Consider the following 57,671-nt stretch of genomic DNA (forward strand, 5'->3'; position numbering starts at 1 on the left):
ACAACCATGGTTGTAGGACTTTCCATCGCCCTCCTCCTCGGAATTATTGTTTCAGTTGTTTTAACTAAAGCAATTACAGGGCCAGTGCAAAAGGGTGTTCAGTTCGCTGAAGCCATGTCCAACGGTGATTTCACCAAAACCCTCGAGATAGACCAAAAAGATGAAATTGGTATTTTGGCAGCATCACTTAACACGATGGTTGTAAAATTGCGTGAAGTTGTTGCTGAAATTCAATCTGCCTCAGAAAACGTCGCTTCAGGTTCGGAAGAGTTGTCTGCCTCAGCGCAAAGCATGTCACAAGGGGCAACAGAACAAGCGGCAAGTGTTGAGGAAATCTCTTCATCTATGGAAGAGATGTCATCCAACATTCGACAAAATGCAAAAAATGCTCAGCAAACACAGTCGATTGCAGTTAAAGCAGCACAGGACGCTCAAGAAGGTGGAAAAGCTGTCATTTCAGCTGTGACTGCAATGAAGAACATCGCTGAAAAAATTTCCATCATCGAAGAGATTGCGCGACAAACCAACCTGCTCGCTCTAAACGCTGCAATTGAGGCAGCCAGAGCCGGTGAGCACGGAAAAGGATTTGCTGTTGTAGCAGCTGAAGTCAGGAAATTAGCTGAACGGAGTGGTACGGCCGCATCGGAAATTTCTGAACTTTCTTCTTCCAGCGTTTCGATAGCGGAAAAAGCTGGTGACATGTTAACCAAGATGGTACCAGATATTCAGAGAACAGCTGATCTTGTCCAGGAGATTGCTGCTTCAAGTACAGAACAAAACTCTGGCGCCGAACAGATCAATAAGGCTATTACACAACTTGACCAAGTTGTTCAGCAAAATGCCTCAGCTTCGGAAGAAATGGCTTCGACTTCTGAAGAGCTTTCGAGTCAAGCAGAACAACTTCAAAGCACAATTGAATTTTTTCAGGTAGGTAATTCTTTAAGACAACGGAGAAATCTTGTTAAAGCTTTACCTACCAGTCACTCCAGAAGGTCTAATATCCACAAACAAACATTGACAGCCAAAATTGATCTCGACACGGACGACAACGATTTTGAAAAATTCTAGCAATTCCACTGAGGGGGTGGAGGATATGCCTCCACCTCCTCTTCGAATACATATGGCTAGTAATTTAAATTCATGAAGAGTAGGCAAATGAAAATTTGCAAAATTATGGAGACTAATCCAACTCTCATAGAAAACATCCGTTCGGTCGGATTCAAACTTTTAGGCACACCAGAAGATCGAACCCCAATAAACATAAGCTACCTAGCCATCTATCTGATAAATATAATCATAATATACGAGCCAAAGCTCTACAAAGCTTATAATCAAATCGGGAAAGAAAACATTCTTATCGCCTTATATAGCACTGAAATTCTTCTTAAAGACATTGAAACAAATTTTTTGCGCAGCAAATACACTCAAGTAGCACAAGATCTCGCCAGCTTTCTGATAAACCTGTCAGCCAGTGCCTACAATCGCACACGAAGTCTATGCTAGCGCAACACAAGCAAACTTTGACTTAAAAAAATTAAATAGACTGTACCACGACCACAGCAACATCAAATTACACAAAAAAAACTAACAGGCTATCAATATGAAAAATAAGAATACAAACAGCAAACTCTTAAAGGAACTTACCAAAGCAAAAAAAGAACTCGCACGTGCGCATATTAAATCCAACCTATGTGAAAAATTAAAAGATGAGCGTGAAATAGTTGTTCAACTTTTTAGACTCATTGGTTCAATGAATTCTTTCCGGGAAGTGATGTCCGAAATTACTGGTTTGATGAAGAGTTGGTCAGACTGCGAAGCTGTCGGCATCCGATTACGTGAAGGTGATGACTACCCTTACTTTGAAACCAGTGGATTTCCGGCGAAATTCATCTCCCTCGAAAATTCTCTATGCGCTACGAATAATCAGGGTGAACTTATTACAGATACTTTAGGAAACCCTGTTTTAGAATGTATGTGCGGAAACATTATACAGGGTAGGTTTGATCCTTCGTTGCCGTTTTTTACTGAGCATGGAAGTTTCTGGACTAACAGTACAACTCTCCTCCTTGCATCAACCAGTGCTGCTGACCGTCAAGCACGAACACGCAACCGCTGTCACGGTGAAGGATATGAATCTGTTGCTCTGGTCCCTCTCCGCCATGGAAATGTAACTCTAGGTCTCCTCCAGTTTAATGATCCTCGAAAAGATAGATTTGATCTAGATCGTATCCGATTGTTCGAAAGGTTAGCAGAAAACATAGCTTTTTATATCACACATTTTAAAGCAATTGAAGACCTTCGCGTGGGAGAAGCGGCTCTACGTCATAGCGAGGAAAAGTTTAGAACTCTTTTTCAATCCATGATTGAAGGAGTTGCTTTACATGAAATAATCCGCAACGATTCAGGGCAAGCTGTAGACTACCGCATACTTGACGTTAACCCTCAATTTCAAAAATATACGGGGATTGATCCAAATATTGCCGTAGGCGCATTAGCGTCACAAATATACGGAACAGACCAACCACCGTATTTAGATATTTATGCTAAAGCCACTGACACAGGAGACCCTATTCGGTTCGAAACATTTTACCCCCCTCTTAATAAAACTTTTGTTATATCGGCATTTTCACTGGAACACGACAGATTTGCAACTGTATTTGAAGATATTACTGCTCGAAAGAAACACGAGGAATCCATATTTAAAAATCAAAAAGCATTCAAATCATTGTATCGTATCAATCAGATGGACGAAGACTTTTCAGAAAATGAAATTATACAAACTGTTGTCGACATTGCAACAGAACTTACAAACTCAGAAGGAGGATATTTACATTTAATAAATGAGAATAGTCAAACATTAAAGCTTACAGCATGGTCTTCTGAAGTTTTAAGAACGTGTACTGCCGTTAAAGACGACCACTACCCTGTGTCTCATGCAGGTCTTTGGCTTGAATCCTTCAGACAGCAAAAGCCTGTAATTCACAACGACTTCCCTAATGAGGAACGAAAAAAAGGGTATCCACCTGGGCACTTTGTAATCAATAGACATCTTTCGGTACCAATATTTGATGGGGACAGGATCGTTGCTGTTGCTGGCGTGGGAAACAAGAAAGAACCTTATAATGACAATGATTCTGATCAATTACAGCTATTCATGGTCGAAATGTGGAAGGTCCTACAAAAACGAAACATGCAAGAGGAACTCAAAAGAAGTAGAGACCAAGCCGACGCCGCCAACAAAGCAAAATCTGAATTTCTCGCCAATATGAGTCACGAGATCAGAACACCTCTGAACGGCATCATGGGAATGTTGCAATTACTTGAATCAACAAACCTGGATGTAGAACAGAGAGAATACATTGACATGGCCCTGACTTCGAGCAAAAATTTAAATCGCTTGATTTCTGATATTTTAGACTTGTCCAGGATTGAACAAAGCGGTATTGGCCTAGAAATTCATGGATTTAGCATCAATAAAATCATCAATGATGTCATTAGCACATTCATCACAGAATTAAACTCTAAGCAGATACAACTTTCAACTCACATTGATGACTCAATCCCCAAAATCATCTATGGCGATTCAGGAAGATTAAGACAAATAATATTTAATATTTTTGGAAATTCAGTTAAATTTACTCATTCTGGACAGGTATCAATATCAATCGAATCCTTAACAAGAGCGAGCACTATTTACTTATTTATTGAAATATCTGACACTGGGATTGGCATACCTGAGGACAAAATAGATGTAATTTTTACTCCATTCACACAGGCAGATGGATCTATAACTCGCAAATATGGAGGTGTTGGCCTAGGCCTTTCAATCGTCAAAAAACTACTCATAGCAATGGAGGGAAGTATCACTATTGAGAACAATGAAAAAGCAGGGGCTAAAACATGTATCTCTCTGCCCTTCAGCACAAATGAACCGCCAATAGTTGAAGATTTGCACCGACACATCGGAAACACGAAAGAAACCTTTTCAAATGAACAAATACTAATTGTCGAGGACGACAAAATAAATCAATTAGCAATATCTAGCTTTGTTCAAAGAATTGGCCATACCCCTACATGCGCAAACGATGGACTTGAAGCATTAGACATATTAAAATCAAAAAAAATAGATTTGATACTTATGGATATACAAATGCCCAACCTAGACGGCATACAAACAACTAAAACAATTAGGAGTTCGAAAGATACATATTCTACACTACCAATTATCGCACTTACAGCTCATGCGATGCCCGGAGACAAAGAAAACTTCTTAGCCAATGGGATGAACAGTTATTTGTCAAAACCGATCAATTTTGAAGAGCTAAAGCAAGCAATCAATCAAATATTAAGCAATGAACGAACTATCTAATCCACCACACCAGGGATTAGTCTATGCAAGAACTTTCTTTCGACCCACTTCACTATTTACGCGAAATGTGTAACTGCGAACCACACCTAGATAGCTCTAGCAATATCCAGCTAGACTTCAAGAATGGCTGCGGCTTAGAGCAAATAATGAATGCACAAACAATCGTTCGACAGTACAGATTCAAACTAACAAGACAGCTAATGCAACAAATCTCCATCGCAACCCAGCCACTATACTCAAAAAAATGTCTCAACCTTAATACGGAGCAAAACAAAACTACAGACAATTTTGCAGCTTAACTCTATTCCTTACGACAAGCCAAACGATTCTTGGTCCCCTTCCTCCAGATAATTTTAAAGTCAATATGAACATGCTCCGAGTTTTCAGTTGCTTTATCAAAACATTGCTTTGCAACCGACATTACCTGATCCCATTCACCTTCAATACATGCAGACATCGCACCGAGCTGATAAGGCAATCCAGATGATTTTATTATTTCAATTGTCTCCGAGACAAAACGACTAATCTTATCTTTCCTGTCAAGCGGGATCAAAGAAAACTCAAGCATAATTGGCATACATGACCTTCCTTCTTTTTTTTAAAGGAAATTCAATAACTCTGTAGGCCCACGCCAACCCATTTTCCTGGACGACGTGGGCTTCACAATCAAATCAATCCTTAACTAGCTAATTTCGCTAGACGCAGACTCTTCTACAGCAGGAATTGCTGCAGGCTCCTCTGTCGCAGGAACATCAGTAGTAAAACTTGTCTTACCAGGTTCCCATTTAATAGCGATTTTGAGCTTACCCTTACCCTTACCCTGTGAAGCTTGCATAGAAAGGTCAACAACACCCCAAGGGATTAAAGACAAAGCATTATCTTTGCTACTGATTGTAATACATCCCGATCTTAATCCAACGGCAATCCCTTCAAAAATCTTCGCAGCATCTTCCTTAAGGAGTTCTTCTTCTCGTGAAAACTTGTACTTTTCCATGATGTCTTCCCACATGTTAGTAGTTGAACGAAAAAGCAAACACACCTACCCAAGTCTCAAGATATAATACTTCTTAGCTGCAACAAAATTCTCTATCTCTTTGTACCGTGGAGATATTAGCTTTGTTTCACTCTCGATAGGAAAAGAAGTCCTCAGAAATCTTATTTTTCCAATCTCCTCTAGTAATCCTCCCGGGACATAGGAGAAGTCTTCTTTTCCTCTTGTAAAGATATACAACTTGGCATCTGATTTGCTTTTATGGATTGCGAACGGCACGAATTAGTCCTCTTCAAGCTTGCCAAACAACGAATCAACCAATATATTAGCATCTGCGTGTAATCTCAAATCGTTAAACACTTCTGGTGGTAGCGAGCATATCTTATTTCCAAACTCTTCCCTTGATAGCTTCATTTTTTTCCATGGTTTTAACGCATCATAAGATTTTCGAGAGACTCCAAGAATTGCCCAAGGCTTTTCTTTCTCAAACTTTTCCTTCAACATACATCCTCAACGGCCAAAGCTTGTGCAAATTTTGGTTCTTCGACGTTTCAAATGGAATTCATTGAGCAAGAAAGTCGGTGATTGGGGCTGCGATCAGGTAGATCATGGTGATGAAGTTCGTGACGTTTCGGTAGCCTCTGGCCCGGGCGCGAGCGGCCTGGAAGAGACCGTTTAGGCCTTCGAGGCGAGCGTTGGTGTGCCAGGAGCACCAACGGAAGAGGATGCGGTCAAGGTGCTTCTTGTATGTCTTTAAAGCCTTGGCGACTGGTTTGAGCAGAGGCTCGCCAGCGATCAACTCACTGGCATGGTTAAGAAAGTTTGTAGACCTCCATTGGGCCGCTTGGCTTGTTTCGGCTCGTCGAATCCATCGTAGTTGCTCTTTGACACGATAAGCGATGCCTGTGGCAAATGCTTCGCGCTCAAGTTCCTGCAATGCTTCAGCTTGAGTCTGAGTCTTAGCCGTCTCGCGGCCTTTGAGCACACCCCATCGGGTACCCTTGGGCAAGGCTCGCTCTTTTGATTCAGCCTTACGCACCTCATCCACGGCCGTCGTAAAGAGCTGGACCACATGGAACCAGTCCACGGTTAGATCAGCTTGCGGGAAGTGTTCTTCGACGGCAGCCACAAAGCTGCCGGACATGTCACTGACGACTTCAAGCACTCGGTTGGGGTGGCCGCCCTTGGTGATGAGGTGATCCCGAAATAGCTGAACAGTCTGCTTGCCCTTGCCTTCAGTGGCGAAGACCACAGGACGGTCCTCACGATCGAGGTCAATGAAGATGGTCACGTAGCGATGTCCGCGTTTGCAGGCAGTCTCGTCGAGGCCGAAAGCCCTAAGCCTGCTGAGGTCAACGCGCTTCATGGCCGCAGCCACATAGTGGTTGATGATTCTCCAGAGACGTTTGTCGGTCGTGCCTACAAAAGAGGCGACGGTGGCCACGGGCATCTCTCTGGCCAGGGTCATGACCACCTGTTCGAAGAGTAGCGTAAAGTTGCTGCCAGGCCGCGACCACGGCACGACAATCCGTCGCGTGCCATGGTTGGGACAAGTTACTCGAGGCACCCTGGCAGTCAGATAGCAGTGATGTTGGAAGAAATTCAGGTGTCGCCAAGTAAACTCCTCGAAGTCATGGGCCTTGCAGTTTCGACCGCAGGTCGGACAGGGGTAGGTTGCACCCCTGTCGGCACCGAGGACCAAGTGGAGTTCATGGGGGGCCTTCTCGGTGTCCAGACGCTGGCTCAAAACCTGCCAGGGGGGAGTCAGGCCCAGACCCAAGGCGAAGATGTCTTCTGTACGCATTCTGGCCCTCCGTGAGGGGCGCTACCCCTCGCCGGAGGATAAGGTCAATTCCATTTCAAGCGTCGAAGAACCCAAATTTTCTACTGTGGGACTTGTTTTGAATATATACAGCAGATAGCTGATAACATCAATCAGTCCAGATGTGCGATTGGGCACAAAAAAGGGCTTTCCAAAAACGCTGAACACTACCCGCATCAACACATAACCAATTGAATTTATAGACTATCTCACCAAGACAACCACATGAACACTGAACCAGTCCCGTAGAGTGGCTGAGTGTCACTGTAGCCCTGGGCCACACTGGGAACCTCGGAAAATTTATAAAGAAATTTAATTTCGATCACAACAAGATCTTTGTCACAAATTGGTAGCAACGCATACAATTTCAGTATGAATACTTTCCCCACAACACAAACTGCATAGTAGATCTACAATAAAATAGCCTACCTATACCTTCACTGTAGTTTATCATAGAATGCATCAGCCCTCTTTCTTCAGCCTTTTGATCATCTGGCTAGCCTCACCACCCTGTAATTCTTCTATAGATTTGTGGAACATACCATCTGCCAAATCAGATGGTGATAAAGACTGTTGACTAGCCAATGATTTAATCAAATTTAATTGTCTCTCAGTAGCTGGCTTTGTCCCACCACCATCATTTTTTACCTGTATATACTGTGTTTTTCCTCCTGTAATATCTGTAAATTCAGCATCCATGATCTGCACCCTTGACATGTCATTTTCAGAATTATGATCATCATCTCCTTGCAGTGCGGCGCCTATATTGTATCCATCCGAGAGGACCCTTGACTTAGCCCTCGTAGAAGCCATGCGGATATAATTGCTTGAACATCCCCTGGGGACATTTTCAGGCGTAGCATCGCCTACATCTTCAAATATACTACCATCAATCTTTTCTAACCTTGCCAATGCAATACAAGTATTGCCATTTTCTTCATTTGGCATTTGTAATAATTTCACCTCCAAGCTCTTAATGCCAAACTGATGGGCATAATCCAATTTTGCACCATAGCTTGCAACGTCTTTCCCTTTTACATTGGCTATCCCAGAAGTCTTTATTTTGGGGAGCCTTTTATCATCGCTCATGAGAAATCTCCTTTCTCTCTTTGCATGGTCTTTGCCTCATTGCCTCAGACAAAAAGAGAAGAGGCAGAATACATTAGGGAAACATCCTGTCTCTTCGATATATGCTCTATACAATGAGTGTATTATATAAAATATAACTTAAAATTATCAATGCAACTGAGACATGCCTAAGTTCCTCCAAGGATCACCATGATCTCTTTTATCTCTCATCTTAGCCAAATATGAAAGCTGGTGTATGACTGCTTCGTAGTTAAGCAGAGCATCTTCTCTATAAGTTTCAATCATGATGCCATTTTTAAATCCATGGACATACTCTCTGCTAATACAATTATGCACCAAGCCAAAAGCATCTACACCTAAGGTGCTACCCCAAAGACTTTGAGCATTACAAAAGACATGATGGAAGTCTCTTACCTTGTGACCATTTAGTAATAAAGCACAATGGTAATGAGGGTTAACACTTGTATCTTGCTCTCTTACCCAAATATAAGAAGGATCCAAACCTTGTCTTTTATATTTTTGTATAATCTTTTGCATAAACTGGCTAATCAGTTCATTCGAGATAACCTGCATATAACAAACAGGAAATCTTAAATCAAATCTAACAACAAGACACTTGCTATGTCTACTCAAGTAAGAGTTTAAAAGTGCAATAATCCTTTCAAAGATCAACTGGTCATAATCCCATTTAGACATCAAAGTGTTTGTAATACTTGTAGAGTCAAGCATTGGTGTTTCTCCTTTGTTGTGATGTGTTTCATCTAGATTGATTTTCAATATTTAAGTAGAATGATATGACTGTGTTTGCAATGTCAGTGTGTTGATTATTGTTTTTCATATGAATGTTGTTTACAAATGTGTATCCATAGAGACTCTATATTGTTTGTGATTGTTTATATTGATTGTCTATACTTTAACAATATTGGGAATGCAATGTTATTAGAATTGTAATTATATTAGAAATAGAATTAGTATTTTGAGGAATATTGTCATTGGAATGATGTTTTTAAATAGAGTAATGTTAGTATTATTATTTACTACAGAACTCCTACAGAAAAGCATCCGATCTCCATGGTGGATAAGTCGTCTTCAATGATGATATTTTAACAATCTGATCCATAATATGGTGAATGACTTAGAAAACAATATATGCGGCCCTTTGAATGTCTGCATCAGTTATCAGATCCCCCATGGCTAACATGCTCTCCATTCGTATGTTCATCATACTCCATGAACAAATATCGCACTGGCAGATTCTGGCTTACAGTCTTTCAAAAACGAGGGTTTTAGGGGGGCGGCGGAACAAACTCGCCAGAACAAGCATTCGTGGCTATCGAACCTCCCAAAACTGTATCTTGATTTAATACCCCGAAACACGTATCCAAGAATTGAGTTTCAGGAGACAGCGAAGGATGTGCCCCATGCTGATCGGCTACGCCAGAGTCTCTACACGCGACCAAAAGCCTCATCTTCAGATCGATGCCTTGCGTGAGGCCGGCTGCGTGCGCATTTTCGAGGAAACGGCAAGCGGAGCGAAACGCGACAGGCCAGAGCTTGTTGCAGCCCTTGACTACATGCGAGACGGGGACAGCCTGGTGGTCTGGAAGCTTGACCGGCTGGCACGCTCCACCCGCCAACTGTTGGAAACGGTGGAGCACTTGGAGCAACGCGGCATCGGTCTCAAGATTCTCACCCAAAACATCGACACCACCAATGCCGGCGGCCGGCTCATCTTCACCGTCTTTAGCGCCATCGCCGAGTTTGAAAGAGAAATCATCTGTGAACGTACCCGAGCCGGCTTGGAAGCTGCCCGTGCTCGTGGCCGTAAAGGTGGTCGCCCACGTTCTTTGTCTGAAAAGGACTTGAAGCAGGCCAAGGTATTACTAACTGATCCAGAAATTACCGTGGAGGCAGTGGCCCGACGGCTTGGCGTCGGCCCTTCCACGCTCTACCGCTACCTACCGGCAGCGAGACAAACAATTCAAGAGGATAAAGGCTAAATGTCCTCATATATCAGCTTCACTTCCACTGGGCGTTCGACATCGAACCGGAAGAAATGAATGGCTGTGCGAGCCGTCCCTACTGATGATCGACAAGGCCAACACCGTCCGTCCCCGAAAAAGTAGGGGAACCCCTTTAGCCGACTAAATGAAGGCACCGTGCGAAACATCGCACGGGCGCTTGCAGTTTTCCTTGAGATCGCATGACCACAAACAAGCCTGGGCCATCCTCAAGATCAGCCGCAAGCGGTATTGTACTGCGCGGCCCTGGAAGACCGCCGGCATGAGCCGGGAACAGTTCGAGCAGATCCTTGCCGTGTTGCCCGAGGGCGCAGTTGACGTGATCCACTTGGAGGCCGACGCGGAGCGGTTGATTGCCGCCGCCTTTGGAGAGGTGGAGGATCAGAAAGCATGACTATTCAGCTATCTCTAATCACAAGGAGCAGTCCACATGGTCGTGGCATTCCCCAACCTTTCCCAGTTGCGCGATGCCCGGCTCCTGGCTGTGAAATGCGATTCTACACGGCCTACGTCCGCAAATTTTACGTCCGTGTCTGGATCCCCTGTCAGCCTGACCTTTCGCAAATTTCGTTGACCCGATGACGCATTGTGCATACGCTATCCACATGCAATTTGAATGGGATGAAACCAAGCGTCAGGCAAACATAACCAAGCACGACGTGGACTTCCTGGAAGCCATGGAGCTTTTGGCCGATGCCCCGATCATGCACGACGATTCCCGCAAGGATTATGGCGAGCGCCGATGTCAGGCGGTTGGGATTGTTGACGGCAAAACGCTCGTGGTGATTTTTACCATTCGCGAAAGCTCATTTAGAATCATTTCCGCCCGCCGGGCAAACTCCCGGGAAAGGAGGAAGTATGCCAAAGACCTATAAAGAAAACGGCAAGACCATCGTGCGCTACACGTTGGAAGAAGCAAGGAAGCTCCCCAGACTGACCGACGGTTCCAGGGCCGACGCCATGACCGATGAGGAATTGACCGCCAACGCGCTTTCCGATCCAGACAACCCGCCGTTGCCGGAAGAGTTTTTCGAGAAGGCCAAGCGCGTGCGCCTGGAAGACCTTTTGCCCGAGACCAAGGAACGCGTTTGCATCCGCCTTGACCGAGATGTGCTGACGTGGTTTCGCGTCCAAAAGAAGAAGGGCTACCAGACGGCAATTAACGCAGTCCTGCGGGCCTTCGTAGAGAGCCAGGAACGCGGAAAAAGAACATAGGTTCCCCCGTGGGACGCACTGGCTTGTCCTCAACGGGAAGATCAGAATATCAGGCTCAGCGCCCGAGGTGGGAGTGGGTGGTGGTCCGAAGTCTTCGGCCAGTGAGCCAAGGACGAGGCCACAGAATTTCCAAAGAATCCTTAACCAAAGCTAGTCTGAAATCTTGAAATCATTGACTTTTACCAAAAAATCTGTGTTCCGAAATTCAAAATTTCGAATGTTCGAAAAATGCCTACGTGGCTTTATCCGAAATGACGTATTGATGCTGCTCGTTTACAAAATTATTTAGATTTTATCGATCACAGCCGACACAGGAGGGTCCGGGTGGCCAAGACCTGCGATTCGCTGATCGACATGATCGTTGAGGAGATTCGCTTGAGCCCCATCGTCAACATGGACGAAACCACGGTCCAGGTGTTGCTCGAGCCGGATCGGGCCAACACCAGCAAGTCGTACATGTGGGTCGCCCGGGGCGGAACGCCGAGAAAGCCGGTCGTCGTGTTTCGCTATCATCCGACTTGGGCCGGCAGTGTGGCCGAGGAAATTCTCGGCGATTTCCAAGGTTATCTGCAGACCGACGGCTATAGCGGCTACGAAACCAGGTGTTAGCGAAGGGGGCCGCCCCGTTAGTCAGGAGTGTTGAGGCATTACTCAACGCCTACTACAAGCATGGTCAAGAGCTTACAATATAAAATGTATCAGAAGTAGATCCTTCTTTGCGAATAAGTCCTTTGCCTAATAAACTGAAAAGAATTTCCTTGACACGATGTTCTTTAATCTTTGTATACTTAACTATTTCTTTCTTTTTTGTTTTAACATTTTCTTTTATAAATTCAAAAATTTGATTTTCCTGGTCAGTTAATTCTGGATTATTGCATGAGCTTGATTGATTTTCACTTTCAACATTATCTTCCGCAGCGTCTGATTCGACATAGTCTTCAATAGTGTCTGCACATGTATTAGTGGCGGTCACGAATTCTTCAACGTCCTGTTCATTGTCCCCATCATCCTCACTGCTTAAATTAACCCACTTGGAGGCTTTTGAATCAATCATAGGTTTGTTTAGGAAAAATACGCTTTGGTTGTTTTCAAGCTCGATGTATTCTTTGCATTTTTCATAGGTAACATTTATCAGAGCCCCTGGCTTTTTTAGAAACTTCTCATCTACGCCTTTAAAATAACCCTTCTCGGCAGATTCTTTGCCTGCAATTTTAATCACATTTTGCATTAAATTGTGAAGTTTTTGACTGCCGTGCATCCCGCCTTCTTTGTTTGTGTGATGTGCAAATATACTTGCAACACCTATTTCAGCCATCTTCTCCGCAAAATTAATAATTTCGCTCACAGCTTTTTCTGCCATAGTTTGTTCCCGGAGAATTGAAAATAAGTTATCGAGTGCAACGACTGAAATCCCGTTGTCTTTAATTAATTTAATCAAGAGGATTTGATTGTCGTTAGAAAAGAAATTACCAGATAATTTCTTTGTGTCGCGCAAAGAAATAAACAGGAGGTTGTCTTTGTACAAATCTTCGTAAGGATAGGCCTCTGCCAACTGAGAAAAGCGTTGTCTGAGCTTTTTGACGCCACTCTCTCCATCGACCAACAGCACCTTTCGAGGATGTTCAACCTTAAATCCAAAGCTATTAATTTTGTACGCAATCGAATGAAGAAAAGTAAGAAGCAGCATTCCCTTTCCTGCATTTGAAGGCCCGTATATCAATGTGAAATTATCAAATGCTATTAAGCTGTCAAAAAACCGATATTGTTTATAATTAGACGCAGAGAGCAGATCAACCATCTCAGAGGCGTTCATCAAAAAAGTGTCATCGACATTGCTCTCTGGATTGTCGACCAAATCATGCTTGACACACCATGCTTCAAATTGTTTCATCGAAAGAGATAATTTTTTGATTCTATTAACAAGAAGTGACGCCTCTTTTGGCAAAAAACTAATGGCGTTTTGGGCAACGTATTGCTCCCACTTGCCGTTAAAAGTGATATTGCAATCTCCCCCGTCATACAGCACATACGGTTCCGGACAAATCAAAACTGACCTAGCCCCAATGGCTTCAATTTTTTTAGCGTACTCTAACATATTTAGATATGAATTTCGAGAAATCGATGGAACGAGGACAACATCACGCCCATATAGGCGATCAAAGTAAACATTGTCCATCTCAGGAAATCCACCGAAGAATGTTGTCACGACAACATCTTTATCGTAAACCAGGGCGGAATCATGTATCTTTTTTTGAAAAAAATCAGCAACCACAGGATTTTCAAAAAAAACAACCACTGCCTCTCGATTCTTTTCAATCAGATCTTCATTAACCAAGCGTAATAACTTACTAGCTCTTCCAAGATGCATTTCATAGCACGGATGCCCATTGCTCTGATCATACTTTTTAACATGGGCTGGCAACGCGACGTATCTCTTATCTGATTTGTAAACAACAATGCCGCCACTGATATTTCCTGATATGTTTTTTATATATACAACTCTGTCTAGTTTAAAATGGCCATCCCTCGTCTCAATTTGACCTGGAAGATATTCGCCAACAGGGTAATTAAATTTATTACTTATTTCTGGTTGGTCTTGGTGTCTTTGCACATTAAATAACCCAAACAAACTTTCAGAGTTTATCTTTATTTCTTGACCTAGAGAACTCGCCGCGTTTATTTTTGTTAGATTATTTAAAATAGAATATGCCTCAACGACTGAGTTCATTGCCATTCCATCATATCTAACGACAAAATTGTTATCTCTGTCGAAAAGCATGGCAGGTTCAGCATACATTGCAGTGTTTAAATTTGATATCCACCTCGGAACATGGCTATTTTTAATATTTGTACTGTAGTAATACTCAACAACAGAGATAAATATATCGTCTTTTATAAACCGATCGACATCGTATAAATCGATTAAGTTTCTTTCGCCAACGCACTTAATCCACTCTTCGTTGTTTTTCAAATCCTGCTTACTCATTATGCGCGATTCCTTTTTGTTTCATCAAATTTGTCTGCTGGCACCCGACAACACTTCGAGTGCCAGCTCTTTATCAACAAAAGATTCCGGAGACCTCACGTATTTCCTGCCAAAAAGAGACCTGACATAAAGCTAATATCTTCCCTACTACCCTCCATCGGCAATGCCATGCAACAAAAATATTTTCTGCTAGCAAATATTCCACACTCCATTTTTTACTCCTCCATCTTTTCACGAATAAACTCAAGTACCGCCACAATCACCGGCACCCACGGAAATCCATTCATCGCATACCTCCTTCCTCATGTTGTTGTCCACACGACTCCCGTCCCAACACCAAAAACCAGTTGGGCACTTTCACCTCACCACACCACGCTGGCTCACACTGCTCCTGACCTTTATTCCCTGTGTTCATGGCCGTCCTCCTGCTGGCCTTTGGGCCAAGGCCTTGTGCAGCAATGTGAACATCGCTTCCGGCAACTCTGACAGCGACTTTACGCCCACACTGGATCGCGGCAGCAAGGCCTGGATGGCTGCGGATTGGATGCCGATCCCGTAGACCTCAAATCCCAAGGTATGAGCGGTCCCCAGTACCCTTTGAGCGGCCGGCACCGAATCCGGCTCGCCATCCGTCACGATGACGATCATCTTGCGATCCTCCTTGAGCAACACCATCTGCTGGAGCACCCACCACAAGACCTGGGCCAAGGGCGTGTAGCCTTCTGCCAGGATGTCGAGATGGGCGTGCACACGCTGCCCGTGTTCGATAAGCGGGGCCACGGTGACGCCGTCATGCGCACTGCCTGCCGGAAAGGTCGAGACCGCCACATTGATCCCTTTGATCCGCTCCAGGGCCAAGGCGACGGCATAGCAGGCCATGGCCGCCAATCGTAGCGGCTCCCCGGACATGGAACCACTGCTGTCGAGGAGCACGTGCACCGCCGTATGGACCGCCACCTTTTGGCCCCAAGCGGCGAACACACGGCCATCTCCGGTCAGCACCCGATGCAGCCGCTTCGTATCCAACCGGCCACGACGCCCGCTTTGGCAACGCACCAACCGATGCGCCTGCAGCAGCCGATACAAGCGGGTCCGCATGGCCACGGACGCCTGCAGACACGCCTCCAGTTCGGAAGCGCCAAAGGGCTGCCCGGGCTTGTCGCCACGCCGGGCCACGGCCAGCGCCAAGTCGGGCGCATCCACCGCATTGGCGCAAAGCGTCTGCGCCAACTGCTCGCCCAGGTGCAACGGCCAGTCGCCCTCCAGAGGCGCGTCCAGCGCTTCCAGCAAGCTTTTTTGCACCACCCCGGCCTGGCCCTGGACCTCCTCCTCTTCTTGGGACGCAGCGGCAACAGGCACATTTTGCTCCGGTGCTAAAGCCTCATCCACCATGTCCTCGACGGGATCTTCCGACTCCTCCTTGTCCGCACCCGCCTCCGCTTCCTCCTCCTGCGCTACGGATTTCAAGCCATTGTCGCTCCCTTTGGGCATGGCATTTCCAGACGCGACAGCTTGTGCCTCCTTCCGGAGCACAGCGACAATTTCCTCGGCAAAGGTTATGGCGTCCTGGGTGCTCCGGCATGCTGCTCTCACACGGTCCAGGATTTCCTGGACGAGCGGCCACAGCCCCGGCAAACAGGCCTCAATGGTGGCAACCGCCTTGTCCCGATTGGCCGATACCTCCGGCGCGTCCCAGGAGCGCACGGTGAGCAATATGGCGTTTAAAACGGACAGGGCCGGGGTGTTGTCCCCGGCCCTGTCCTCTTCGTCTGCGAAGTAATACGCGATGAGCCACCTGAAATTGTGGCGACAGCCTGGAAAGAGATCTCCCAGTTTGTTCTCCACCCGCCAGTCTTCCAGCGAATTCCAGATGTGCCTGGAAAACGGCGTGGACGGCCAGGCGGCCAGCGCATCAAAATCCGTTTCCCGGATATGGGCTGCCTCATGATCGATCAGGCCCCGGACCAGGGGCAACAGCGTCTCCTCTCCTTCCGCCGGCAAACTGGGCAGGCAAATGACCTTGCCGTCCGTATGGGCGTCCTTGCCGCCCATGACCACGGAAACGCCATAGGCATCCCCAAGAACCGCCGCCAGAAGCGGCAGGGATCGCAGTACGTGGCGCATGGTTCCCATGGCGCTCACCAAAGCCCCATGCTGGGTATCCGCGCCCCGGCCCCTGGATCGGGCAAGGCCACACGTTCAAGTGATTCTTCATCCGATTCGTCCAACAGTTCCCCAAGGTCGTCCGGGGACGCTTCCGGCAATGGCGCGCGCAGGACCGCGTCGAGCACCGTGGCCGGGCCGTAGCCTTCGATGACCTTTTGGCTGTGCTCGATCAGCGCATCAGGATCGCGCAGCAGGCAGACCAGGCCTTGGAGCATGAGCAGATCAGTGCCGGTGATGGTCCCCTTGCGGGGCAGACGCGACAGCGCCATCTGGACAATCTCCGCCACCGGAGCCACATGGGGCTCTACGAAGGTCAGGCCCATGAGCTTTTGGTACATGGTGCGAAGCGGCGAAAGGGCCTTGTGGGTGACCTCCGTGCGGCCAGCATACACCTTGCGCCAAGTCTCATCGGCAGACTTGGCGATCTCGGTGAAAAGCGTTGCGCCAAGTTGCTCCACCTCCTCATACAAACCAGAGGCGGCCATGGTTTCGGTATCGGGATGACCCATAAGCGGCGCGACCTTGTAGAACTGCCAGGCAAACCCCAGCCGGGCGCGCACATAGTCGCTGCCGACGGTCGCGTTGGCCAAGATGTTGGCCCAATCGGCATGCTTGGCGATCCAATCCCTGACCAGGCCATCGTATTCGGCCAGAAACACTTCCTTGTGGGCGAAAAAATCGTCGCGGATCACGGTCAGCTCCTGGACGATTTCCGTCGCCTTGTCCTCGGGAACGGCCCAGCCTCCGAGGAAACGGATGCCGTGCCGGTCCAAAAACGAAAAGGCCCGCGCCTTGAGCGTGCCGAAGATGCGCAGACTTTCCGGCGGCGCGATGCGCTTGCTGCCAAGGGACGCCAGATCTTCCGGCGGCAGGTCCACATGCCCGAAGTCTTCCAGAGTCAGTTTTTTGCGGGCCGACCACAGGGTAACATTGAGGTTGACGGCCAGGATGTTGTCCAACACGCGGATATCGGAAAGGACGGGCGTATCCATGTTCTCCTCCAAAGGATCAAGGTTATGCCGTCAGCGGAAACAGCCGCTGAGCCAGTTCGTGGAGCAGAGCCTGGGTTTCCTTTGTCGCGCGGTAGGCCAGGGCGCGGTCCAGGGCATAGGTCACCGGCTGGATGCCCTGGCGGGCAAGGGGCTGAAAACGGAGCGTCAGGGCGGCCCAACGCAGCAACGTGCGGGTTGAAAAGGTCACTTCGATCGTCTTGGCGATTTCGCCCGAGGTTTGCCCGACGAAGAGCTTGCGCACCTCCTGGGCATACTCCACCATACGGGATCGCACCGACTCGGGAAGCTGCTCCGCCTGGCGCTCCAGAAGGGCAAGCTCGGCCGAGGCCTCGGGATACCCCACTTCGCACAACCAGAAGCGGTCCATAAAAGCCAAGTTTTGCTGCAACGTCCCCTGGTAAAGACCGGTCTCGTCAAAGGAGCCGTTGGTGTTGGCCGTGGCTGCGAACCGGAACATGGGATGCGGCGAAACGAGTTCTCCACCGTTTTCGGCCAGGCAAAGCGGCTGACCATCCAAGATGCCGTTGCAGCCGGCGGCAACATCCGGGCTGACCAGATCAATCTCATTGAGCAGAAAGAGGCCGCCGTAGCGCATGGCCAGGGTCAAGGGACCATAGGTGTATTCCATGGAGCCCTCGCGCACGGCCAGGTGGCCGACCAGATCGGCAAATTCCAACCGGCCGTGGGCCGTCACCTCGAAAACCGGATAGTGGAGCCTGGCGGCCAGTTCCTTGATCAAAGAAGTCTTGCCCGAGCCGGTTGGGCCAAACACGTACAGCGGATCGCTTTGGTCCAAGAACCAGACGATGATGTCGCGGCTGGATTCGTGGAACACGTAATCCGGCGACGGGATCGGCGTGTAGCGACACGGCGCGGCAAATCCCCGGACCTCCTTCCCGGACGACGTGCCGCTGAAAACCGTCCCGGCATCCAGTTCCGTGGGCTCCAGGGCATCGAGCTCCTGCAGGTCGTTGTTCATGGCGTTTTCCCTCAATTTGCGGTTGAAAATGAAGAGGCCACCCTGTCTTGGGTGGCCCCTGGTGTGGCGCGCATCGCCCGCACAAGCAGTCGTGTCGTCGGCTGCCCTCGCGTCTGGCATCGGGCAAGGAGTTGCTCCGCCTTTGAAACGGACCCTGTAAGGGCTGTGATTTCCTGGCGCAGTCTTTCCGTGTCGAGACCACGCCGTCCGTTTTGCTGCGCCAGTTTGCAGCGGTAGCCCCCTGCCTGAATCCAGGCGTGATTTGCCTGGCTCAGGGCGTATGCGGTACGGATCAGCTCCTCCTTTTCCTCAATCGTTTCCTCAAGGGCCTGCTTTTTCGCCTTCAGGGTAAAAAGCGTTCGCAGATCCCCTTCCCAGTCGTGATGCTCTTCTCCCCGAAACTTCGGGCAGTCCGCATTCCAATCGCAGTAGCTGCAGAGCCCATGACAGCCGTTGGCCGTGGGCAAGCTATCGATGTCGCTCCGGCCTTCCCGGCACGAGATGCAATGCAACCAGAGCGCGGATGCGGTCTTCAGGCACATCTCCAACATGGCCGGGTGCGCCACGTAAGGCCCAAAGGCCTTCCCATCGGTCATGGACAGGCAAAGGACCCAGGCCTGCAGATCCACCTGTTCGGGACGCTTGGGCAGTTTGACGCCAAGGCAGGCTTGGCAGAGTTCAGGAAAGGTCAGGCGGGAAGAAACCACGTGTCCGTTGGCGTCCCGCAGTGAGAAGGCCTTGGTGTTCCAGGCGGCATGGAGAAGCCCGACCTGGCCGTACACCTGCGTTTCGTAAGACGTGTACAGCGCGTCCGGCAACCGCTGCGCGCTTTTGCACTCAAGGATGCGCACCGTGGGCACCGGCGTTGGACTCACGAGCACGAAGTCCAGGTGGGCACGAATGGGCGTCCCCTGGTGGATGATTTCGATCTCAAGTTGCCGTAGGAGCAAAAGATCATGGGCGTTTAGGGCATGGTCGACCAGGTCCTCGAAGCAGTGCCCGCGCTGCAGCGTCAGATGCCGGCGCAGCGTTGCCTGCGCGAATTCAGGCGGCACGTCGTGGTCCCCTCCCCCTGCCGGCAACAGCTTGGACGCCACCGTCGCCCGCATGCATTCCATGGCCCGGCCCACGTCGCTGAGCCCCACGTATCCCGTGCGATCACCAAGGAATTTTTGAGTCGAAAGAGCAGCATACCGTTTGAGGCCTTGTGAAAGAATTTCAAGCAAGACCGAGGCTTGATCTTTTTGCATGACGAAATTCCTGTGCATAGCGATCCCCCAAAAAAAGCGGGCTACCCCTGTGGGCAGCCCGCTTACGTTGACTGGATTTTGTGTGACCGATCAGGAGGCATTGGCATACATCCACCACACCTTGCGTTGCGGGTTCCACCGAAAGCCTATCTCAGCCAGCATGTCCTTTTTCGCCGCCGTGTTTCCCATGGCGATGACACAGGTCCGCCCATCGTCGGCGGCAACGGTCTGGTAGGTGATGCCATCCATCTTGGGCAGGGTAGACGTCGGGATTGTCGTTGTCGGCGTGGCTGCTTTTGTCCCATTGCTGGTGGGACTGGGCACGCCATGTGAAGATTTCTCCTGCGCATGGCGAGACGGCATGGACGCACGAGCGCCCTGCCGTGGTGCCGTCTTGGTCTGCGTTGTGGGCCGTGTCGCGCAGGCCCCTGTGCCGTCGTCGTCGGCGTCCGTAACGATCCCCAACATGGCGCTCAGCGAATACCGTCTGGCGTAGGTCATGGCGCTGCCCATGCCCTGCGGGTCGGCTTTTGGAAGCGGGACCACGGCAAGCGAGGCTTGCCATTGGCCGGATTTGGCATGGGTGAGTTTGGTGACGAGTCCCAAGTAGCCAGGATCGGCTGGAACCGGAAACTGCGTCATCCAGATGTCGTTTGAGAGCAGCGCGTCGCGACAGGATTCCATGACGCTGTTAAGGGTGGCGTATCTGTTGTGTACAAAAGGATTGGTCGCATCCTTGACCGCAGGTTGTAAGCTCTTTTGGACTGCGATGAGAGCCTTTGCCAATTCCGAGATTTCACTTGATTGATATTCAAACATTTATTAGCTCCTTTTCAATAAAAACTCCTCCCCATCATAGCAGTAATATATATCTGTAATCATTTGAAATACACGAGTGAAATTCAACTCAGCAATTTGAACACCAGGTGCATCTATCTATCAATATACCTAAGCCATCTAAAGTCAATTCCGTAATCAAGTAACGATATTAGTTCATCATAACACATTTGGACACTAAACTTTGAGCCATATTGACGTCCAGCAAGTTCAGATATTTCGTGTCCAAATACCTGCCGAAATAAATCATTTTGCATAGCTTTCTTCTTGTAAAAATCACTAAATGTATGCCGAAACGAATGGAATGTTTTACTTCCTTTAATTTCAAGACTTCGAATGAGCTTGCCAAAAGACTTGCCGGGCTGCTTTCCATATTTAGGCGAAGCTGCTGTTTTATTAAGCTCAGGGAATATCCTCTCCTGATTCCCCTCCTTCATTTTATTACAATACTCAACAAATCCGATCTCAACAAGAGTCTTGTGAACGGGAATTATTCTGGTAGCGTTCTTATTCTTAAGCGTCTTGTCTATTTTTCCATCTATAGATGGTCGCGCGTTAACATCAATAACAAACAACCCAGATATTTCAGACTCGTAAACATCTTCACAGTTCAATTGACAAATCTCCTCAAGCCTCATTCCGGTAAAGAGACTTACCAACGGTGTCCAATAAAACGATGGATACTTGAACTCATTTTTTATAAATTTATTACAGAAAAATATTTTTTTCAAATCAGACTCGTCAAAGGCATCACGCAACCCAATATCCTGCCTCTCATCTTTAACAGAAAGAGACTTTGCAGGATTAAAATTCAATATATTCTCCTTGACTCCCCACTCAAAGAGGCTTGAAGCCGCTTCAATAACCATATTTACCGTCTTAATATTCAGCACAGTCGCAGGCTTCATTTCTAAAATCTCACTGATTGCCTTCCCCCTGTATTCTTTTAACTTCATCCTGTTTGGAGGCAACCTACGCAAGACGTCACGAAAATGGCGCATATCTTCTCGAGAGACCTTTGAAACAACCTTATCACCTAATATATCAACCAAGTTAACAAGCCTACACCTATGATCTGCAACACTGTGCTCTTTCCACTTTCCATCAGAAAGCTTCGCCTGGATATACTTTTCAACAAATTCAGACAACAATCCGTTTTTAACAGAATCAGACTGACCATTCTGACCATCACTTTCAAGATCATCTTCTTCACTCACAACATCTTTATCTACAACTTCTTTAGCCAGAACTGGAGGACATGGATTACAAGAAGTTGCGAAGACAGCCTGCTCTGGCAAATAGTCGCCCTTAGACCGAGCTTCTTGAATCTTATGATTTGTCACCTGAATTTTTAAATACTCTTTTATTATCTGCAACACATTATCCTCCGAAATCTCTTTTTCTTTAAAAATACCCTCCGAACAAAGATTTGGAATGACTTCCACAGACAGATTTATAAGCTGTTCTGGATCGTTTACAATGCTTGTCAGCATATTAGCATATGCCAAAGACACTTGCCCGCTCGTTAACTCAAAATCAGGAGTCTTTACATTCGGCCGAGGTCTGACATCACGGTCATCATTTTCGAGAAGCTGACGTAAGTATCCGTTCATGCGTTCCCGAATTACAGACTGCGAAACAGGCGTTTTATCCTTATCCTCAAGTAGTCGAACCAACCAATCCTTTAGCTGCTGTCGCAGTTCTTGGTAGTCCTCCATCCCATTCTCCAGAAGCGTTCGAAGTTTGAAACGCAAAGACATGGCTCTTGACCTTGCCTCACGCATATAGCCTGTTTCCAGACTCATGCGAATTTCAGCATGGCCCAGGCGATCGCGATCAAGCTTGGGAAAAGCGTACCGAAAATAAAAAAGATTGCCCTTGAGGTAAAGATAGCTGGGGGAGGACCCCTTCAGGGACGGCGCAACGTGTCTCGAAGATTTTGCAGCAAAATTCCTTGGATCCTGTGGGAGTGAGAGTGCTTCCCCTCGACCATGGAGCGACTGGCAGCTTGGTGACATGGCTTTGGCCCACGCCGGCGTCCGGCATGTTTGCCCCAGCACTTTGACCCTTTTTGCTACTTTGGCCAAATTACTGGGCTTTTTGAAGCCTTGCCGCAACCCTGAATCCAAAAAGAAAAAGGGTTACAGCTAGTTAGCTGTAACCCCTGAAATCTTGGTGCCGAAGGGGAGACTCGAACTCCCACCCCCTTGCGAGGACTAGACCCTGAACCTAGCGTGTCTACCAATTCCACCACTTCGGCAGTGCAGAAGAAGGCTTATACGGAAGCGGCCCGTCCTTGGCAAGCGAAAAAATGCCTTCCCCCGCATTTTTTCTCCCTCGACGGAACCGCCCTCCGCGGTTGAAGCCGTCACGCATTTGCGGTAGCAAGGACAGCGCGGCGGGCATGAACCGATTTTTCTCGCGCGCCGCGCCCAAACCCCATGATTGTCGTCACCCGCGTCGAGGACATCCACGAGGCCTTAAGCGGCGTCTGCCTGACCATCGGCAACTTCGACGGCGTGCATATGGGCCACGCCAAACTGCTCGCCCGCGTCCGCGACCGGGCCGCTGCCGCATCCCTTGTCAGCGCCGCCCTCACCTTCGATCCCCATCCGCGCAAGGTCCTGCTCGGCGCGGCCGCGCCCCCGGCCATCACCGGCACCGAGCACAAGCTCGAATGCATGGAGGCCATGGGCCTGCAACTGGCCGTGGTGCTGCCTTTCACCCGCGAACTGGCCGCCCGCGAGCCCGAGGACTTCGTGCGCGAGGTGCTCGTCGAGGGCCTTTGCCTCAAGCACCTCGTCATCGGCTACGACTACGCCTTCGGCAAGGGCCGCAAGGGCAATTTCGAGCTGCTCTCGGCGCTCGGGCAGAAATACGGCTTCGGCGTCGAACGCCTGGACCCGGTCATCATCAACGGCGCGGTGGTCTCCTCCACGCGCATCCGCGACATGGTGCTCGCCGGCAACGTCTGGGACGCCCGGCCCCTGCTCGGCCGCTTCCACCAGGTGCGCGGCACCGTGGCCCACGGGCACAAGCGCGGCCGCAAGCTCGGCTTCCCCACCGCCAACCTCGCCTTCCGCGAGGAGCTCGTTCCCCTCTCCGGCGTCTACGCCGTCTGGGTCGAACTGGACGGCGTCGTGCGCCCGGGCGTGGCCAACATCGGCAAGAATCCCACCTTCGGGGAATTCGAAATGTCCGTCGAAGCCCACATCCTGGACTTCAAAGGCAAAATCTATGGCGAGCACATCCGTGTGCATTTCGTGCAGCGCATCCGCAGCGAAAAGAAATTTTCCGGCCCCGACGAGCTGATCGCCCGCATCCGCGAGGATATCGGCCTGGCCCGGATGATCCTGGCCGCACCGGATGCCAGGCCCTAGCATCCCATGGACCAGCAGCAACCGTACCGGCGTCAGATACCCTCGTTCATACGCGGCCCCCGTATCGCCCTCAAACGATTGCTGCGCCGCTTCAGTCGCCAGGGCCTCATGCGCTGGCTGGCCTTCGGCGTCGTCACCGGCATCGGCTCCGGCATCCTGGCCTGCCTGTTCTACCTCGGCCTCGAACGTCTCTCCGGTTTTCTCCTGGTCCACTGCGCCGGCCTCACCCTGCCGCACCCCTCCGGCGAATCCATGGTCCATGCCGTGCCCGGCCCCTACCGCCCCTGGCTGGTCCCGGTCTTCACCACTGGCGTGGGCCTCGTCACGGGCCTTCTCGTCACGCGCTTCATCCCCCAGGCCATGGACGGCGCGACCGACGGCACGGACGCGATGATCAAGGCGTTCCACAGGAATTCCGGCATCATCAAGCCGCTCGTGCCCCTGATCAAGGGCGCAACGGCCATCGCCACCATCGCCTCGGGCGGCAGCGCCGGCCAGGAAGGCCCCATCTCCCAGCTCGGCGCGGGTCTGGGCTCCTTTTTCGCCCAGCTGCTGCACCTGACCACGCGCCAGCGCCGCATCCTGCTGCTTGCCGGCGCGGCCGGGGGCCTCGGCGCGATCTTCCGCGCCCCCCTCGGCGGGGCCATCACCGCCGTGGAAGTGCTCTATTCCGAGGACTTCGAGGCCGAGGCCCTGCTTCCGGCCGTCGTCTCGGCCGTGGTCGCGCACACGCTGTTCTCGTTTTTCTTCGGCGGCGAAGCCATCCTCGACACGCCGACCTACGTCTTCGAAAACCCCATGGAGCTGCCATTCTACCTGGCCCTGGCCCTGGTGGTGTCGCTCGGGGCGCGTATTTTCATCCGCTCGTTTTTCTTCTTCAAGTTCCAGATCTTCGGCCGGCTCAAGGACCGCTTCGGCTACACCGTGCCCATGGTCGTCGGGGGGCTCGCCATGGGGCTTTTCGGCATGTACTTCCCCCAGGTCCTCGGCGGCGGCTACGGCTGGCTCGAACTGTCCATCAACGGCCAGCTCGGGCTCGGCTTTCTGGGCGGGCTTTTCTTCGGCAAGGTGCTCGCCACCTCGCTCACGGTGGGGTCGGGGCTTTCCGGAGGCATGTTCGCGCCGGCGCTTTTCCTCGGCGGCGCGGCTGGCGGCGCGGTCGGCCAGGTCGGGCACATGCTCTCGCCCTCGGTCGTGACCCAGCCCGGGGCCTACACGCTGGTCGGCATGGCCACCTTCTTCGCCGGCGTGGCCCACGCGCCCATCGGGCCGCTGATCATGGTCAGCGAGATCACGCAAGGCTACGGGCTGCTTGCGCCGCTGATGCTCTGCTCGGCCGTGGCGCTTGTGCTGTGCGACGACATCCACCTCTACGAGAACCAGGTGGAGAACAAGTTCGCCTCCCCGGCCCACGTCTCGGACGCCACCAACAACATCCTGGAAGGCGTGCCGGTCTCGAGCGTGTTCACCCCGGGCCGGTCCACCATCCTCGAGGAAAGCGTCACCCTCAAGGCGCTTGCCCACATCATCTCGGGCACGAGCGAGCTGGTGTTTCCGGTCAAAAACGCCGAGGGCAAACTCTCCGGCATCCTGGCGCTCCAGGACGTGCGCTGCGTGGTCTTCGAGGCGTGCCTCCACGACCTCGTGCTGGTCAAGGAGCTCATGCGCCCGCCCGTGGTCGTACACCCGGACATGTCGCTCTACGACGCGCTCATGCTTTTTATCGAGACCGACCTTTCCCAGCTCCCCGTGGTGGCGTCCGAACGCCCCGACGCGGTGCTCGGCATGCTCGGCCGCCAGCACGTCTTCACGGCCTACACGACCACCCTGCGCCATCTGAAACAGGAAGAGTAGCGCCGCACCGTCCTCCAAGCCACGAAAGAAAGCTCCCCGGCGGCCATGCGCCCGGGCGGGCCGGTTCCCGTCATGGCGCGGCCGGGGCGGCCCGGTTGCCGACCAACAGCGCGAACAGGTAGCGTTCGACCACCTCCAGCACCACCACATCCGGGCGTTCCTTCTCGATGATCTCGGGCGAGAAGGCGTGGGTCCACAGGAACACCGAGCGGGAAAAGCGCTGCGCCGCATGGGCCTGCATGGCGCGGGCGAAGGAATCGTGGAAAAAGACCGCCCGCGGCCAGTCCTTGCGGTCGGTTTCGTAGGCGACCCGTTCGCGTTCGGGATGGTCGGCGGGGTCGGCATAGTCTCCCGGAGCGGCCGGCCGGGTCAGGGACGCCCCCCTGGGCCGGGCCGACACGTCGGGTTCGCGCCAGCGGTCGGGCAGAAGCAGCATTTCCGCCAAATCGCCGCCTGGGCGGTCGGTCACCACCAAATCATACGTCGCCGGGTCCAGGGGCTCCATGGCCGGAAAGCGTCTGGCCAGGGCGGCGACCAGGGCCGACGCGCCAAGCAACCCGCCGTAGCCGTTCCAGTGGGTGTCCGTGAGCATGTAGGCCCGCCCGGCCGCCTTGCCGGCTATGACGGCCTCGCGCAGGTCGAGGACGTCGATGCCCGCGGCGCGCAGCCGGGGCACGATCTGCGACAGGCGCGACTCGGGCCGCAAGGGGCGCAGGCCCGGCGGCAGGTGCTCGGGATAGACGCGCTCCTTGTTCGGCGCGAAAACGATCAGGTAGGCGATGCCGCGCGCGGCCAGCCAGTCGCGGCGCGCGGCCTGGACGCGCACCATCTCCGCCATGTCGCCCTCGGAGAGCGGCATGACGTTGAGGTAGTCGTCCAGGGCATGTTCCAGGTTGTAATACAGCCAGCCGTCCCTGCCGACGATGACGCCCGGCACCGGGGATTCGCCGAAAAGCGCCAGGCGCAGGCGGTTGTTGGCGCGGATGAGGTGGTCGCGAAAAGGCGCGGCGTCGCGGAAATGGGCGGCCATATCCGGGCCGAAGCGTGTCGGGGCGAGCACGGCCTCGGCCAGGGGCGGGACCGGGGCCAGGGGACGGTTTTCCACCGCCAGCCGGCCGCCGGGGACCCCGAGGAGCGAGAGGCCACAGGGCGCGGCCAGAAAAAAAATGACGACAAGGAGTTGCAACACATTGGCCAAGGCTGCCATGGCTAGAACCTCGCGTAGATAAAGGGCGCATAGCCGCCGGCGGCCACGGCCATGGCCGAGGCCGCCAACAGGCCGGCCAGGGCGGCCAGCCGGCCCCAGCACGAAACGGCTGCCTCGGCCCGGCCGAAACGGCGGCAAAAGCCCGCCCACAGCCCCCCGAGCGGCATGGCGAAGACCACGGCCGCAGCCAACGCGGCCAGGCGCTGGCGGGTGGCCACGGTCATCCAGGCATAGTCGAACCCCGCGGTCTGGAAGGAAAAAAGAGCCTTGAAATAGGCCGCGGACACGGCGAAATCCGAGGCCCGGAAGAGCACCCAGCCAAGCAGTACGGCCGCCAGCAGATAACCGTGGCGCACGGCGGCCGGTGCGCGGTCGAGCAACACGCCGAGGCGCGTGCGCTCCAGGGAGAGAAACACGCCGTGCCACAGGCCCCAGACCAGGAAATTGAGGCTGGCCCCGTGCCAGACGCCGCACAGGGCAAAGACGATGAGGAGGTTCGCCTGCACGCGCCAGGGCGCCACGCGCCCGCCGCCGAGAGGAATGTAGAGGTAGTCGCGAAACCAGGTGGACAGCGAGATGTGCCAGCGCCGCCAGAACTCGCGCACGCTCCTCGAAATGTAGGGATGGTCGAAGTTCTCGGGCAGCCGCGCGCCGAACATGCGCCCGATGCCCACGGCCATGTCCGTGTAACCGGAAAAATCGTAGTAGAGCTGGCCGGCGTAGCAGACGAGCCCGAGCCAGGCCGTGGCCATGTCAAGGCCGGCGGCGCGGCCGAAGGCGTCGTCGGCCACGGGCGCCAGGGCCCCGGCGACCAGGGTCTTTTTGGCCAGACCGACCGCCAGCCGCCAGCCGCCTTCCCGGAAATCCTCCAAGCGCGGACGCGGCGCGGCAAGCTCCGGCAAAAGCGGCCCGAACCGGGCGATGGGGCCGGCCGTGATCTTGGGGAAAAAGACCATGGCGGTCGCGAAGCGCAAGCCGTTCGCATCAGGGGCGATCTGGCCGCGACTGACGTCGACGAGATAGGCGATGGCCGCAAAGGTGAAAAACGACACGCCGAGAGGCGCGGTGGTCGCGGCGTACTTGTAGAACGCGAGCAAGGCGATGTTGGCGGCAACGCCCAAGGCCAGCCAGCGCCGCCGCGCCGCGCCCTGCGCGCCGCCGATAAAGCGGCCGAGCACATAGTTGCCGCACGTCGCCCCGACCAGGGCCGGCAACCCCGGGGCATCGGCCAGAAAAAAATAAGCCAGGCTTTCCGCCAGCAGCACGCCGCAACGCAGCCGCAGCGGGGCCACGTAAAAAAGCACCAGCGCCGCCGGCAGGAAGGCGTACAGAAAAAGGGGCGAATCCGGTATCATTCCCCCTCCTTGCAGGAAATCATGCCAGGGGGTTTACCCGCAGCCCGTCAAAATGCAAGCTGCCCAGGGCGCGAACGGGCCGCCGGCTTCCCATCGGCCCCACGCCCGACCCGGGCAAACCGTCCGCGACCAAGGCATGCCGCCCCTTGCCCCAAAGGAGCCCAACGACTATGGAAACGGAACCCCACCACGGCGTCTCCGCCGGCTCCGAGGCGACATCCATGCGCATCCGTTCGAAATTTCTCATTTTCCTGTTGGCGATGGTCATCATTCCCCTGTGCGCCCTGGGGCTCTACGCCTGGCGGCAGACCGGCGAGCTCGGCCGGGAACTGGCCCAGGCAGCGGCCATGGCCCTGGAAAAAAACGCCTCCAAGGAACTCGAGCAGACCGCGGACATGCTGAGCGAAGCCAGCGCCGACACCCTGGACCTGCTCGAAACCTCCCTGTCGCTGACCGTGCGCGAAGGCGTGCAACTGCTGCAGGCCCCTCCCGGCGCGCTGCCCGCCGGCCCCGTGATCCTGGCCAAGGAATACGACAACCCGTCTTTTCCTCCGGAACTGCTCACGGACCTGCCCGGCACGGACGTGCGCGCCACGTACGACGGCCTGGCCTTCCACCTGGCCCCGGGTCTCACCCCCGAGGCGGCAGCGCCGCAGATGCGCGCGCTATCCGGCATGCTGCCCTTTTACAACACGCTGTTTAAGCGCCACAAAAAGCTCATGCTCTTCGGCTACGTGGGCCTCGCCTCCGGCCTGCACTGCGCCTATCCCGGCCACGGCGGCTATCCCCCCGACTACGACCCCAGACGCCGGCCCTGGTACCAGAACGCCGCCACATCCCAGGGCATCACCTGGGACATCATGACCGACGCCATCACGCGGCAGGTTCTGGCCACCATGGCCCTGGCCCTGCGCAACAAGGACGGCAAGGTGCTCGGCGTCGCCGGCTGCGACATCCCCATGAGCGCGCTTTTCCCGGAATCCGACCTGTCGCGGACCTGGACCGACCGCATGCGGTCCATGGTGGTGTCCTTCAACCGCCGCGATGCGCAGGGACATCCGGAACTGACCGTGGTCGCCAGCCGCGACTATGACCAGAAATCCCTGGACTGGACCGCGCCGGTGGAACTCGAGCGCATCACGTCCCCGGACGGCGAGGCCGTCCAGGCGGTCATCGACGCGCTTTCGGCCGGCAAGACGGGCGTGCGGCGGCTCACCTACCGCGGCCAGGACACGCTGTTCGCGTTCGCGCCCCTGCGCGCCAAGGAGCTGGCCGTGGTGCTGGCCGCGCCGCGCGACGTCGTGGTGGCGGACGCGCGCCGGGCCGGGGATCGCGTGCTCGGCGCGGTTTCGACCATGCTCGGGCATATCGGCTGGTTCGTGGCCGCGGCCGTGGTCGTCGTGGCCGCGATCTCGCTGCCGGCCTCGGGCACCATCGCGCGCCCGGTCATGGAACTCGCGGCCGCGGCGCGAAAGCTCGCCACGGGGGATTTTTCCGCCCGCGTCACGCCGTGCGGCAAGGACGAAATCGGGGAGCTCGCCCGCTCGTTCAACGACATGGCCCCGCAGCTGCTCGAGCGGGTCAAACTCAAAAACGACATGGCGCTGGCCATGGAGGTGCAGCAGAACCTGCTGCCGGGACGCCCGCCGACCGTCACCGGCCTGGACGTATCGGCGCTGAGCCTCTACTGCGACGAAACGGGCGGGGACTATTTCGATTTCCTGGAATTTTCCCAGGATGACGCCGCCCATGCCGACGTGGTGGTCGGCGACGTGACCGGGCACGGCGTATCCGCGGCGCTTTTCATGGCCACGGGGCGGGCGCTTTTGCGCGGCCGCGCCATGGACCGGCCGGGGCCGGCCGCGCTTTTAACCGAGGTCAACAACCTGTTGTGCCAGGACACGCAGATGACGGGCCGGTTCATCACGCTCTTTTTCCTGCGCCTGGACCTCGCGGCCAAGGAAATGCTCTGGTGCCGCGCCGGGCACGATCCGGGCATCCTCTACGACCCGGCCACGGACCGCTTCGACCAGCTCATGGGGCCGGGCATCCCGCTCGGGGCCATGACCGGCTGGGAATACGAGGAGCTGCGCCGGCCGTGGTTCACCCCGGGCCAGGTGCTGGTGCTCTACACCGACGGCATCCACGAGGCGCGCGGGCAAAGCGACGGCATGTACGGCAAGGAGCGCATGGAGGAGATCATCCGCCGCGAGGCGGCCGGCCCGGCCTCGGCCATCGTCAACGCCCTGGTGGCGGACCTGCGCGAATTCAAGGCCGGCGCGCACCTGGAAGACGACGTGACCCTCGTGGTCATCAAGGCGACGGCGTAGCGCGGACATGAAAAAGGCCGGGAATCCCGGCCTTTTCTTTTTCTTCAGAAAACCTTGCGCCTCAGTCCCCGGCGACGTCCCCCTCCCCCTCGGCCTGGTCAGCTTCGGCCGCCGCCTGGGCGGCGCGGCTGGCGGCAAGCGCCGCCTCGGCCGCTTCGAGTTCCTCGCGGCCGTGCACGAGTTCCACGATGCGGCGCATGGCCTCGCGCGGGTTCGGATTCTGGAAGACGTTGCGGCCGATGCACGTGCCCGCCGCGCCCGCATTCAGGGCGTCGGCGACCATGGCCGCGAAGCTCTTGAAATCCGCCCGCGACGGCCCGCCCGTGACCACCACCGGCGCGGACGAACCGGCGACGGCCCGGGAAAAGCTGCGCGCGTCCCCGGAATAGGGCACGCCCGTCACGTCGGCGCCGAGTTCCGCGCCGAGGCGTATGCAGTGGTTGATCAGGCTCGGGTCGTTTTCGTTGACCACCCGCTCGCCCTTGGGGGCAATAAGCGCCAGCACCGGAACGCCCAGGCCATGCGCCTCGTCCACGATGGCCCCGAGGTCCGCGAGCATCCTGTCCTCGAGCTCGTTGGCGATATTGACCATGACCGCCACCATGTCCGCGCCGATGCGCAGCGCCTCGGCCGCGCCGCACATGAGGCTGCGGGCATAGGGCGGCAGGCAGTGGCGCGTGCCGCCGGAAAGCTGGGCCACGGCCGTGGCGAAAAGCGGCACGTCGGGCAGATGCGCCCGCAGCGCCCCCTTGTTGAGCACGATGCCCTGGATGGGAAATTCGCCGACCATGGCGACAAGGCTCGCCAGTTCCTCCAGGCCGCTTAACATCCCCTCCATGACGCCGTGGTCCAGGGGGGCGATGACGGTCCTGCCCGTGCGGGGGTGAAAAAGCCTTGCCAGTTTGCGGTCGCTGCCGTGCATGCATCCTCCGAATCGCGAGATCGATTACCTGTCCGACCACAGGAGCCGCGCCCCCTTGCGGGAAGCGAACCCCAGGGGCAGGCCGCGAAAAAAAAGTCCCGGCCGCGCCGGCAGCGCGGCCGCCGGCAGGCTTTGCCCGGCCAGGAGTGCCTCGATACGGGAAAGCGCGTCCTCGTTCAACCCCGCTCCTTCGCGCCACGGCGCAAGGAGCGCCCGGGCCCGGGCATGGGGCCGGAACACCCCGGCCCGGAACGTGCCCAGCGCATGCCCCTGGTAGCGCAGCCCTTCCGGCAGCCCGGCCGCAGCGGCATGGATGAAAAACACCTTGTCGCCGAACACCCGGGCCTCGCCGGGCGGCAGGCCCGCCGGATCGCAGCCGGCGGCGACGAGATTTTTCTCTTCAAGGGGCACGCCGGGAAAGCCGCGCCCGGCGTCGGACGAAACCGCGCCAGCGGTCTTGACGAAAAGGGCCATGTAAAAGCCCTGCGCCGCCGACGCCTGGCTGTCCACGCGCAAAACCCCCGACACGTCCGCGCGGGCCGGGGCCTCGAACACGAATCCGGCCGGAGGATCGAGCGGCACGGGGGCCAGGGGCAGTTCGTCCAGGGCGAAGCGCGTCTGGTCCTCGTTTTCCGCCACGTTGGTCGTGCAGGTGGAGTAGAGAAGCCGCCCGCCCGGGGCGAGCAGCCGCGCCGCCGTGGCGAGCAGCTTGCGCTGGAGCGCGACCAGGGGCGCGACCTTGTCGCCGGCCCAGATCTTCGCCGCCTGGGGATTCTTGTCCAGGGTGCCCCAGCCGCTGCACGGCGGATCGAGCAGGATATGGCTGAAAAACCCTTCCGGGAAATACGGCTCCAGGTCCGTGGTCGCGCAGGTGGCGGCATTGGCGAGGCTTTCGCGGAAAAGCGTCTGGCGCAGCGTCGCGAGCCGGTCCGGCGACGGTTCGTTGCCGAGCACGAAGCCCTCTTTCCCCACGAGCTGGGCGAGAAAGCCGGTCTTGCCGCCGGGCGCGGCGCACATGTCGAGCACCCGCGCCCCGGGCGGCGGGTCGAGCAGCAGCGGCGGCAGCATGGACGAGCGGTCCTGGATGTGGATGTAGCCGAAGCGCGCGGCGAGCGAACTCCCGAGCGGCACGGGCTCGGCCACGACCTTGCGGCACCACGGGGAAAAGGGCTCGGGCGCGAAGGTGTGGCCCGTGGCGGCGAGCAGGTCCTCGACGCGTTCGCGGTCCCCGGGCGCGCAGACCAGGCGGAAGGAACGCCCGCCGGCCCGCGCGGCCGCATCGGGTGATGCGGGCGACTCGGGCGCAGCGGCAGCGGCGGAACCGGGAACGTCAGACAGGACGTGCGTGTCACGGGCATCGGGACGGCGTTGTGCGGGGCGCGGCGGCATGCCCGAACCTACAGCGGCGCGGCGGCGTTGAAAAGCCCCGCCGGGGGCCTGTCCCCTTGCAAAAGTCCCGCCCGCCGCCTATGCAGGGTCCGCCAAACACGCGCAAAGGAGCCACCATGGATTTTCACGCGCATCTGATCGATTTCGTACTGCACGTCGACAAATATTTAAACGCCCTCGCCGCGCAGTACGGCGTCTGGACCTACCTGATCCTGTTCGCGATCATCTTTTGCGAGACAGGGCTCGTGGTCACGCCGTTCCTGCCCGGCGATTCGCTGCTCTTCGCCACGGGCGCACTGTGCGGCGGCGGCGTGCTCGACCCCAACCTCATCTTCATCCTGCTCGTTTCCGCGGCGTTTCTCGGCGACAATGTCAACTACTGGATCGGCAGGCGCGTGGGACCGGCGGTGTTCGAGCGCGAAAAGACGCGCTTTTTCAAGAAGGAATACCTGATGCGCGCCCACGCCTTCTACGAGCGCCACGGCGGCAAGACCGTGATCATCGCCCGGTTCGTGCCCATCGTGCGCACGTTCTCGCCGTTCGTGGCCGGCATCGCCCACATGACCTACGCCAAGTTCCTGGCCTACAGCGTGACCGGCGCGGTCGTCTGGGTGGGCATCTTCGTCTACGCCGGCTACTTTTTCGGCAACATGCCGTTTATCAAACGCAATTTCAGCGTGGTCATCGTGGCGATCATCATCATCTCGGTGCTGCCCGGGGTGATCGAATACCTGCGCCACCGCCGCGCCGCCGCCAAGGTCGAGGAATAGAGAGAGGGAGAGGGAGGAGGGGGAAGAGAGAGGGGGAGAATGCCTCCGGCGGCCAGGAGGGGCCGAGGACCCCTCCTGGACCACCCCGAAAGGGAGGAGCCCAGTGCGCCATGCGATGCGGCACGACGCAGGTATGTCCCGCCACACGCTTTCGCGAAGAGGCGGTTGGCCCGCCGCTTCAGCGCACGGGGTAGCTGCCGGAACAGCCGTCGCCCTCGGCAATGCCGTCGCGCCAGCGCTTGAGCGCCTCCGTGCGCTGCCTGGTCAGCGCCACGACCTCCGTGCAATAGCAGTAGTTGTACATCGATCCGTATTCCATCTGGACGTCCTCGGCCGGATAGCGCGCGGCCATCTCGGCATCGCGAAACGCCACCCAGGCGCGCTGCGCCGCGCGAAACTTGGCCGTGAAACGCTTGTCCCCGGCATTTTGCCGCAAGACGGCCTGATAGACCGCGTTGAGTTCGCGATCGGCCGCGGCGGAACCGGCGCATGCCTGCGCGTTGATTTCGGCCTGGGACTGGGCCCGCGCAACAGCTGCGACTGCAAGCAGCAGCAGGACGCACAGGACGCTCACGCGCATAAGGCCTCCGCTTCGCCGGGGCGAATCGCCCCGGATTACTGTTGACGCCGTGGCCGGCTGCGGGCCATCAGGGAGAAAGAACGCCCCGGCCGACAAGGCATCCACAGGCGAAACACGCGCAGGAGCAGAAGTGGACAGCGCGCCCTCCCCTCCCCCGCCATCGCGCGCGGCCCGCCTCCTCTGGGCCACGGCCGTCGTCGCCGGCTACCCGCCGGCATTCCTTTTCGCCTACCTGCTCGATTTCGGCCTGCCCTACGGCACGATCCCCCTGGAGACCAACGTCGTCATGCCGGTTTTCCCGGTCCTGGCGGCCCTGCTGGCGGCTATCGCCCTTGCGCGCTACCGGCTGTGGCGGGCGCTGCGCCGCCGGTTTCGCCACGACGACGGCAAGGACGCCTGGCTCCGTTTCCGCCTGGCCCACAAGCCTGCCGCGCTGTGCCTGCCGCTGACGCTCCCCTTGTGCTTCGCGCCCATGGAAGGCAACGCCTTCGGCTTCCTCGTCCTCCCGACGCTGCTCCTGCTGACGCTCACGATCGGCGTCTGGGTCCAGCGCCGGCTCTGGCGGCGGGGCTAATCGGCCCTGCCCTTTCCCTTCTTTTTCGCCTTGGCCGCGACGACATTCTTCTTGGGCGCAAGGCCGGGATGGTCTGCCTTGAGCATGGCGTAGCGGGTCAGGATGCGCGAGACGTAGTTGCGCGTCTCGGGGATGTTCGGGATGCCGCCGCAGCGGGCCACGGTCTCGGGGCCGGCGTTGTAGGCGGCCAGCGCCAGGGAAAGGTCGCCGAAGCGGCTGAGGAGCGATTGCAAAAACTTCGCCCCGGTGGCCACGTTGCGCTCGGGGTCGAAGGGGTTGGCCACGCCGTAGGTGGCCTGGGTCGCGGGCATGAGCTGCATGAGCCCGGCCGCGCCCTTGGGCGAGACGGCGCAGGCGGAAAAGCGCGATTCCTGCTCGATGACCGCATAGAGCAGTTCCGGCTCGAGGCCCGTAGCCCGGCTCTTGTCGCGCACGATATCAAGCAGCGGCCCGGATTCGATCACGGCGGGATAGCCGCCCGGGCCAAGCGGCGCCGTGCCCATGCGCACGTAGGACCGGGTGGCCTCGAGAATCCAGCCGTCCTTGCGGTCCTTGGACACCGCGCCGAGGTCGCTGATGCGCTTCTTGATGGCCGCAAAGCCCATTTTCGGGTCCTTGGGGCCTTCAAAAAGCAGCACGTACTTGTCGTCGAGGGGCTCTTCGCTCAGATGCACGAGGCCGTAATCGTCCTCGTAGCCGTAGAGCGTATACGCGCCCGCATGAAGCGGGAAAAGGAAAACGGCCCCGCCGAGGAGCAGGGCCGTGAGATGCGGATGCCGCATTGTGCCTCCAGCCGGCTTGGCCATCCTCACATAGGACGGTGCGACCGGCCGGTCAAGGGCCGGCTATTTGCCGAAGGGACACTTGGGATACGTGCAGGCGCGGCACGAGAGGCACATCGCGCCCTCGGCCAAGCCGGCGAGTTCCCGGCGGGTGATCGCGACCCCGGCCAGCACCCGGGGCAGCAGCAGGTCGAAGCTCGTGGTGCGGTGGAAAAGCGCGCACGCGGGCACGCCGATGACGTCCACGCCGCCGATGCGCCCGACGAGCGCCATGGCCCCGGGCAGCACGGGCATGCCGTGCACGGCGTCGGTGAGACCGGCGTCGTCGAGGCCCGCGCGGGTGACGTCGTCGGGGTCCACGGAAAGCCCCGCCGTGGTGACGATGAGATCCGCGCCGGCGGCAAGGAGCCGGCGCACGCCTTCGGCCACGGCGGCCCGGTCGTCCGGGACGGTGACCGCGGCCACGACCGAGCCGCCGAGCGCCTCGACCTTGGCGCGCACCACCGGCTCGAACTTGTCCTCGATGAGCCCCGAATGGATTTCCGTGCCCGTGACCAGCACGCCGGTGCGCGGCTGGCGCAACGGCCGCACCACGAAAAGCGGGCCCTCGGCCAGCACGTGCATGGCCGCGTCGAACACCCGGCGCGGCAGGTAGAGCGGAATGGCGCGGCAGCCGGCCACGGGCTTGCCGGCCTCGACCACGAGGCTGTCCTGGCGGCTGGCGCACATGACGCCTTCGATCATGTTGAATTTCGTAAGCCGCGCCTTGTCGAGGGTGAAAAAGCCGTCTGCGGCGGCGAGCAGTTCCACCTTGCCCTCGCGCGGCGGGCCGGAGGTGACGAGCCCGGGACCGCACATGGCCTCGGCAAAGGCCAGGGCGGCCTCGTTTTCATGCACGAACGCGCCGCCCGGTTCGGACAGGTCCTCCACGTAGACGCGGTTCTTGCCCATGGTCTGCAGGCGGCAGACGTCGCCGGCGGTGATGTCCGCGCCGGCGGTCACGGCCACGCCCTTGGACGTGCCGGGCTCGATGCGGGTCATGTCGTGCAGGGCGCGGCGGCCGGCGGCCTCGCCCACGGGCATGGCGCGCAGCTTCGGGGAATCGCCCTCGCGCAGGTACGGGGCCTCGCCGGCGCAGCCGCGGCAGATGGCGCCGTCGGCCTTGGGATAGCCCTCGCCGCACACCGGGCACACGCCGATGGCCCCCATGTGGGGCTTGGCCACGAAATCCGGGCGCACCTTCACCTTGGCCACGAGGCACAGGTCGCGGCCGCCGGATTTGATCTCGGCGAAAAGCCGCGCGCGGTCCTGCTCCTTTTTCGGCTTGGTCTTGAGATACCAGGCGTGGATCTCGGGCCAGGCCTTCAAATGTTCGGGATCGAGCCAGACGCGGTAGCCTTCGCCCGTGAACTTGTCGTAGAGCGAAAGCGCGTAACGGCCGAGGTTGCGCACCCGCATCCAGCCGTTGCCGTAGCTTGGCGGAGTGAGGATCTGCACGGCATCGGGCAGGCATTTATTGGTTTCCACAACGGCGTCGAAGAGCGTGCCCTCGGGCAGAAACGCCCGGGCCGCATCGACCATGAAGCCGCCGATGATCAGCCCCGGCGCGGGATTGCCGTGGAAGGCGGCGGCGACTTCGAGAAATTCCTCGAAGGAATAGGGCCCGATGGAGCTGTCGGCCGCCATCAGTTCAGTCACATTTGACATAACGACCCCTGGGACGCGTCCCCTGATACGGGACGCGGACGTGCGATGCTACGAAACGTTGGCGTAGACGCGGTTGAGCAGGCTTTTGAGGGTCTCGACCTCTTGCTTGGACAGGCCGCGGCAGGCCTGCTGGTAGCACTCCGTGCCGAGGGCGAGGAGCCGGGGCTCGAGAGCGCGTCCGGCGTCGGTGAGCACGATGTGGTGGCTGCGCCGGTCCCTGGGATCGGGTTCCCGGGCGACGAGCCCCTTGTCTTCGAGAATCTTGAGCAGCCGCGTGACGTTGGGCTTGTCCTTGTCCGCGCGCCGGGCCAGCTCCACGGGCGTCTGCCCGTCGGCTTCCCACAGCAGGTTCAGGATGCCCCACTGGTCCACGGTAATGTCCTCGCCGGCTTCCTGCAAAATGACGTTGCCGAGCAGGCGCAGCTTGAGCGCCGTGCGCACGAGCAGGAAGCCCAGCGACTGGCGCAGGGGATAGGGACGCAGGTCCTCGGAGGTGGGCGGCGTGCTTTCCATGAGGATTATGTTCATAACAACAAAAGAACCGCGGGTCAACGGACTTTATGAATTTTCGTGACCCTCGCATGGTGGCTCCGTTACGGTTTCCCACAAGGGCGAAACGCCGGCAACCCTGTGCATTGCTGACGTTTCGCCTGTTTTATCGGGACGATCAGGCCGGAGCCACCGTCACGAAATGCTCCTGCATGCACACGCCGCCGCCGCCCTTGTCCCAGTTGGCGATGCCGCCGGGCATGAGCTCGTTGTCGGCCGCGCCGCGTCCCCGGGCCCGGCTTTCCACGGGCAGGGTGTGCCCGAAGCCGTGGACCATGAACACGGTTTCGGGATGGATGCCCTCGGTGACTTTCGCCTTGAGCCTGCCCGCGAAGGAGCCGTTTCGCACCTCCACCAGCGCGCCGTCGGCGATGCCGCGCTTGGCGGCCTCGGCGGCGTTGATCCACAGCACGTTCTCCGGCATCTGCGCGAAAAGCAGCGGATTGTTGACGGTATGGCCCTGGGTGTGCAGCCCCACGCGGCCGAAGCTCACGCGGAAGGCCCCTTCGGGCGGCGCGGCCGGCGAGACGTAGGGCGCCAGGGAGACCACGCCGTCGGCTTCGAGCTTGGGGTTTACCATTTCGATCTTGCCCGAGGCGGTCTTGAAGGTCTTCTCATCCACGGGACGGTACAGCGGCCCGCCGAGGCCGACCATGCCCGTAGCCTCGAAGTCGGCGATGGAAAGCCCGGTGTCTTGCAGCTGGTAGGCCCAGATGTCCTCGATCCCCGCGAAATCGAGTTCCTTGATGCCCATGACCCGGGCGAGGTCGCGGTAGATCTCCCAGTCGGCGCGGGTGTCGAAACGCGGCTCAAGCGCCCGGCGGCGCACGAAAAACGACGGCGACACGCCGCTTTTGGAGGCGATCATGGATTCGCGCTCGAGGTACGGCGACATGGGCAGGACCACGTCGGAAAACCAGGCCGTGTCGGACCAGGAAAAGGTCACGGACACGAGCAGTTCGAGCTTCGCCCAACGCCGCTTGAGGTCGGCGGTGTCCGGGAAGGCCATGAGCGGGTCGTGGCGGTGTGCGATGTAGGCGCGGATGGGATAGGGTTCGCCCGACTCGATGGCCTCGTAGGCCAGGTTGACGAGTCCCGGCCCGGTATCGAAGTGGGTGCGCCCTTCCATCCAGCCCACGCCGTCCACGCGCTTGTCCCCGGGCTTGGGAAAGAGGTCCACGAGGTTCTTGAGTCCCTTCTTGCCCACGTGCGCCGGCTTGTTGACCAGCGGCAGCCCGCCCTTGGCCCCGATGGAGCCGAGCAGCGCGTTGATGACGTAGGCCGAGCGGCAGACGTTGAAGGAGTCGCCGTAGCGGGCGGTCATCCAGCCGGGGTGCCAGATGACGGCCGGCGCGGCCGCGGCCAGGGCGTCGGCCAGGGCCGCGATGCGCGAGGCCGGCACGCCCGTCTCGGCGGCGGCGAAATGCGTGTCGTAGGGCGCGACGAAGGCCTTGAGCGCATCGAGATCCTTGATCCAGGCCGCGGCAAAGGCCTTGTCGTAGAGGTCGCGGGAAAGCAGTTCGTGGATGACGGCAAGGTTGAGGGCGTAATCCGTGCCCGGGCGCACCATGAGGAAAGTGTCGGCCTTGGCCGCCGTGACCGTCGTGCGCACGTCGATGCAGGTGATCTTGGCCCCGGCGTCCTTGGCGTCGAGCAGGTCGTTGACCTCCTTGACGTTGATCGCCTCGAAGATGTTGCGCGTCTGGAGCACCACGTGCTTGCTGTTCTTGTAGTCGTAGGCCACGTCCTTTCTGCCGAAGCCGAACAGGGACAGGGCGGCGTGCTGCACGTTGCGCGCGCAGGCGGAATCATGGTTGCAGTAGTTGGGGCTGCCGAGGGCCTTCAAAAAGGCCCGGTGCATGTCGCGGAAGGGGCCGCCGCGGTCGGAGAGCAGGATGGAGCGCGCGCCGTGGGCTTCCTTGATGCGGGAAAGCTCCCCGGCCACGTAGGCCAGCGCCTCGTCCCAGGACACCTTGCGCCATTTGCCCTCGCCGCGCTCGCCGGCGCGGATCATGGGGAATTGCGGCCGTTCGTCGTCGGCAATGAGCGCCGCGCCCGCCGCGCCGCGGGCGCAAAGCGCCCCCTTGATGCCCGACGCGTGGGGGTTGCCTTGCAAATGCACGACCTTGTTGCCGGACACGGTGGCCATCATGGGGCAGCGCACCGTGCACATGCCGCAGACGCTATAGACCTTGCTGTGTTTCATGACTTGCTCCAATCGAGGCGGCGTTGCGTTTGCCGGGATGCTTTAGCATCTCACGCATTATCAAGAATTCGTGATCGGGTGCAAGGGAAAAGTGTCGTGAAATGAGGAACGTGCGAAGTGCGTAATCACGCTCTTCAAACAAGATGTTTGTGAACGCGGGAACTTGTGACCCGATCGTTGACACGGCGCGAAAAAAACCGTTTAGACTGGCTCAGGACCGCTCGCGCACGCGCGGCCAAACCCATGGAGGGCAGAATCGTGACCGTAAGCAGTCTGCTGGCCGAAGCCGCCACGGGCATCAAAAGCCTGCTCGTGGGCCTCGGCATCACCGGCAAGGCCCTGACCAAACCCGCCGTCACGGTGCTCTACCCCATGGGCGAGGTGCGAAACCTCGACACCTACCGGGGCCATGTGGAGCTCATCGGCAAGGAGGACGACCCGGCCGTGCCGCGCTGCATCGCCTGCGGCGCCTGCGTGCGCGCCTGCCCGTCGTCGTGCATCGCCGTGGGCTGTTTCGTCGGCGGCGGCGCTTCCGGCCCGGCCGGCCGCGAGGCCGAGGAAATGGCCGGCGAACTCATCGCCCGCGCCGAGGCCATGGCCCCGGCCCCGCAAAAAGGCTGCAAGACCCCCGGGGCGTTCATCCTCGATTACTCGCTGTGCAGCTTGTGCGGCCAGTGCGCCCGGGCCTGCCCCGTGGATTCGCTGCGCTTTTCCCAGCATGTCTACTACGTCGGGAGCTCCCGGGCGGATTTCCGCCTGGACCTCCTGGCGCGCCTTCGCGAGCAGGCGCTCGCCGCGCCCGCCCAACCCGCCGTCGCCGCCCCGACCGCCGACGCCAAGGAGCCCCAATGAGCAAATACATGATCCAACTCGACAAGAAGCGCTGCATCGCCTGCCACGCCTGCGAGGTGCACTGCCAGGTCAAAAACGCCGTGCCGCCCTCGGCCAAACCGGGCAAGCTCGTCACCGTGGGCCCGGACATGGTCAAGGCCAAGCCGCGGCTCCTCAATCTCTACATGTCCTGCTTCCACTGCGAACGGCCCTGGTGCGTGCCGGCCTGCCCCACCGGGGCCATGACCCGGCGCGAGGAGGACGGGGTCGTCTACGTGAAGGAAGAGCTGTGCGTGGGCTGCAAGGCCTGCATCCAGGCCTGCCCCTGGCGCATCCCGCAGTGGAACGAGGCCACGGGCAAGGTGGTCAAGTGCGACTACTGCCGCGACCGCATCGACGAAGGCCTCGACCCGGCCTGCGTCACGGGCTGCACCGCCCACGCCCTGCGCTTCGTGCGGCCGGGCAAGGACAACGTGGACGAACGCGACACCTACGGCAAACGCCTGCTGCTGCGCCAGATGTGAGGCGGGGGAAAGGAGAAGAGGGAAGATGAAGAGTTGAAGATGCCTCCGGCGGCCGGGGGGGATAATCCCCCCCGGCCCCCCTTGCTGGAGGGATGAGATAAAATTGGGACGACCCCGGGATTCGCTGCGGCGGATTCCGGGGTCGTTGCGTCAGGAGGGGGTGCGGTCGGCCGGGGGTGCGGTTTCGGAGGGCTCCTGCGACGCGCCCTCCCCTGCTGCCGGCGCGGGGGGTGTTGCGGCGGAGGCAACGCCCGCCGTGTCGTCGCCGGTTTCGACGGCTTCGGGCGCCGGCGCGGCGTCCGGCATCTGGCGCAAGATCTCCGTGGCAAGGGGCGCGGTCTGCGCATTGGCGGCAAGGGTCTTGGCCGCGCGCACCAGGATGGCGTCCGCGAATTCGCCCTTGTCCGGATAGTGCATCGCCCCCAGGAAATCGCGCACCGCGTCGAGGCTCGGGCAGGCATGCACGTATTCGTGCCGCCCGGCGATGTCTTCGCTCTCGGGATAGGAAACGGCGTAATAGACCACGAACCGGCCGGCCGCGGAAAGAAGCACGCCTAGAAGCTCCACGCGCCCGGCGGCAGGCGGCATGAGGCCGTCGGGCAGGGCGTCGCGGCGGTAGTGGGCCAGCAGACGGCCCGATACGAACACGGCCGCGCCGTTGCGGCGCAGCCGATACTTGCGCGGCTTGCCGTAGAGCTTCTCGGCAAAGTCCTTCTGTGTCTTGGGACCGAAAAAGGGGAGCATCGGCAGGTCTCCGCGATAAGGGGCTCGCCCGGACCGGGTCCGGGGCGGGCGTGGTATAGCGCGCAACCTGCCACGGGTCAAAGGGAAAACGCGGCCTACCCGGTTCGTGCGGCGCCGACGGAAATTTCGTCTTTCGGAGAGGTTGCGTCCCTTGCCATCCGCGCCCGCTTGTGCCAGAAGGAAGCCGTCCGGCCCGCAGGCCGGCGACAGGGCTTTGCCGGGGCGGCAAGGCCTTTTTTTATGGCCTGACTTTGTGAAAAAGATCACAAATTCAGGCCCCGTTTTCCGGCTCCTTGCCCCCCCTCCAGGGAAAAAATTGCGAAAAACGGAACGATTGCAGTGATTCCTTGACAATTGCAAGGCGCGATGCTCTATCCTGATCCTAAGCAGTCGCCACACCGTCACGGACGGGAGGCGCATGTCGGGTGCACTGCGTGGGAATGGCGCGTGGAGGGGAAAGACGCGCAAAAGCCTTTCACGACCGTTTCGCAGCGGTCCGTTTCCCACGACAGTGCCTGGAGTTGCGGCGGCAGGCAGGCAATGTCGCCCCGCTTCCTGGCTGGGGATGCGCGCCCGGCGTTTCTGAAAAGCCGTGCGGCGTCCCATCGCGCAATGGACGATTTCGCCGCCAAAAAAGGAGACCACCGTGAAAAACTGGAAACTGACCCTGCCCGTGGGCCTCGTCGCCCTCGCGGTGCTGGCCCTGTGGTTCGAACCGGCTTTCGCCGACAAGCTGGCCGACGCCATCGCCAAGACCCCGGTGGGCAGCGGCCCCGGACAGATCGACCCGGCCGCGCCCAAGGGCTTCCTTGGCATCCCCGGCGCGCCCGAGGTCAGCCTCGGACTGGCCTTCGGCTGGGCCGTGTGGGTCGGCTGGATCTTCTCCACGGTGGGCGCCTTCGGCGGCGTCATGGCCGGCGTCGGCCACATCTCCGTCTACGGCTACGGCGCTTACGCCAAGACCTTCAAGCAGACCGCGCCTGAGCTCAACAAGCTCGTCACCGACTCCATCCGCACCTCCAACCAGTGGCTGGTCGGCCTTTCCGCGCTGATCTCCTCGTTCAACTACTGGAAGATGGGCCGCCTCGTGCTGCCGCTCGCCGCGGCGCTCGGACTCGGTTCCATCGCAGGCAGTTGGATGTCCGTGACGCTCACCGCCGGCAAGGTGTCCTTCTCCTCCTACCAGGGCTACTTCGGCCTGTTCGTGCTCCTGCTCGGCTGCTACCTGTTCTGGGAAACCACCCCGACCGGCCAGGCAAGCAAGAAAAAGGCCAAGGCCGCGGCCAAGGCCTTCGAGGAAACCGTCAAGCGCCAGAAGAGCGGCGAAAAGATCGACACCAAGGCCCTGGGCGTCAAGGTCACGTCCCTGGGCCTCACCCGCATCACCTTCACCTTCTACGGCGTCGAATTTGGCTTCAACCCCCTGATCCCGTTCGTCGGCGGCATCGTCATCTCGGCCCTGGCCGCGTTCCTCGGCGTCGGCGGCGGCTTCCTGCTCGTGCCCTTCCTCACCAGCGTCGCCCAGCTGCCCATGTACCTGGCCGCCGGCACCTCGGCCCTGGCGGTGCTCGTCAGCATGATCACCTCCATCGCCACCTTCATGTCCGGCGGCGTGCCCCTGCACTGGCACATGATCGGCATCGAGTTGGTCGGCGTCGTGGTCGGCTCCATCATCGGCCCGCGCACCTCCAAGTATATCCCGGACATCTGGCTCAAGCGCCTGTTCATCGTCCTGGCCCTGTACGTGGGCATCGACTATGTCCTGCGCGGCTTTTTCAACTTCCGGATTTTCGGTTAACGGAAAAAAGCCCTTCCCAAACGGCGGCCCCGGGCCTTGCGCCCGGGGCCTTTTTTGCGACTTCCGGCCGCCTTCGCTTTCCCGCGAAGCTGGTGTAGACCCTCTTCCAACGCCACGAAACGAGGGACCGCGTGAACGAACTGCTCGACGCCGTGCTCATCTTTCCTTTTCGCCTGCCCGGGTCCGCCGTGGCCGGCTTCTACCTGGGCACGCTGCTGCTTGCCCTGGGCTGCCTGCTGCTCGGCCGTCTCAGCTACGACCTCGTGTGGCTGTTCAACCGCAGCCATTACGCCAAGGAAGAAGGCGAGATGACGCGCATGCACAACCTGTCTGTGGCCGCCATCGAGGCCGGGGACAAGGTCGCGTACAAGGCCGCCAACAAGGAGGCCAACGAGGCTTTCGGCAAGTCCTTTTTCGCGGGCGCGGCGCTTTTTTCCGTCTCCGTCTGGCCGGTACCGTTCGCCCTGGCCTGGCTGGCCACACGCTTCGACGGCGTGGACGTGCCGGTCTTCCCCGGCCATGCCGTACGTTACAACGCCGTGTTCCTGGGCTTCTACATCCTGCTGCGCCTGGCCATGTGGCCGCTTTGGCAAAAGATTCCCGTGCTCGGCCGCGTCGAGCGCAAACGCCGCGAGATGGCCGCACGCCGCGCCAAACTGCGTCCCTGGACCGACCTCGGCAAACCCGGGGCCTGAGCCGCCCGGCGGCGGCCCGGCTCGCGCGCAAGGGCGCGAGCCGCGTCCGACCCTTTCCAGCCGTCGCGAAACCGCGTATTCTTCCCCGACTGACGGGAGGAATCTGCATGCGGCGACGTGACGTCCTGCGGGCCTTGCTGGCCCTGCCAGCCCTGCTGGCCGGCTGCGGCGACGACGAGGACGCCGTGCGCGTCAATCTGTCGCGCCGCGAGGAGCCGACCTTGCGCGTGCCGCCGCGCGCCGTCACCTACGCCTACCTCCCCCAGTACGCCCACACCGTCTCCTACGAGCGCCACCGCCTGCTGCTCGAGTACCTCGGCAGGGCCACCGGCCTCTCCCTGCGCCAGATCTTCCCCGACACCTTCGAGGAGCACGTGCGCATGGTCGAGCGCGGCGAAATCGACATCTCCTATTCCAACCCCTTCGCCTACATCCGCATGGCCCGCTCCGGCGCGCGCGCCTTCGCCCGCATCATCGAGCCCTCGGGCAAGCCGGATTTCCGCAGCCAGATCATCTGCCGCCGTGACAACCCGGAGCTCAAAACCATCGCCGACTGCCGGGGCAAACGCTGGATGGCCGTGGACCCGTCCTCGGCCGGCGGCTACCTCTACGCGCTCGGCGAATTCCTCGACCACGGCATCCGCCGCCGCGACTTCGCCGAAGTGAGCTTCGCCCCGGGGCCGGGCGGCAAGCAGGAAAAGGTGGTGCTCGCCGTGTTCGCCGGCACCTGCGACGTGGGCTCCATCCGTGACGGCGCCCTCGACATCCTGCGCGGCAAGATCGACATCGGCCAGATCCGCGTCCTGGCCGAGAGCAAGGCCTATCCCGGCTGGGTCTACGCCGCCCGGGCCGGGCTCGCCCCGGACGTGGTCGAGCGGATCTCCCACGCCATGTTCGCCCTGTCCATGAAGCGCCCCGACGACGCCGTCATCCTCCAGACCGCCGGCATGCGCGGCATCATCCCGGCCACGGACGCCGATTACGCGCCGGTGCGCGAACTGGCCGAGAAGCTCGACCTCGTCGCGGCGGAGAATACGGAATGATCCGGCTGCCGCGTCTTTCCCGCCTGAGCTTTCGCACCAAGATCAACTGCGGCATCGTGCTCATCGTCGGGCTCATCAGCATCCCCCTGGCCTACCTCACGTGGCGGGCCGCGGCGGAATCACTGCAAGCCGAGACGCGCAAGCGCGGCCTCGTGCTGTCGGAAAACCTGGCCATGCGCGTGTCCGACGCCATGCTCTCCATGGACCTGCTGCGCCTGAAAAACATGGTGGACGAGCTTAAGAAAGTGGATGACATCGTCTACGCCTTCATCCTCGACCGCGACGGCAACGTGCTGGTCCACACCTTCAAGGGCGGCTTTCCCGTGGAGCTGCGCACGGCCAACGCGCCCAAGGCCGGCAGGCCGCACATCCAGCTCCTCGACACAGGCCGGGAGTTCATCGACGACTTCGCCGCGCCCGTGGTCATCGTGGGCACGCCCTTCGGCACGGCGCGCATCGGGCTTTCGCGCACCAAGGCCGAGGCCGCTGCCGACAGCCTGGCGCTGATGATCGTCTTCTATTCCGCCGCGGCCATGATCATCGCCCTGGCCCCTTCGACGCTCTTCGCCCGGCGCGTCACCGAGCGCATCAACAGGCTGCGCGCCCACGCCGAGGAGGTGGTCAAGGGCAACCTGGACCAGCGGGCCGGGCCGCGCGCGCTTTTCGCCTGCTCCGCCATCCTTTCCTGCGACAAGACGGCCTGTCCGGCCCACGGCGACCGCGACCGCCGCTGCTGGCTCACGGCCTCGCCCAACCAGCGCGACGGCGGGCCGGAGTCCTGCCAGGGCTGCCCGGTCTACAGCGAACAGAAAGGCGACGAGATCCAGGATCTCGCCGAAACCTTCGACGTCATGGCCGTGTCGCTCAAGACACACCTCGACGAGCTGCGCCGGGCCGAACGCGTGCTCTCGCGCCAGGAGCGCCAGCTGCGCACCATCCTCGACGCCAACCCGGACCTTGTCTGCCTGCTCGACGAAAACCTCGCCTATCTCGCCGTCAACAAGGCCTTCGCCGCCTTCGTCGGCCGCGACCCCCACGACATCGTGGGCGCCAGCGACCGCGACGTCTTTCCCGAGGACGAAGGCGCGGCCATGCACGACGAGAACGCCCTTGTCCTCGGCGCGTCCCGCCCGAGCGACCGCGAGGTCTCCCTGCGCCGCGGCGGGGCCACCACCTGGCTGCACGTGGTGCGCGTGCCCATCGCCGATTCCAAGGGCCGGGCCATCGGCATCCTGCGCACGGCCCGCGACGTGACCCAGCTCAAGCAGTTCCAGGAACAGCTCATCCAGTCCCAGAAGATGGAATCGCTCGGGAAACTCGCCGGCGGCGTGGCCCACGAGATCAACACGCCTCTTGGCGTCATCCTCGGCTACTCCCAGCTCCTGCAGGAAGACGTGCCCGCCGACAGCCAGATCCGCTGCGATTTGCAAACCATCGAGAAACAGGCCAAGGTCTGCCGGAAAATCGTGGCCGACTTGCTCGGGTTTTCCCGCCAGGCCGAAAGCGCCAAGATCGAAATGTGTTTCAACAACTCGCTGATGGAGGCCGTCACCCTGGTGCGCCACGCCTTTTCCCTGGAGCGGACCGAAATCGCCACGGACCTCGACGAACGCATGCCCATCATCTACGGCGACCCGGAAAAGCTCAAACAGGTCTGGATCAACCTGCTCTCCAACGCCCGCGACGCCATGGGCGCGCGCGGCGGGGCGCTGCTCGTGCGCTCGCGCCTGTTTGCCGCCCAGCAGAAGGTCACGGCCTGGTTCGCCGACACCGGCCCCGGCATCGCCCCGGAAAACCAGTCCCGCATCTTCGACCCCTTCTTCACCACCAAGCCCGTGGGCCAGGGCACCGGCCTCGGGCTCTCCGTCTCCTTCGGCATCATCAAGGACCACGGCGGTTCGATCACGGTCCAAAGCCCCGTGCCCCCGGGATTTTTCGACGACATGAACCTGGGCGAAGCGCCCGGGCCCGGAACCGTCTTCGTCGTGGACCTGCCCCTCGATCACGAAGAAACCCTCGGTGTCTGCCTGGGCGCCGAGCCCGCGGAGCAATAAACATGGCCGACATCATCGTGCTGGACGACGTCATCGACGCCGGCGTGGTCATCAAGCGCATCCTTGAACGCAAAGGCCACAGCGTCGGCGTTTTCACCGAAGAGGAAGAGGCGCTCGCCCATGTGGCGAAAAAAAAGCCCGACCTCGCCATCCTCGACATGAAGCTCAAGAAGATGAGCGGCGTGGAAGTGCTCGAGGAAATCAAGAAACGCTCCCCCGAAACCCGGGTCATCATGCTCACGGGCTACCCGACCCTCGAAACCGCCCGCGAATCCGTGCGCCTGGGGGCCTGCGAATACTGCGTCAAGCCCATCGACAAGGAAGAACTCGAACGCAAGGTGGAGGAGGCGCTCGCCGCATCGCAGGGCGGTTGAGCGGGGATTGCCGTGTTTTCCAAGGAACTCTTTCGACGTTGGACCTACCAGGTCTTTGCCCCGGGCGTGCTGCTGCGGGAAAAGTACAACGCCTTCCGGGAACTTTTGCGTTTCGACGACCTGTGCCTGGAGCTCATCGCCGCCGTGGAGGACGTCCATTACGGCTCGGCCGTGGCGGACTGGGCCAGAGTCGCCCACCTGACCAGGCGGCTGCGCCTGTCGGTGTCGGAAATGGTCGCGCGCCTGGGGCGGCTGTCGCCGAGCAGGCACCTGGACCTGGCCGAGTACGCCAAGAAGGTGGATTTTTACGTCCAGATGGCCCTGGACGTGCCCGCCGGGGACATGGCCGCGCCCTTCGTGCGCCCCCTGGAAGCACTGGCAGGCGATGCGGACACAGCCGGCGGCAAGGCCGCCAACCTGGCCCGGGCCGCCGCGGCGGGCGTGCCCGTGCCCCCGGGCTTCACGGTGACCACGGGCGCGTTCCGCTATTTCCTGGAAGCCTGCGAACTGCGCCCCAAGATCAACCGCCACCTGCGCCGCGTGGACCTTTCCCGGCCGGGCGACGTGGCCGAGGCCGCGGCCGCCATCCGCGAACTCGTGCTCGGCGCGGTCCTGCCCGAGGAAATCGCCGTCCCCCTTGGCGACGCGGCCAAGGCCCTGGCCGCCAACCCCGGCGGCGAGCCGCTGCTGCTCGCCGCGCGCAGCTCGGCCGTGGCCGAGGACGGCCGCGCCTCCTTCGCCGGCCAGTACGAAAGCCTGCTGCACGTCGCGCCGGACGACGCCGCGAAAGCCTACCAGCGCGTGGTCGCGGGCAAGTACGCGGCCAAGGCCATCACCTACCGGGTGCTCACCGGCTACGCCGACGAGGAAACGCCCATGGCGGTCCTGTACCTGCCCATGCTGCCGGCCGCGGCCTCGGGCGTGCTCTACACGCGCGACAGCGGCGACCCGGGCGCGCCCATGGCCGTCTACGCCGTGCCGGGCCTCGGCGGCGCGCTGGTCGAGGGCGCGACCAGCCCCGAACGCCTGGTGCTGTCCCACGACCCGCCGCATTTCCTCCTCGACCGCGCAAGCCTCGACGGCGAGGTGCTCGCCGAAAAGCAGGCCACCCGCCTCGCCGGTCTCGGGCTTTCCCTGGAAAAGGCCTTTGGCGCGCCTCAGGACATCGAATGGGTGCAAACGCCCGGCCGCGAACTGTTCGTCGTGCAATCCCGGCCCATGGCCGTCGAATCCGAGGAAGAGACCGCGCCGCAGGCCGCGCCCCGGGAGCGCCCGGGCATCGCGCCTCTCGTCTCCGGCGGCCAGCGGGCCTCGGGCGGGGCGGCCGCCGGCACGGTGCTTTTCGCCGCCACGGTCCTCGACGTGGACGCCATCGTGCCGGGCACGGTGCTGGTCACGCCCACGCTGCCGACCACGCTCGCCCGGGTCGTGGACAGGCTGGCCGCGGTGGTCGCGCTTTCCGGCAGCCGCGCCGGGCATTTCGCCTCCGTGGCCCGGGAATTCGGCGTGCCGGTGCTGACGGGTGTGACCGACGCCTTCGAGTCCCTGCACGAAGGCGAAGTCGCGACCGTGGACGCCGACGCCGGGGCCGTGTACCGCGGCCGCGTGGAGGGGCTGCTCACCCGGCCGCGCCAGGCGCGCGCCGACGCCGGGTCGCCGGTCGCCGCGCGCCTGGCCCGCCTCGTGCCGCTGCTTGCCTCGCTGACCCTGACCGACCCCACCTCCCCGGATTTCACCCCGGCCAAGGTCCGCTCGCTGCACGACGTGGTGCGCTTCGCCCACGAAAAGGCCGTGACCGAGATGTTCGCCCTGGTCGGCGACGACGCGCGCGGCATGGCCTCGGCGCGCAAGGTCAAAAGCGGGCTTCCCATGAGCATGTACGTGCTCGACCTCGGTGGCGGCGTGTTCGAGTCCGCGGCGGCGGACAAGGAACTGCGCCCGGACCAGATCAGGAGCGCGCCCATGTGGGCGCTGTGGGCGGGGCTCGCGGCCGAGGACGCGCCCTGGCCCGAGGGGCCGCCCATCACCGACGACGTCGCGCTCGACCGCACGAATGCCGGCATCTTCCTCGGCGAGGACCGGCACCTGGCCAGCTACGCCGTCATTTCCGACGTCTACGCCCACGTCATGCTGCGCTTCGGCTACCACTTCACCGTGGTGGACGCGCTGTGCGGGCCCAAGGAGAACCAGAACTTCGTCCATTTCCGCTTCAAGGGCGGCGGAGCGGACATCGCCCGCCGGGCGCTGCGGCTTTCCTGCGTGCGCCGGGTGCTCGCCCATTTCGGCTTCGAGGTCCGCGTCACGGGCGATCTGCTCGACGCGACGCTGGCGCGCATTCCGGAGCACGTGGCGCAAAAACGCCTGGCCATGCTCGGCTGCCTGCTCGCGGCCACACGTCTGCTCGACATCCGGCTGGAGGACACGGCCGCGGGCGACGCCTGGGTGGACGCCTTCATCGAACGCACCGACCGTTGACCGTCATGGCCGAAAAACCCGCCGCGCACGCCTATCCCCTGACCTGGGTCACGGACCATCTGGCCGTCGGCGGCGCGCCCATGTCCCACGAACAGCTCGCGTCCCTCAAGGAACAGGGCATCACGGCCATCCTCAACCTGTGCGCGGAATTCTGCGACCTGCACGACATCGAGGCCGCCGCCGGCTTCGAGGTCCGCTACCTGCCCGTCGCCGACGAGCAGGCCCCGGACCTCGCCGCCCTGGAATCGGCCCTGGCCTGGCTCGACGAGGCCATCTACCTCGGCAAGAAGGTGCTCATCCACTGCCGCCACGGCATCGGCCGTACGGGCACGGTCCTAAACGCCTACCTGCTGCGCCGGGGCCTGGGCCACAAGCTGGCCGCAAGGGTGCTGCGGCCCCTGCGCTCCAAGCCCGCGAACTTCGACCAGTGGTGGACCATCCGGCGCTACGGCAAGGCGGCGGGCAGGCTCACCATCCGCGAACCGCGCCTGGAATGCGGCCACCTCGTGGACCTGCATCCGTTCCTGGCCGATTACGCCGCCCTGGTGGCCGCCGCGCGCATGGCCGCGAAAAACCTGCCCCGCTGCGGCCGCGACCACGCCCGCTGCTGCCGCCGGCCCCTGTTCCTGTCGCTGATCGAGGCCGTGCACGTGAGCAACCGCATCAACGTCGGCCTTTCCAGCGAAACGCGGCTGGCCGTGATCGAGGAGGCGGCCGCGGCCGCGCGCGAGATGGAGGACCTCGCCCGGCGCTACGGCGCGGGCAGCGCGCACTGCCTGTCCTCCTGGGCGCGGCTGTGCCCTCTTTCCCGAGAGGGCGTATGCCTGATTTTCGCCAATCGCCCCATCGCCTGCATCCTCTCCGGCATGGAACAGGCGGCCGAGGCGGCGCTTTGGGAAACGACCCTCGAACCCGGGCTTTCCCGGCTGTCGGGACAGGTGTTCCTGGCGCTCGCCGGCTCCCTCGGCGACGCGAGCCTGCCCCGCTTCCCCCTGCCCGACGTGGTCTCGGGACGCTACGTGTCCGCGGTGTTCAAGTACCTGCTGGCACTGGCGGGCAGAGCCCGTCGTTGACCGTGCCCGCCCCCCCGGGCTACAAACCCCGGACGTCTCGCCAAGGAGGTCACATGGCCGAGGATTTCAGGACGCTGCTCATGGAGTCGGACCGTCTGGAGGACGGGGACCGCTGGTTCGGGGACATCCAGATCGGCGGCTGGTTCTATTTTTCCGCCCAGGCCGGCCCGTTTCACGAAAGCCGCCCCAAGACCCTCCAAGGCCCCATGGGCTACGAATCCTTCGAACTGCGCCTGCAATCCGTCAGCGGCGTCATCAGCTACGGCCGCCACGGGGCCTGGGAGGAACTTTCCGCCAAGCCCTGGGCGGCGCTCTTCAGCCAGGACGGCCCCACGCTCATGCGCGCCCCGGACGTGCCCGTGGCCACCTGCCAGCGGATCTACGAGGACCTGCTGGAATACGCGCGCACGCATCCCCTGCCCTAGGCGCTGCTTCCCCGCGCGCCGGCTTCGCCGGCCCGCCTTGCGCATCCGGTCCCAGTTCTCCGGCGACGCCCCGGCGTCGCCGGCTGGAAGTTTCTTGTTCTTTCAATAGATATTTTCTATTGATTGTGACGAGAGGCATCGACTATGCAAATACTTATCATCCTTTCCAGTCCGGACCCCGAAATCAAATGGAACGCCGTGCGGCTCGGCAATTTCCTGCTCAACAAGGGCGAAGAGGTCACCATCTTCCTGAACGGACCGGCCGTGGACCTGCTGGCCGGGGACAGCGCGGCCCTGCCCATCGCGGCCGAGGCAAAACTCTTCGGATTGAGCGAAGGCCGGCTCGCCGCCTGAGGCAAATGCCTGGGCATCCACGGAGTGGAAGCCGAAGCGCCGGTTTCGTTGTCCAACATGCAGTTCCTCTATGACCAGATGCGGATTGCGGACAAGATCCTGTCGTATTGAACAGAAAATCGGTATGCGGCCGTCCGCGTTGCCAACGTCGGCGGCCCGCGCTATAGCCCGGAAATGAACGATTCCACGCGGCTTCCCGGGCGTTTCGCGGTCCTTTGTTGCGTGCTTGCGGTCCTTTTCGGCCTTTCCGGCTGCGCCGGCGTCGAGACGCCGGCTCCCGAAACGCCCAAGTCCCGCGCCGCCGCGCCGACGCCGCCGCCGACCGGGCTTTTCAGCCAGGCCGCGCCGACCACCCCCTGGAACACGCGCATCTCCCCGGCCAGCCAGCAGATCACGAGCTTCGCCGCCCTGGCCCCGGCCGTGGACCGCTCCATCGCCTACACGGCGCGAAAGCCCGCCGGAGCCGTGGCCGTGGACCGTCCCGGCGCGACCATGACCTGGGGCCAGCTTCACCAGACGCTGGTCACGTTCCGCCGCATCCTGCCCGAACTCGACCGCGACCCGTCGCTCCTTTCCAAATATTTCAAATGGACGCCGCTCGATTCCGACACGCTCCTCACCGGCTACTACGAGCCCGAAATCGAGGTTTCGCGCACTTCCCACGGCCCCTACGTCTGGCCCATCTACCGCAACCCGGGGGCGCTTGCCAAAAAGCACAGCCGCGAGGCCATCGACTACCACGGCGCGCTGCGCGGCCGGGGACTCGAAATCGGCTGGGCCAAGGACCCCATCGCGGTCTTTTTCCTGCACGTCCAGGGCTCGGGCAAACTGCGCTTCGTGGAGGACGGCTCCACGGTCTACGCGCTGTTCGGCGGCAACAACGGCCACCGCTACGTGGGCGTGGGCCGGGTGATGGTCAACCGGGGCTGCTTTCCCGAGGAAGAGATGAGCATGCAGCGCATCCGCCGCTACCTCGAGGAGCATCCGTCGGAGATGCGGGAATACCTGACTTCCAACCCGAGCTACATCTTCTTCAAGGAATCGCAGACCCCGCCCGTGGGCGCCATGGGCGCGCCGGTCACGCCCCACGCCAGCGTGGCCGTGGACCCGGGATTCGTGCCCTACGGCACGTTGCTCGCCGTCGACGGCGACCTGCCCGGCTTTCCCGGGCCCGCGCCGGAACGCTTCACGGGCTTCGTCATGGCCCAGGACACGGGCTGCATGCGCGGCAACCACTTCGACCTCTACCTCGGACCGGGAGCCAAGGCCGCCCATCAGGCCGGGCTCATGAAGGGCACGGCCAAGGCCTACGTCCTCATGCTCCGCTAGGCCGCGCCATGCCCTGCGTGCTCATCGCCGACGACAACCCCCTGTTTCGCGAGCTGCTCAAACGGCACGTGACCGGGACCTTCGGCTACGAGGTGGTGGAGGCGGAAAACGGGGCCGAGGCCGTGGCCCTCGCGCCGCAGGTGCGCCCTGACCTGATCCTGCTCGACCTCATGATGCCGGGCACCGACGGCATCGAGGCCACGCGGCGCATCCGGGAGCTGCCCGGGTTTGGCGACGTGCCCATCGTGCTGCTTTCGGCCGAACCCGACCGGCGCAAATGGGCCGAGGCGCTGGCGGCCGGGGCCAACGATTTCGTGTCCAAGCCCTACCACCCCGGGGAACTGGCGGCCCGGCTGGCGCTGCACCTCAAGCTCTCCCTGCTCGGCCGCGAACTGCGCAACCAAAACGCCCTGTTTTCCCGGGAACGCTACCTGGCCGGCTGCGTGCAGCGCCAGCTTTTGCCCAAGGACCTGGACTTCGAGGGGTTCGCATCGGCCGCGGTGTACCAGGCCCAGGAGCAGGTCGGCGGGGATTTCTACGAAGCCTGGGACGACGGCTCGGGCGTGTACATGCTCATGGCCGACATCTCCGGCCACGGGGCCTCGGCGGCCATGCTCATGGCCGTGTGCAAGGGGCTTTTTCTGTCGCTCAAGGCGGCGAGGCTTTCCCCGGCCAAGATCGTGTCGCGGCTCAACAGGCTGTTGTGCGACCTGCTCGAAGGCGGCGACCTGGACATGTTCGTGACCATGATCCTGTGCCGCATCGACCGCGCCACGCCCGTGCTGGAGGCGGTTTCGGCCGGGCATGTCCCGGCCTTCGTCATCGGGGAGCAGCGCCTTCGGGAAATCGTGTCCACCGGCCCGGCGCTCGGCATCATCCCGGAGTTCGAATGGACCGGGACGGTGGTGCCGTTTCGGCCCGGGGAGACGCTGTTCCACTACACCGACGGCCTGACGGAATTGCGCTCGCCCGCGGGCGAATTTTTCGGCGACGCGCGCCTGCGCGCCCTGCTGCGGCCGGACCGTTCGCCCAAGGACCTCATCGGCGAGGTCATCGAGGCGGCCCTGCCCTTTTGCAAGGGCACGCTCCACGACGACCTGGCCATGACCGCGCTGCGCCGGCTGTAGCGCCGGGAAGCGCGGTCAGCCGCACAGCCGCGCCACGGCCGCTTCCCGGTCGGGGAACGCCTCGAAGAGGGTGCCGAGCGTCACCACGCGGATGATTTTCTCCACATGGGGATGCAGGTTGCACACGCCGAGCCGGCCGCCCCGGCCGACCACCGCCTTGCGCATGCTCACCATCGCCCCGATGGCCTTGCTGTCGAGAAACGTCACCCGGCCGAGGTCGAGAATCAGTTCCCGAGCGTTGGCGGCCTCGTAGCGCATAAGCACCGCGTCCTTGAATTCCTCGCTCACCGTATGGTCCACTTCCGCGGCGAGCACGCCGACCACCAGACACGCGCCTTCCCGGGTCACGGACAGTTCCATGGGGCACCTCGCGGGGTTTCGCCGTAAACGCAAGGCGGTTTTCGGAAAACGGGCACAGCGCCCGCGGCGCGGCGCTATGCCTCCTGCGTGTCCGCGCCGCGGTCCACGACCGCGGCGCAGGCCTCGCGCCAGGCCGGCAGCCGGTCCGACAACCCGGATGCGGCCAGGTACAGCTCGTCCAGGGAATTGATGGCATAGCCCCGGTGGATGACCACGAGTTCGTGCTCGAGCCGGTTGGCCACATGCACGGCCAGAAGCGGCGAGAAACCCGCATGGCGGTCGCGGCCGGGTTCGTGGTGCAGGTAGACCGCGCGCACGACGGCGTCCTCCACGCCCCACAACCCGAGCAGATAGGCCCCGACCTCGGCGTGGGACGCGCCGAAGACGCGCTGTTCCATCTCGAGGATCGTGCCCGCCCCTTCCTGGCAGGCGGTGATGACTTCCCGGTAGGCTCCGGGAAAGTTGGTGGCCATGACAAGCTTGCCGACATCGTGGAGCAGCCCGGCGATGTAGCAGTGCTCCCGCACGGCCGAGGCCGCGCCCTCGACCTCGGCGATCTCCCGCGCCAGCCGGCCCGTGCCGAAGCTGTGGCCCCACAGCTTCTCCAGGTCGAAATCCCGGAAGGATTCCTTGTCGAAGCGGTCGAAGAGCCCGATGCCGAGCACCAGCGCCTTGACGATCTCGAGTCCCAGGAGGTTGACCGCGTGCACGGGGCTGGCGACGTGGGTGCGCAGGCCGAAAAAGGCCGAATTGACGAGCTTCAAGATGCCGGCGGACATGCCCACGTCCTGGGCGACGAGCCCGGCCACCTCGCGCATGGACGGTTCCTCCCGGGACAGGGCGTCAAGCAGGGCCGCGTAGAGGCGCGGCACCGTGGGCAGCCGGTCGAGCTTGGCCACCACGTTTTTCACCCGCTCGTCCAGGAACACCTCGCGCAGCGCGAGCCCCCGGGCGATGACCGCCTTGAGTTCCGCCGGCTGGCAGGGTTTGGGCAGGAACTGGTGGGCCGGGCGCACGGTCTGCAACACCATGTCCCGGTCGGAGTGGCCCGAAAGCACGATGCGGATGGCCCCGGGGTTGGCAGTCTGCGCCTCGCGCAGGAACGTGGCCCCGTCCATGCCCGGCATGCGCATATCCGCAACGACCACGTCGAAGGGCTGCTCCGCGATCATGGCCAGCCCCGACGGGCCGTCCGTGGCGAAGGCCATCTCCCACTCGCCGCGCATGTCGTGGAACATGCGCCGCAGGGCCGAAAGCACGTTGGGCTCGTCGTCGACGAAAAGAATGCGGGTCTTCACGACATTTCTCCGATGGGCGTCGCGCGGCCGTCGCCGTCGCCGAAAGGCACGCGCACGATGAACGTGGTTCCCTTGCCCGGCTCGCTCTCGAAATCGATGGAGCCGCCGTGCTTGGCCACCACGATGTTGTGGGTGATGGCCAACCCCTGTCCCGTGCCCTTGCCCACCTCTTTGGTGGTGAAAAAGGGGTCGAAGATCTTGGGCCGGTTCGCCTCGCTGATGCCCATGCCGGTGTCGGTCACGGAGAGCTTGAGGAAATCGCCGTCGGCTTCGGTGCGAATGGTGATGCGCCCCTTGTCCGTGGTGCCCTTGACCTTTTCGCCCACGGCGTGGGCGGCGTTGACGAGGATATTGAGGATGACCTGGTTGAAGTCCCCGGGCAGGCACAGGACCGGCGGCAGGGTCCGGTCGAGCGCAAGGTCCACGTCGGCCACGTACTTCCATTCGTTTTTCGCCACGATGACGGTGTTTTCCACGGCGGCGTTGACGTCCACGGCGGTCTTCTCCTCGCCGCCGGGGTGGGAGAACTTCTTCATGGCCGAGACGATGGCCGTGACCCGGCCCACGCCTTCCACGGACTGCTCCAGGGCGTTCGGGGCCTCCGCCAGCAGGAAATCCACGTCCGCGCCGGCCCGGGCCGCGTCGATGTCCGCCAGGGCCCGCGCGTCGCCGGTCGCCGCGGCCAGCCGCCTGGCCACGGCCTCGACGCCGGCCAGGGCCTCCCGCAGCCCGGCGAAGGCGGTGGTGAGAAAATGCAGGTTGTCGCCGATGTACTGGGTGGGTGTGTTGATCTCGTGGGCGATGCCGGCGGCCAGTTCGCCCAC

Annotated in this window: 51 protein-coding genes, 1 tRNA gene and 1 pseudogene (2 of these 53 cut by a window edge); 25 read left to right on the top strand and 28 right to left on the bottom strand. The window is 59.9% G+C overall.

Annotated elements, in window-relative coordinates; genetic code table 11:
• Together Q368_RS23205 and Q368_RS25750 are read left to right on the top strand one after the other, a co-directional pair.
• A protein-coding gene (locus Q368_RS23205; RefSeq protein WP_043785956.1) for a methyl-accepting chemotaxis protein crosses the window boundary here: on the top strand, positions 1 to 1,068 show its 3' portion. It extends 939 nt beyond the left edge of the window; the window shows 1,068 of its 2,007 coding nt (coding positions 940-2,007); the start codon falls outside the window, past its left edge; it ends in the stop codon at positions 1,066 to 1,068.
• A 532-nt stretch (positions 1,069 to 1,600) separates the two neighbouring features.
• The gene (locus Q368_RS25750) at positions 1,601 to 4,369 is read left to right on the top strand and encodes a GAF domain-containing protein (RefSeq protein ID WP_156955728.1); all 2,769 of its coding nucleotides are present in this window, start codon (positions 1,601 to 1,603) and stop codon (positions 4,367 to 4,369) included.
• 301 nt (positions 4,370 to 4,670) lie between these two features.
• Here Q368_RS25750 and Q368_RS23935 read toward each other — a convergent pair whose 3' ends face one another.
• The 7 genes from Q368_RS23935 to Q368_RS24705 all read right to left on the bottom strand — a co-directional run bounded on the left by Q368_RS23935 (position 4,671) and on the right by Q368_RS24705 (position 9,000).
• The gene (locus tag Q368_RS23935; protein ID WP_052360167.1) at positions 4,671 to 4,946 is read right to left on the bottom strand and encodes a thiamine-binding protein; all 276 of its coding nucleotides are present in this window, start codon (positions 4,944 to 4,946) and stop codon (positions 4,671 to 4,673) included.
• A gap of 105 nt (positions 4,947 to 5,051) precedes the next feature.
• Positions 5,052 to 5,363 (bottom strand): amphi-Trp domain-containing protein, encoded by a 312-nt coding sequence (locus Q368_RS24695; RefSeq protein WP_162179643.1) that lies wholly within the window; start codon positions 5,361 to 5,363, stop codon positions 5,052 to 5,054.
• 45 nt (positions 5,364 to 5,408) lie between these two features.
• Positions 5,409 to 5,639 (bottom strand): YcgL domain-containing protein, encoded by a 231-nt coding sequence (locus Q368_RS24700; protein ID WP_084158793.1) that lies wholly within the window; start codon positions 5,637 to 5,639, stop codon positions 5,409 to 5,411.
• 3 nt (positions 5,640 to 5,642) lie between these two features.
• Entirely contained in the window at positions 5,643 to 5,864 is a 222-nt protein-coding gene (locus Q368_RS25755) for a hypothetical protein (protein WP_156955730.1), read from the bottom strand.
• Positions 5,865 to 5,922: 58 nt separating this feature from the next.
• Positions 5,923 to 7,164 carry an ISL3 family transposase gene (locus Q368_RS0113425; RefSeq protein ID WP_029459572.1) on the bottom strand — a complete coding sequence of 414 codons (1,242 nt, stop codon included), beginning with the start codon at positions 7,162 to 7,164 and terminating at the stop codon, positions 5,923 to 5,925.
• Positions 7,165 to 7,644: 480 nt separating this feature from the next.
• Complete coding sequence (locus Q368_RS25760; RefSeq protein ID WP_156955731.1) at positions 7,645 to 8,271, bottom strand: hypothetical protein; 627 nt, start codon at positions 8,269 to 8,271, stop codon at positions 7,645 to 7,647.
• Positions 8,272 to 8,418: 147 nt separating this feature from the next.
• A complete protein-coding gene (locus Q368_RS24705; protein ID WP_084158794.1) occupies positions 8,419 to 9,000 on the bottom strand; it encodes a YagK/YfjJ domain-containing protein in 582 nt (193 codons plus the stop codon).
• 692 nt (positions 9,001 to 9,692) lie between these two features.
• Here Q368_RS24705 and Q368_RS0113435 point away from each other — a divergent pair.
• The 5 genes and pseudogenes from Q368_RS0113435 to Q368_RS0113455 form a co-directional block, all read left to right on the top strand.
• The gene (locus tag Q368_RS0113435) at positions 9,693 to 10,271 is read left to right on the top strand and encodes a recombinase family protein (RefSeq protein WP_029459573.1); all 579 of its coding nucleotides are present in this window, start codon (positions 9,693 to 9,695) and stop codon (positions 10,269 to 10,271) included.
• Positions 10,272 to 10,464: 193 nt separating this feature from the next.
• Complete coding sequence (locus tag Q368_RS0113440) at positions 10,465 to 10,686, top strand: hypothetical protein (protein ID WP_156955732.1); 222 nt, start codon at positions 10,465 to 10,467, stop codon at positions 10,684 to 10,686.
• A gap of 211 nt (positions 10,687 to 10,897) precedes the next feature.
• Complete coding sequence (locus Q368_RS0113445) at positions 10,898 to 11,167, top strand: BrnT family toxin (protein ID WP_029459575.1); 270 nt, start codon at positions 10,898 to 10,900, stop codon at positions 11,165 to 11,167.
• Positions 11,151 to 11,507, top strand: coding sequence for a BrnA antitoxin family protein (locus Q368_RS0113450; RefSeq protein ID WP_029459576.1), 357 nt, complete (start codon positions 11,151 to 11,153; stop codon positions 11,505 to 11,507). The genes Q368_RS0113445 and Q368_RS0113450 overlap by 17 nt, the downstream gene beginning before the upstream one ends.
• Positions 11,508 to 11,825: 318 nt before the next feature.
• Positions 11,826 to 12,104: pseudogene (locus tag Q368_RS0113455) on the top strand (IS66 family transposase); the annotation flags it as partial.
• Positions 12,105 to 12,180: 76 nt separating this feature from the next.
• Here the strand turns inward: Q368_RS0113455 and Q368_RS24710 are convergent.
• From Q368_RS24710 to Q368_RS0113495, 8 genes are all read right to left on the bottom strand, one after another.
• Complete coding sequence (locus Q368_RS24710) at positions 12,181 to 14,493, bottom strand: AAA family ATPase (RefSeq protein ID WP_084158795.1); 2,313 nt, start codon at positions 14,491 to 14,493, stop codon at positions 12,181 to 12,183.
• A gap of 411 nt (positions 14,494 to 14,904) precedes the next feature.
• Positions 14,905 to 16,626 carry a cobaltochelatase CobT-related protein gene (locus Q368_RS0113465; RefSeq protein WP_029459578.1) on the bottom strand — a complete coding sequence of 574 codons (1,722 nt, stop codon included), beginning with the start codon at positions 16,624 to 16,626 and terminating at the stop codon, positions 14,905 to 14,907.
• A 5-nt stretch (positions 16,627 to 16,631) separates the two neighbouring features.
• Positions 16,632 to 17,651: a DUF3150 domain-containing protein gene (locus tag Q368_RS0113470; RefSeq protein WP_029459579.1), complete on the bottom strand. Its 1,020-nt coding sequence runs from the start codon at positions 17,649 to 17,651 to the stop codon at positions 16,632 to 16,634.
• Positions 17,652 to 17,673: 22 nt separating this feature from the next.
• Positions 17,674 to 18,651 carry an AAA family ATPase gene (locus Q368_RS0113475; protein WP_029459580.1) on the bottom strand — a complete coding sequence of 326 codons (978 nt, stop codon included), beginning with the start codon at positions 18,649 to 18,651 and terminating at the stop codon, positions 17,674 to 17,676.
• A gap of 11 nt (positions 18,652 to 18,662) precedes the next feature.
• Entirely contained in the window at positions 18,663 to 19,901 is a 1,239-nt protein-coding gene (locus Q368_RS0113480; protein WP_052360169.1) for a hypothetical protein, read from the bottom strand.
• A gap of 90 nt (positions 19,902 to 19,991) precedes the next feature.
• Positions 19,992 to 20,720 (bottom strand): ERF family protein, encoded by a 729-nt coding sequence (locus tag Q368_RS0113485; protein WP_029459582.1) that lies wholly within the window; start codon positions 20,718 to 20,720, stop codon positions 19,992 to 19,994.
• A gap of 113 nt (positions 20,721 to 20,833) precedes the next feature.
• Positions 20,834 to 22,825 (bottom strand): tyrosine-type recombinase/integrase, encoded by a 1,992-nt coding sequence (locus tag Q368_RS24715; protein ID WP_156955733.1) that lies wholly within the window; start codon positions 22,823 to 22,825, stop codon positions 20,834 to 20,836.
• 86 nt (positions 22,826 to 22,911) lie between these two features.
• Positions 22,912 to 22,998: transfer RNA gene (locus Q368_RS0113495), tRNA-Leu, on the bottom strand.
• A 181-nt stretch (positions 22,999 to 23,179) separates the two neighbouring features.
• Between Q368_RS0113495 and Q368_RS0113500 the strand changes: the two genes are divergently transcribed.
• Positions 23,180 to 24,118: a bifunctional riboflavin kinase/FAD synthetase gene (locus Q368_RS0113500; RefSeq protein ID WP_029459584.1), complete on the top strand. Its 939-nt coding sequence runs from the start codon at positions 23,180 to 23,182 to the stop codon at positions 24,116 to 24,118.
• Between the two features lie 6 nt (positions 24,119 to 24,124).
• On the top strand, positions 24,125 to 25,972 hold the full coding sequence (locus Q368_RS0113505) for a chloride channel protein (RefSeq protein WP_029459585.1): 1,848 nt from the start codon (positions 24,125 to 24,127) through the stop codon (positions 25,970 to 25,972).
• Between the two features lie 70 nt (positions 25,973 to 26,042).
• Here Q368_RS0113505 and Q368_RS0113510 read toward each other — a convergent pair whose 3' ends face one another.
• Together Q368_RS0113510 and Q368_RS0113515 are read right to left on the bottom strand one after the other, a co-directional pair.
• Positions 26,043 to 27,179 (bottom strand): alginate O-acetyltransferase AlgX-related protein, encoded by a 1,137-nt coding sequence (locus Q368_RS0113510; RefSeq protein ID WP_043785960.1) that lies wholly within the window; start codon positions 27,177 to 27,179, stop codon positions 26,043 to 26,045.
• 2 nt (positions 27,180 to 27,181) lie between these two features.
• Positions 27,182 to 28,534, bottom strand: coding sequence for an MBOAT family O-acyltransferase (locus tag Q368_RS0113515; RefSeq protein ID WP_029459587.1), 1,353 nt, complete (start codon positions 28,532 to 28,534; stop codon positions 27,182 to 27,184).
• A 170-nt stretch (positions 28,535 to 28,704) separates the two neighbouring features.
• On the opposite strand from Q368_RS0113515, the gene Q368_RS0113520 reads away from it, so the two are divergent.
• Positions 28,705 to 30,864: a SpoIIE family protein phosphatase gene (locus Q368_RS0113520; RefSeq protein ID WP_245611345.1), complete on the top strand. Its 2,160-nt coding sequence runs from the start codon at positions 28,705 to 28,707 to the stop codon at positions 30,862 to 30,864.
• A 61-nt stretch (positions 30,865 to 30,925) separates the two neighbouring features.
• Here the strand turns inward: Q368_RS0113520 and Q368_RS0113525 are convergent, their stop codons facing one another.
• Together Q368_RS0113525 and Q368_RS0113530 are read right to left on the bottom strand one after the other, a co-directional pair.
• Complete coding sequence (locus Q368_RS0113525; protein ID WP_029459589.1) at positions 30,926 to 31,786, bottom strand: class I fructose-bisphosphate aldolase; 861 nt, start codon at positions 31,784 to 31,786, stop codon at positions 30,926 to 30,928.
• Positions 31,787 to 31,810: 24 nt separating this feature from the next.
• Positions 31,811 to 33,175: an RsmB/NOP family class I SAM-dependent RNA methyltransferase gene (locus tag Q368_RS0113530; protein WP_084158797.1), complete on the bottom strand. Its 1,365-nt coding sequence runs from the start codon at positions 33,173 to 33,175 to the stop codon at positions 31,811 to 31,813.
• Positions 33,176 to 33,291: 116 nt separating this feature from the next.
• On the opposite strand from Q368_RS0113530, the gene Q368_RS0113535 reads away from it, so the two are divergent.
• Positions 33,292 to 33,945, top strand: a complete 654-nt coding sequence (locus Q368_RS0113535; protein WP_029459591.1) for a DedA family protein — start codon at positions 33,292 to 33,294, stop codon at positions 33,943 to 33,945.
• A 178-nt stretch (positions 33,946 to 34,123) separates the two neighbouring features.
• On the opposite strand, the gene Q368_RS0113540 is transcribed toward Q368_RS0113535, so the two are convergent.
• Positions 34,124 to 34,525, bottom strand: a complete 402-nt coding sequence (locus tag Q368_RS0113540; RefSeq protein WP_029459592.1) for a lysozyme inhibitor LprI family protein — start codon at positions 34,523 to 34,525, stop codon at positions 34,124 to 34,126.
• Between the two features lie 130 nt (positions 34,526 to 34,655).
• On the opposite strand from Q368_RS0113540, the gene Q368_RS0113545 reads away from it, so the two are divergent.
• Positions 34,656 to 35,099, top strand: coding sequence for a hypothetical protein (locus Q368_RS0113545; protein ID WP_029459593.1), 444 nt, complete (start codon positions 34,656 to 34,658; stop codon positions 35,097 to 35,099).
• Here Q368_RS0113545 and Q368_RS0113550 read toward each other — a convergent pair.
• The 4 genes from Q368_RS0113550 to Q368_RS0113565 form a co-directional block, all read right to left on the bottom strand.
• Positions 35,096 to 35,881: a lytic transglycosylase domain-containing protein gene (locus Q368_RS0113550; RefSeq protein WP_029459594.1), complete on the bottom strand. Its 786-nt coding sequence runs from the start codon at positions 35,879 to 35,881 to the stop codon at positions 35,096 to 35,098. The genes Q368_RS0113545 and Q368_RS0113550 overlap by 4 nt on opposite strands.
• Before the next feature lie 63 nt (positions 35,882 to 35,944).
• Complete coding sequence (locus Q368_RS0113555; protein WP_029459595.1) at positions 35,945 to 37,588, bottom strand: FmdE family protein; 1,644 nt, start codon at positions 37,586 to 37,588, stop codon at positions 35,945 to 35,947.
• 48 nt (positions 37,589 to 37,636) lie between these two features.
• Positions 37,637 to 38,116, bottom strand: coding sequence for a MarR family winged helix-turn-helix transcriptional regulator (locus Q368_RS0113560; protein ID WP_245611346.1), 480 nt, complete (start codon positions 38,114 to 38,116; stop codon positions 37,637 to 37,639).
• Between the two features lie 139 nt (positions 38,117 to 38,255).
• Entirely contained in the window at positions 38,256 to 40,343 is a 2,088-nt protein-coding gene (locus Q368_RS0113565) for a molybdopterin-dependent oxidoreductase (protein WP_029459597.1), read from the bottom strand.
• 258 nt (positions 40,344 to 40,601) lie between these two features.
• Between Q368_RS0113565 and Q368_RS0113570 the strand changes: the two genes are divergently transcribed.
• Positions 40,602 to 41,195 (top strand): 4Fe-4S binding protein, encoded by a 594-nt coding sequence (locus Q368_RS0113570; RefSeq protein WP_029459598.1) that lies wholly within the window; start codon positions 40,602 to 40,604, stop codon positions 41,193 to 41,195.
• Positions 41,192 to 41,698, top strand: coding sequence for a 4Fe-4S dicluster domain-containing protein (locus tag Q368_RS0113575; protein ID WP_029459599.1), 507 nt, complete (start codon positions 41,192 to 41,194; stop codon positions 41,696 to 41,698). Before Q368_RS0113570 ends, Q368_RS0113575 begins: the two co-directional genes overlap by 4 nt.
• 150 nt (positions 41,699 to 41,848) lie before the next feature.
• On the opposite strand, the gene Q368_RS0113580 is transcribed toward Q368_RS0113575, so the two are convergent.
• The gene (locus tag Q368_RS0113580; RefSeq protein ID WP_043785965.1) at positions 41,849 to 42,442 is read right to left on the bottom strand and encodes a hypothetical protein; all 594 of its coding nucleotides are present in this window, start codon (positions 42,440 to 42,442) and stop codon (positions 41,849 to 41,851) included.
• A 646-nt stretch (positions 42,443 to 43,088) separates the two neighbouring features.
• Here Q368_RS0113580 and Q368_RS0113585 point away from each other — a divergent pair.
• The 11 genes from Q368_RS0113585 (at position 43,089) to Q368_RS0113635 (ending at position 55,189) form a co-directional block, all read left to right on the top strand.
• Complete coding sequence (locus Q368_RS0113585; RefSeq protein ID WP_029459601.1) at positions 43,089 to 44,240, top strand: sulfite exporter TauE/SafE family protein; 1,152 nt, start codon at positions 43,089 to 43,091, stop codon at positions 44,238 to 44,240.
• Positions 44,241 to 44,371: 131 nt separating this feature from the next.
• A complete protein-coding gene (locus Q368_RS0113590) occupies positions 44,372 to 44,935 on the top strand; it encodes a hypothetical protein (RefSeq protein WP_043785969.1) in 564 nt (187 codons plus the stop codon).
• 107 nt (positions 44,936 to 45,042) lie between these two features.
• Positions 45,043 to 45,978 carry a phosphate/phosphite/phosphonate ABC transporter substrate-binding protein gene (locus Q368_RS0113595; RefSeq protein WP_029459603.1) on the top strand — a complete coding sequence of 312 codons (936 nt, stop codon included), beginning with the start codon at positions 45,043 to 45,045 and terminating at the stop codon, positions 45,976 to 45,978.
• Positions 45,975 to 48,032 (top strand): ATP-binding protein, encoded by a 2,058-nt coding sequence (locus Q368_RS0113600; RefSeq protein ID WP_029459604.1) that lies wholly within the window; start codon positions 45,975 to 45,977, stop codon positions 48,030 to 48,032. The genes Q368_RS0113595 and Q368_RS0113600 overlap by 4 nt, the downstream gene beginning before the upstream one ends.
• Before the next feature lie 2 nt (positions 48,033 to 48,034).
• Complete coding sequence (locus Q368_RS0113605) at positions 48,035 to 48,406, top strand: response regulator (protein ID WP_029459605.1); 372 nt, start codon at positions 48,035 to 48,037, stop codon at positions 48,404 to 48,406.
• A gap of 12 nt (positions 48,407 to 48,418) precedes the next feature.
• A complete protein-coding gene (locus tag Q368_RS0113610) occupies positions 48,419 to 50,881 on the top strand; it encodes a PEP/pyruvate-binding domain-containing protein (protein WP_043785973.1) in 2,463 nt (820 codons plus the stop codon).
• A gap of 5 nt (positions 50,882 to 50,886) precedes the next feature.
• Entirely contained in the window at positions 50,887 to 51,954 is a 1,068-nt protein-coding gene (locus Q368_RS0113615; protein ID WP_029459607.1) for a protein-tyrosine phosphatase family protein, read from the top strand.
• Positions 51,955 to 52,007: 53 nt separating this feature from the next.
• Positions 52,008 to 52,379: a hypothetical protein gene (locus Q368_RS0113620; protein ID WP_029459608.1), complete on the top strand. Its 372-nt coding sequence runs from the start codon at positions 52,008 to 52,010 to the stop codon at positions 52,377 to 52,379.
• Positions 52,380 to 52,523: 144 nt separating this feature from the next.
• Entirely contained in the window at positions 52,524 to 52,844 is a 321-nt protein-coding gene (locus tag Q368_RS0113625) for a DsrE family protein (RefSeq protein WP_245611347.1), read from the top strand.
• Between the two features lie 63 nt (positions 52,845 to 52,907).
• Positions 52,908 to 54,062, top strand: a complete 1,155-nt coding sequence (locus Q368_RS0113630; protein ID WP_029459610.1) for an MltA domain-containing protein — start codon at positions 52,908 to 52,910, stop codon at positions 54,060 to 54,062.
• A gap of 8 nt (positions 54,063 to 54,070) precedes the next feature.
• Positions 54,071 to 55,189 carry a PP2C family protein-serine/threonine phosphatase gene (locus Q368_RS0113635; RefSeq protein WP_029459611.1) on the top strand — a complete coding sequence of 373 codons (1,119 nt, stop codon included), beginning with the start codon at positions 54,071 to 54,073 and terminating at the stop codon, positions 55,187 to 55,189.
• Positions 55,190 to 55,204: 15 nt separating this feature from the next.
• Here Q368_RS0113635 and Q368_RS0113640 read toward each other — a convergent pair whose 3' ends face one another.
• The 3 genes from Q368_RS0113640 to Q368_RS0113650 all read right to left on the bottom strand — a co-directional run.
• Entirely contained in the window at positions 55,205 to 55,549 is a 345-nt protein-coding gene (locus tag Q368_RS0113640) for an STAS domain-containing protein (protein WP_029459612.1), read from the bottom strand.
• A gap of 74 nt (positions 55,550 to 55,623) precedes the next feature.
• The gene (locus Q368_RS0113645; protein WP_029459613.1) at positions 55,624 to 56,847 is read right to left on the bottom strand and encodes a response regulator; all 1,224 of its coding nucleotides are present in this window, start codon (positions 56,845 to 56,847) and stop codon (positions 55,624 to 55,626) included.
• A protein-coding gene (locus Q368_RS0113650; RefSeq protein WP_029459614.1) for a PAS domain S-box protein crosses the window boundary here: on the bottom strand, positions 56,844 to 57,671 show its 3' portion. The gene runs 1,575 nt beyond the window's last position; only the last 828 of its 2,403 coding nucleotides appear in the window; its start codon lies off the right edge, out of view; it ends in the stop codon at positions 56,844 to 56,846. Before Q368_RS0113650 ends, Q368_RS0113645 begins: the two co-directional genes overlap by 4 nt.

The sequence above is a fragment of the Solidesulfovibrio alcoholivorans DSM 5433 genome, from assembly GCF_000702665.1.
GTDB classification, from domain to species: Bacteria; Desulfobacterota; Desulfovibrionia; order Desulfovibrionales; family Desulfovibrionaceae; genus Solidesulfovibrio; species Solidesulfovibrio alcoholivorans.

Coding starts and splice junctions, on each gene's coding strand:
- Q368_RS25750 (WP_156955728.1), top strand. CDS start 1,601: ATGAAAAATAAGAATACAAACAGCAAACTCTTAAAGGAACTTACCAAA.
- Q368_RS23935 (WP_052360167.1), bottom strand. CDS start 4,946: ATGCCAATTATGCTTGAGTTTTCTTTGATCCCGCTTGACAGGAAAGAT.
- Q368_RS24695 (WP_162179643.1), bottom strand. CDS start 5,363: ATGGAAAAGTACAAGTTTTCACGAGAAGAAGAACTCCTTAAGGAAGAT.
- Q368_RS25755 (WP_156955730.1), bottom strand. CDS start 5,864: ATGTTGAAGGAAAAGTTTGAGAAAGAAAAGCCTTGGGCAATTCTTGGA.
- Q368_RS0113425 (WP_029459572.1), bottom strand. CDS start 7,164: ATGCGTACAGAAGACATCTTCGCCTTGGGTCTGGGCCTGACTCCCCCC.
- Q368_RS25760 (WP_156955731.1), bottom strand. CDS start 8,271: ATGAGCGATGATAAAAGGCTCCCCAAAATAAAGACTTCTGGGATAGCC.
- Q368_RS24705 (WP_084158794.1), bottom strand. CDS start 9,000: ATGCTTGACTCTACAAGTATTACAAACACTTTGATGTCTAAATGGGAT.
- Q368_RS0113435 (WP_029459573.1), top strand. CDS start 9,693: ATGCTGATCGGCTACGCCAGAGTCTCTACACGCGACCAAAAGCCTCAT.
- Q368_RS0113445 (WP_029459575.1), top strand. CDS start 10,898: ATGCAATTTGAATGGGATGAAACCAAGCGTCAGGCAAACATAACCAAG.
- Q368_RS0113450 (WP_029459576.1), top strand. CDS start 11,151: ATGCCAAAGACCTATAAAGAAAACGGCAAGACCATCGTGCGCTACACG.
- Q368_RS24710 (WP_084158795.1), bottom strand. CDS start 14,493: ATGAGTAAGCAGGATTTGAAAAACAACGAAGAGTGGATTAAGTGCGTT.
- Q368_RS0113465 (WP_029459578.1), bottom strand. CDS start 16,626: ATGGGAACCATGCGCCACGTACTGCGATCCCTGCCGCTTCTGGCGGCG.
- Q368_RS0113470 (WP_029459579.1), bottom strand. CDS start 17,651: ATGGATACGCCCGTCCTTTCCGATATCCGCGTGTTGGACAACATCCTG.
- Q368_RS0113475 (WP_029459580.1), bottom strand. CDS start 18,651: ATGAACAACGACCTGCAGGAGCTCGATGCCCTGGAGCCCACGGAACTG.
- Q368_RS0113480 (WP_052360169.1), bottom strand. CDS start 19,901: ATGCAAAAAGATCAAGCCTCGGTCTTGCTTGAAATTCTTTCACAAGGC.
- Q368_RS0113485 (WP_029459582.1), bottom strand. CDS start 20,720: ATGTTTGAATATCAATCAAGTGAAATCTCGGAATTGGCAAAGGCTCTC.
- Q368_RS0113500 (WP_029459584.1), top strand. CDS start 23,180: ATGATTGTCGTCACCCGCGTCGAGGACATCCACGAGGCCTTAAGCGGC.
- Q368_RS0113505 (WP_029459585.1), top strand. CDS start 24,125: ATGGACCAGCAGCAACCGTACCGGCGTCAGATACCCTCGTTCATACGC.
- Q368_RS0113510 (WP_043785960.1), bottom strand. CDS start 27,179: ATGGCAGCCTTGGCCAATGTGTTGCAACTCCTTGTCGTCATTTTTTTT.
- Q368_RS0113515 (WP_029459587.1), bottom strand. CDS start 28,534: ATGATACCGGATTCGCCCCTTTTTCTGTACGCCTTCCTGCCGGCGGCG.
- Q368_RS0113520 (WP_245611345.1), top strand. CDS start 28,705: ATGGAAACGGAACCCCACCACGGCGTCTCCGCCGGCTCCGAGGCGACA.
- Q368_RS0113525 (WP_029459589.1), bottom strand. CDS start 31,786: ATGCACGGCAGCGACCGCAAACTGGCAAGGCTTTTTCACCCCCGCACG.
- Q368_RS0113530 (WP_084158797.1), bottom strand. CDS start 33,175: ATGCCGCCGCGCCCCGCACAACGCCGTCCCGATGCCCGTGACACGCAC.
- Q368_RS0113535 (WP_029459591.1), top strand. CDS start 33,292: ATGGATTTTCACGCGCATCTGATCGATTTCGTACTGCACGTCGACAAA.
- Q368_RS0113540 (WP_029459592.1), bottom strand. CDS start 34,525: ATGCGCGTGAGCGTCCTGTGCGTCCTGCTGCTGCTTGCAGTCGCAGCT.
- Q368_RS0113550 (WP_029459594.1), bottom strand. CDS start 35,881: ATGCGGCATCCGCATCTCACGGCCCTGCTCCTCGGCGGGGCCGTTTTC.
- Q368_RS0113555 (WP_029459595.1), bottom strand. CDS start 37,588: ATGTCAAATGTGACTGAACTGATGGCGGCCGACAGCTCCATCGGGCCC.
- Q368_RS0113560 (WP_245611346.1), bottom strand. CDS start 38,116: ATGAACATAATCCTCATGGAAAGCACGCCGCCCACCTCCGAGGACCTG.
- Q368_RS0113565 (WP_029459597.1), bottom strand. CDS start 40,343: ATGAAACACAGCAAGGTCTATAGCGTCTGCGGCATGTGCACGGTGCGC.
- Q368_RS0113575 (WP_029459599.1), top strand. CDS start 41,192: ATGAGCAAATACATGATCCAACTCGACAAGAAGCGCTGCATCGCCTGC.
- Q368_RS0113580 (WP_043785965.1), bottom strand. CDS start 42,442: ATGCTCCCCTTTTTCGGTCCCAAGACACAGAAGGACTTTGCCGAGAAG.
- Q368_RS0113595 (WP_029459603.1), top strand. CDS start 45,043: ATGCGGCGACGTGACGTCCTGCGGGCCTTGCTGGCCCTGCCAGCCCTG.
- Q368_RS0113600 (WP_029459604.1), top strand. CDS start 45,975: ATGATCCGGCTGCCGCGTCTTTCCCGCCTGAGCTTTCGCACCAAGATC.
- Q368_RS0113605 (WP_029459605.1), top strand. CDS start 48,035: ATGGCCGACATCATCGTGCTGGACGACGTCATCGACGCCGGCGTGGTC.
- Q368_RS0113615 (WP_029459607.1), top strand. CDS start 50,887: ATGGCCGAAAAACCCGCCGCGCACGCCTATCCCCTGACCTGGGTCACG.
- Q368_RS0113620 (WP_029459608.1), top strand. CDS start 52,008: ATGGCCGAGGATTTCAGGACGCTGCTCATGGAGTCGGACCGTCTGGAG.
- Q368_RS0113630 (WP_029459610.1), top strand. CDS start 52,908: ATGAACGATTCCACGCGGCTTCCCGGGCGTTTCGCGGTCCTTTGTTGC.
- Q368_RS0113635 (WP_029459611.1), top strand. CDS start 54,071: ATGCCCTGCGTGCTCATCGCCGACGACAACCCCCTGTTTCGCGAGCTG.
- Q368_RS0113640 (WP_029459612.1), bottom strand. CDS start 55,549: ATGGAACTGTCCGTGACCCGGGAAGGCGCGTGTCTGGTGGTCGGCGTG.